General features: G+C 69.6%; 47 protein-coding genes and 1 pseudogene (2 of these 48 cut by a window edge). 27 read left to right on the top strand and 21 right to left on the bottom strand.

Annotated features, from left to right (window positions below; all coding sequences use genetic code 11):
* Positions 1-183, top strand: the final stretch of a protein-coding gene (locus ACWDAG_RS17520; RefSeq protein WP_450696463.1) for an aldehyde dehydrogenase family protein. Its footprint begins 1,278 nt before the window's first position; 183 of the gene's 1,461 nt are visible here — the last part of the coding sequence; its start codon lies beyond the left edge, outside the window; its stop codon occupies positions 181-183.
* Between the two features lie 112 nt (positions 184-295).
* Here the strand turns inward: ACWDAG_RS17520 and ACWDAG_RS17515 are convergent, their stop codons facing one another.
* A complete protein-coding gene (locus tag ACWDAG_RS17515) occupies positions 296-694 on the bottom strand; it encodes a nitroreductase/quinone reductase family protein (protein WP_450696462.1) in 399 nt (132 codons plus the stop codon).
* A gap of 418 nt (positions 695-1,112) precedes the next feature.
* Between ACWDAG_RS17515 and ACWDAG_RS17510 the strand changes: the two genes are divergently transcribed.
* Positions 1,113-1,397, top strand: a complete 285-nt coding sequence (locus tag ACWDAG_RS17510; protein ID WP_450696461.1) for a hypothetical protein — start codon at positions 1,113-1,115, stop codon at positions 1,395-1,397.
* Positions 1,398-1,413: 16 nt separating this feature from the next.
* Here the strand turns inward: ACWDAG_RS17510 and ACWDAG_RS17505 are convergent, their stop codons facing one another.
* Positions 1,414-2,919 (bottom strand): CehA/McbA family metallohydrolase, encoded by a 1,506-nt coding sequence (locus ACWDAG_RS17505; protein ID WP_450696460.1) that lies wholly within the window; start codon positions 2,917-2,919, stop codon positions 1,414-1,416.
* A gap of 151 nt (positions 2,920-3,070) precedes the next feature.
* Between ACWDAG_RS17505 and ACWDAG_RS17500 the strand changes: the two genes are divergently transcribed.
* The 4 genes from ACWDAG_RS17500 to ACWDAG_RS17485 all read left to right on the top strand — a co-directional run bounded on the left by ACWDAG_RS17500 (position 3,071) and on the right by ACWDAG_RS17485 (position 7,862).
* The gene (locus ACWDAG_RS17500) at positions 3,071-3,919 is read left to right on the top strand and encodes an LLM class F420-dependent oxidoreductase (RefSeq protein WP_450696459.1); all 849 of its coding nucleotides are present in this window, start codon (positions 3,071-3,073) and stop codon (positions 3,917-3,919) included.
* 38 nt (positions 3,920-3,957) lie between these two features.
* A complete protein-coding gene (locus ACWDAG_RS17495) occupies positions 3,958-6,540 on the top strand; it encodes a bifunctional FO biosynthesis protein CofGH (RefSeq protein WP_450696458.1) in 2,583 nt (860 codons plus the stop codon).
* A gap of 54 nt (positions 6,541-6,594) precedes the next feature.
* Positions 6,595-7,158: a hypothetical protein gene (locus ACWDAG_RS17490; protein ID WP_450696457.1), complete on the top strand. Its 564-nt coding sequence runs from the start codon at positions 6,595-6,597 to the stop codon at positions 7,156-7,158.
* 95 nt (positions 7,159-7,253) lie between these two features.
* Entirely contained in the window at positions 7,254-7,862 is a 609-nt protein-coding gene (locus ACWDAG_RS17485; protein WP_450696456.1) for a hypothetical protein, read from the top strand.
* A 39-nt stretch (positions 7,863-7,901) separates the two neighbouring features.
* On the opposite strand, the gene ACWDAG_RS17480 is transcribed toward ACWDAG_RS17485, so the two are convergent.
* On the bottom strand, positions 7,902-8,408 hold the full coding sequence (locus ACWDAG_RS17480; protein WP_450696455.1) for a DUF2165 domain-containing protein: 507 nt from the start codon (positions 8,406-8,408) through the stop codon (positions 7,902-7,904).
* 55 nt (positions 8,409-8,463) lie between these two features.
* The gene (locus ACWDAG_RS17475) at positions 8,464-8,871 is read right to left on the bottom strand and encodes a methyltransferase domain-containing protein (RefSeq protein ID WP_450696454.1); all 408 of its coding nucleotides are present in this window, start codon (positions 8,869-8,871) and stop codon (positions 8,464-8,466) included.
* A 109-nt stretch (positions 8,872-8,980) separates the two neighbouring features.
* Between ACWDAG_RS17475 and ACWDAG_RS17470 the strand changes: the two genes are divergently transcribed.
* Positions 8,981-10,096, top strand: coding sequence for an ADP-ribosylglycohydrolase family protein (locus tag ACWDAG_RS17470; protein ID WP_450696453.1), 1,116 nt, complete (start codon positions 8,981-8,983; stop codon positions 10,094-10,096).
* A gap of 36 nt (positions 10,097-10,132) precedes the next feature.
* Here ACWDAG_RS17470 and ACWDAG_RS17465 read toward each other — a convergent pair whose 3' ends face one another.
* Together ACWDAG_RS17465 and ACWDAG_RS17460 are read right to left on the bottom strand one after the other, a co-directional pair.
* Positions 10,133-11,707: a sodium:solute symporter family protein gene (locus ACWDAG_RS17465; RefSeq protein WP_450696452.1), complete on the bottom strand. Its 1,575-nt coding sequence runs from the start codon at positions 11,705-11,707 to the stop codon at positions 10,133-10,135.
* 149 nt (positions 11,708-11,856) lie between these two features.
* Complete coding sequence (locus ACWDAG_RS17460) at positions 11,857-12,642, bottom strand: SDR family oxidoreductase (protein WP_450696451.1); 786 nt, start codon at positions 12,640-12,642, stop codon at positions 11,857-11,859.
* Positions 12,643-12,721: 79 nt separating this feature from the next.
* On the opposite strand from ACWDAG_RS17460, the gene ACWDAG_RS17455 reads away from it, so the two are divergent.
* Positions 12,722-13,561 carry a hypothetical protein gene (locus tag ACWDAG_RS17455; RefSeq protein WP_450696450.1) on the top strand — a complete coding sequence of 280 codons (840 nt, stop codon included), beginning with the start codon at positions 12,722-12,724 and terminating at the stop codon, positions 13,559-13,561.
* Positions 13,562-13,704: 143 nt separating this feature from the next.
* Here the strand turns inward: ACWDAG_RS17455 and ACWDAG_RS17450 are convergent, their stop codons facing one another.
* The 3 genes from ACWDAG_RS17450 to ACWDAG_RS17440 form a co-directional block, all read right to left on the bottom strand.
* Positions 13,705-13,896 carry a DUF397 domain-containing protein gene (locus ACWDAG_RS17450; protein WP_450696449.1) on the bottom strand — a complete coding sequence of 64 codons (192 nt, stop codon included), beginning with the start codon at positions 13,894-13,896 and terminating at the stop codon, positions 13,705-13,707.
* Positions 13,897-14,110: 214 nt separating this feature from the next.
* On the bottom strand, positions 14,111-14,968 hold the full coding sequence (locus ACWDAG_RS17445) for a helix-turn-helix domain-containing protein (RefSeq protein ID WP_450696448.1): 858 nt from the start codon (positions 14,966-14,968) through the stop codon (positions 14,111-14,113).
* A 378-nt stretch (positions 14,969-15,346) separates the two neighbouring features.
* Positions 15,347-16,105, bottom strand: coding sequence for a GOLPH3/VPS74 family protein (locus ACWDAG_RS17440; RefSeq protein WP_450696447.1), 759 nt, complete (start codon positions 16,103-16,105; stop codon positions 15,347-15,349).
* Between the two features lie 695 nt (positions 16,106-16,800).
* On the opposite strand from ACWDAG_RS17440, the gene ACWDAG_RS17435 reads away from it, so the two are divergent.
* Entirely contained in the window at positions 16,801-19,251 is a 2,451-nt protein-coding gene (locus tag ACWDAG_RS17435) for a D-alanyl-D-alanine carboxypeptidase (protein WP_450696446.1), read from the top strand.
* A gap of 202 nt (positions 19,252-19,453) precedes the next feature.
* On the top strand, positions 19,454-21,349 hold the full coding sequence (locus tag ACWDAG_RS17430; RefSeq protein ID WP_450696445.1) for an MFS transporter: 1,896 nt from the start codon (positions 19,454-19,456) through the stop codon (positions 21,347-21,349).
* A gap of 146 nt (positions 21,350-21,495) precedes the next feature.
* On the opposite strand, the gene ACWDAG_RS17425 is transcribed toward ACWDAG_RS17430, so the two are convergent.
* The 3 genes from ACWDAG_RS17425 to ACWDAG_RS17415 form a co-directional block, all read right to left on the bottom strand.
* The gene (locus ACWDAG_RS17425; protein ID WP_450696444.1) at positions 21,496-22,362 is read right to left on the bottom strand and encodes a MerR family transcriptional regulator; all 867 of its coding nucleotides are present in this window, start codon (positions 22,360-22,362) and stop codon (positions 21,496-21,498) included.
* Between the two features lie 68 nt (positions 22,363-22,430).
* A complete protein-coding gene (locus ACWDAG_RS17420) occupies positions 22,431-22,940 on the bottom strand; it encodes a glutathione peroxidase (RefSeq protein WP_450696443.1) in 510 nt (169 codons plus the stop codon).
* Positions 22,941-22,949: 9 nt separating this feature from the next.
* A complete protein-coding gene (locus tag ACWDAG_RS17415; protein ID WP_450696442.1) occupies positions 22,950-23,945 on the bottom strand; it encodes an ArsR/SmtB family transcription factor in 996 nt (331 codons plus the stop codon).
* A 77-nt stretch (positions 23,946-24,022) separates the two neighbouring features.
* Between ACWDAG_RS17415 and ACWDAG_RS17410 the strand changes: the two genes are divergently transcribed.
* Positions 24,023-25,231, top strand: a complete 1,209-nt coding sequence (locus tag ACWDAG_RS17410) for an MFS transporter (RefSeq protein ID WP_450696441.1) — start codon at positions 24,023-24,025, stop codon at positions 25,229-25,231.
* A 60-nt stretch (positions 25,232-25,291) separates the two neighbouring features.
* Positions 25,292-25,999, top strand: a complete 708-nt coding sequence (locus ACWDAG_RS17405) for a Crp/Fnr family transcriptional regulator (RefSeq protein WP_450696440.1) — start codon at positions 25,292-25,294, stop codon at positions 25,997-25,999.
* 156 nt (positions 26,000-26,155) lie between these two features.
* Here the strand turns inward: ACWDAG_RS17405 and ACWDAG_RS17400 are convergent, their stop codons facing one another.
* Positions 26,156-26,680 carry a Pycsar system effector family protein gene (locus ACWDAG_RS17400; RefSeq protein WP_351477794.1) on the bottom strand — a complete coding sequence of 175 codons (525 nt, stop codon included), beginning with the start codon at positions 26,678-26,680 and terminating at the stop codon, positions 26,156-26,158.
* Between the two features lie 285 nt (positions 26,681-26,965).
* Between ACWDAG_RS17400 and ACWDAG_RS17395 the strand changes: the two genes are divergently transcribed.
* From ACWDAG_RS17395 to ACWDAG_RS17380, 4 genes are read left to right on the top strand one after another with little or no spacing between them, the layout of a single operon-like run.
* Positions 26,966-27,760 carry a hypothetical protein gene (locus tag ACWDAG_RS17395; protein WP_450696439.1) on the top strand — a complete coding sequence of 265 codons (795 nt, stop codon included), beginning with the start codon at positions 26,966-26,968 and terminating at the stop codon, positions 27,758-27,760.
* A 20-nt stretch (positions 27,761-27,780) separates the two neighbouring features.
* Positions 27,781-30,012 carry an nSTAND3 domain-containing NTPase gene (locus ACWDAG_RS17390; protein WP_450696438.1) on the top strand — a complete coding sequence of 744 codons (2,232 nt, stop codon included), beginning with the start codon at positions 27,781-27,783 and terminating at the stop codon, positions 30,010-30,012.
* 5 nt (positions 30,013-30,017) lie between these two features.
* The gene (locus tag ACWDAG_RS17385; protein WP_450696437.1) at positions 30,018-31,535 is read left to right on the top strand and encodes a hypothetical protein; all 1,518 of its coding nucleotides are present in this window, start codon (positions 30,018-30,020) and stop codon (positions 31,533-31,535) included.
* On the top strand, positions 31,525-32,871 hold the full coding sequence (locus ACWDAG_RS17380) for a DUF4407 domain-containing protein (RefSeq protein WP_450696436.1): 1,347 nt from the start codon (positions 31,525-31,527) through the stop codon (positions 32,869-32,871). Before ACWDAG_RS17385 ends, ACWDAG_RS17380 begins: the two co-directional genes overlap by 11 nt.
* Before the next feature lie 66 nt (positions 32,872-32,937).
* Here the strand turns inward: ACWDAG_RS17380 and ACWDAG_RS17375 are convergent, their stop codons facing one another.
* A complete protein-coding gene (locus tag ACWDAG_RS17375; protein ID WP_450696435.1) occupies positions 32,938-33,744 on the bottom strand; it encodes a slipin family protein in 807 nt (268 codons plus the stop codon).
* 145 nt (positions 33,745-33,889) lie between these two features.
* On the opposite strand from ACWDAG_RS17375, the gene ACWDAG_RS17370 reads away from it, so the two are divergent.
* A complete protein-coding gene (locus ACWDAG_RS17370; RefSeq protein WP_450696434.1) occupies positions 33,890-35,344 on the top strand; it encodes a flavin-containing monooxygenase in 1,455 nt (484 codons plus the stop codon).
* A gap of 99 nt (positions 35,345-35,443) precedes the next feature.
* Here the strand turns inward: ACWDAG_RS17370 and ACWDAG_RS17365 are convergent, their stop codons facing one another.
* From ACWDAG_RS17365 to ACWDAG_RS17355, 3 genes are all read right to left on the bottom strand, one after another.
* Positions 35,444-38,356 carry a M36 family metallopeptidase gene (locus ACWDAG_RS17365; RefSeq protein WP_450696433.1) on the bottom strand — a complete coding sequence of 971 codons (2,913 nt, stop codon included), beginning with the start codon at positions 38,354-38,356 and terminating at the stop codon, positions 35,444-35,446.
* Between the two features lie 156 nt (positions 38,357-38,512).
* Entirely contained in the window at positions 38,513-38,692 is a 180-nt protein-coding gene (locus ACWDAG_RS17360) for a DUF397 domain-containing protein (RefSeq protein WP_389088053.1), read from the bottom strand.
* A complete protein-coding gene (locus ACWDAG_RS17355) occupies positions 38,692-39,573 on the bottom strand; it encodes a helix-turn-helix domain-containing protein (RefSeq protein WP_450696432.1) in 882 nt (293 codons plus the stop codon). Before ACWDAG_RS17355 ends, ACWDAG_RS17360 begins: the two co-directional genes overlap by 1 nt.
* 153 nt (positions 39,574-39,726) lie before the next feature.
* Between ACWDAG_RS17355 and ACWDAG_RS17350 the strand changes: the two genes are divergently transcribed.
* Positions 39,727-40,188 carry an ATP-binding protein gene (locus ACWDAG_RS17350; protein WP_450696431.1) on the top strand — a complete coding sequence of 154 codons (462 nt, stop codon included), beginning with the start codon at positions 39,727-39,729 and terminating at the stop codon, positions 40,186-40,188.
* A gap of 229 nt (positions 40,189-40,417) precedes the next feature.
* The gene (locus ACWDAG_RS17345; RefSeq protein ID WP_450696430.1) at positions 40,418-40,771 is read left to right on the top strand and encodes a hypothetical protein; all 354 of its coding nucleotides are present in this window, start codon (positions 40,418-40,420) and stop codon (positions 40,769-40,771) included.
* 716 nt (positions 40,772-41,487) lie between these two features.
* Here ACWDAG_RS17345 and ACWDAG_RS17340 read toward each other — a convergent pair.
* Positions 41,488-43,065, bottom strand: a complete 1,578-nt coding sequence (locus ACWDAG_RS17340; RefSeq protein ID WP_450696429.1) for a GmrSD restriction endonuclease domain-containing protein — start codon at positions 43,063-43,065, stop codon at positions 41,488-41,490.
* A gap of 431 nt (positions 43,066-43,496) precedes the next feature.
* Positions 43,497-44,084 carry a hypothetical protein gene (locus tag ACWDAG_RS17335; protein ID WP_450696428.1) on the bottom strand — a complete coding sequence of 196 codons (588 nt, stop codon included), beginning with the start codon at positions 44,082-44,084 and terminating at the stop codon, positions 43,497-43,499.
* A gap of 135 nt (positions 44,085-44,219) precedes the next feature.
* On the opposite strand from ACWDAG_RS17335, the gene ACWDAG_RS17330 reads away from it, so the two are divergent.
* Both ACWDAG_RS17330 and ACWDAG_RS17325 read left to right on the top strand, forming a co-directional pair.
* On the top strand, positions 44,220-44,987 hold the full coding sequence (locus ACWDAG_RS17330) for a transposase (RefSeq protein WP_450696427.1): 768 nt from the start codon (positions 44,220-44,222) through the stop codon (positions 44,985-44,987).
* A 109-nt stretch (positions 44,988-45,096) separates the two neighbouring features.
* Positions 45,097-45,867: a transposase family protein gene (locus ACWDAG_RS17325; RefSeq protein WP_450696426.1), complete on the top strand. Its 771-nt coding sequence runs from the start codon at positions 45,097-45,099 to the stop codon at positions 45,865-45,867.
* Between the two features lie 158 nt (positions 45,868-46,025).
* Here the strand turns inward: ACWDAG_RS17325 and ACWDAG_RS17320 are convergent, their stop codons facing one another.
* Positions 46,026-47,156, bottom strand: a complete 1,131-nt coding sequence (locus ACWDAG_RS17320) for an FHA domain-containing protein (RefSeq protein WP_450696425.1) — start codon at positions 47,154-47,156, stop codon at positions 46,026-46,028.
* A 548-nt stretch (positions 47,157-47,704) separates the two neighbouring features.
* Here ACWDAG_RS17320 and ACWDAG_RS17315 point away from each other — a divergent pair.
* The 6 genes from ACWDAG_RS17315 to ACWDAG_RS17290 are packed head-to-tail and all read left to right on the top strand — an operon-like array spanning position 47,705 to position 57,040.
* Positions 47,705-48,286 carry a hypothetical protein gene (locus ACWDAG_RS17315; RefSeq protein WP_450696424.1) on the top strand — a complete coding sequence of 194 codons (582 nt, stop codon included), beginning with the start codon at positions 47,705-47,707 and terminating at the stop codon, positions 48,284-48,286.
* Between the two features lie 4 nt (positions 48,287-48,290).
* Positions 48,291-49,934 carry a hypothetical protein gene (locus tag ACWDAG_RS17310; protein WP_450696423.1) on the top strand — a complete coding sequence of 548 codons (1,644 nt, stop codon included), beginning with the start codon at positions 48,291-48,293 and terminating at the stop codon, positions 49,932-49,934.
* Complete coding sequence (locus tag ACWDAG_RS17305; protein ID WP_450696422.1) at positions 49,931-51,475, top strand: VWA domain-containing protein; 1,545 nt, start codon at positions 49,931-49,933, stop codon at positions 51,473-51,475. Before ACWDAG_RS17310 ends, ACWDAG_RS17305 begins: the two co-directional genes overlap by 4 nt.
* On the top strand, positions 51,472-52,494 hold the full coding sequence (locus ACWDAG_RS17300) for an NYN domain-containing protein (RefSeq protein ID WP_450696421.1): 1,023 nt from the start codon (positions 51,472-51,474) through the stop codon (positions 52,492-52,494). Before ACWDAG_RS17305 ends, ACWDAG_RS17300 begins: the two co-directional genes overlap by 4 nt.
* Entirely contained in the window at positions 52,491-53,561 is a 1,071-nt protein-coding gene (locus ACWDAG_RS17295) for a phosphotransferase (RefSeq protein WP_450696420.1), read from the top strand. Before ACWDAG_RS17300 ends, ACWDAG_RS17295 begins: the two co-directional genes overlap by 4 nt.
* Positions 53,558-57,040, top strand: a complete 3,483-nt coding sequence (locus ACWDAG_RS17290; RefSeq protein ID WP_450696419.1) for a hypothetical protein — start codon at positions 53,558-53,560, stop codon at positions 57,038-57,040. Before ACWDAG_RS17295 ends, ACWDAG_RS17290 begins: the two co-directional genes overlap by 4 nt.
* Before the next feature lie 515 nt (positions 57,041-57,555).
* Here ACWDAG_RS17290 and ACWDAG_RS17285 read toward each other — a convergent pair.
* A pseudogene (locus tag ACWDAG_RS17285) lies at positions 57,556-57,671 on the bottom strand (flavoprotein) (its annotated part continues 217 nt past the right edge of the window); the annotation flags it as partial.

Raw genomic sequence — 57,671 nt, 5'->3', positions numbered from 1 at the left:
GATGTGGCCCGAGCGTTCCGCGTGGCGCGGCGGCTGCGGGCCGGTGGGGTGGGGGTGAACACGGTCGGCCGCAATATGGAGGCCCCGTTCGGCGGCTTCAAGAAGAGCGGCCTCGGCCGGGACGTCGGCGTGTATGCCCTGCACGCGTACAGCGAGGTGCAGGCGATCGTGTGGCCGGGGTGACGCCCGGGGCTACAGGTCGAACACGGCTCGGAGCCCGATCTCGACGGCCTTGTCCCCGGCTGCCACCTCGTACGGCATCCGGACTGCGGGGGGTCGTCAGTTTGATGGAGCGTCAGTCCTCCAGATCGACCCGCACCGTCAGCAACCCCGCCCCGATCGCCCGCACCGCCACGCTGTTCAGCGAGCGCAGGGCGCGCAGGCGGGCGATCGGGTCGTCGTCCGGCAGGAGGTGGGCCGTGCCGGTGTGCCAGCGGCCCCGGATACGGACCCGCACCCGCGGGTCGGCCTTGATGTTGCGGACGTACTGGGACCGCTCCCCGAACTCGGAGACCAGCCAGAAGGAATCCCCGACCCGCCGGCCGCCGACCGGAGTCCGGCGGGGCAGGCCGGAGGTACGGCCCGTCGTCTCCAGGACGGTCTGGAGCGGAAGCCGGCGCAGGACGGGGTTGAAGCGGCGCTGGAACGCTGTGGCGACGCGGTACTTGGTCTCCGAGTGGTGGAGGCGGGCCATGGTGACGGAGTTCCTGTTCCTCGGCGTTGACGGTGTTCTTCACTGTCCCCCACCTTGCCCCGTGGAGTGGCAGCGGGTCCTCGCTTGAATCCGCACCCCGTCCACCGTCGTTCCCTCACCGAATCATTTGCCGCAACCGCGCGGAATCCCGACGATCGGACGACCGGACTGAGATGCTGATCTTTCACGCCAACCTATTGATCGTCTCTTGCGCCTCTCTTCCCGGCCTGTCTACGGTCGTCCCCCTCGCCCTCGAACGCGGGCACCACTGACGACGTGACGACAGAGGGGAAGAGCGCATGGGCCTGTCCTGCGTCTTCGGGAAGTACTACGCACCGATACGCGAACACGCCTGATGAAGGGCCTGCGGCCATCCTGGCCGGCGCTGCTGGTCAATCTTCTCGTCGGGATCCCGGCCATGGTTCCCCTGTACAGCCTGTGGTGGCTGTCCTCTCACCGATGGGGTGGATCTGTCATCGACCGCTCCAGCACGATCGTCGAAGTGTGCGGGGCCGACTGCGACGGGACCGGCGTGGCCACGTGGACCGCGACCGCATCAGGGCTGCTGGTGGTGCTGCTCCTGGTCGTGACGGACGTTCTCGTGCCGCTGCACCGTGACCGGCCTGTGGCGCCGTGGGTGAAGGCCATCCCGGTCGTCGTCGTCCCCTTCCTCGTCTTTCAGGCCGTCTCATCGGTCCTGTAGCCACATCTGGGCGCCGCTACCGCGCCCCAAGGAAGATCGGGTTGGTGAACGCCGCCATAACCCCCGGCACCGGCCCCACCGCCGTCTCGTGCCGCAACTCGGCGCGTACATAGGCCGCGTAGGCCGGCGTCGTAAGCCATTCCACCGTGCCGGAACCCGACACCGGCAGCGGGGCGCTCGTGAACAGCACCCCCTGGTCGGTGACGAACCGGACCGTGCAGCGCGGGGCGCCCGAGACCTCGGCGCGGACGGTGATGGGGGTGTCGGCGTTTGCTTCCAGTCGTTCGCCGATGCCGGCGTGCTGACCCTTGTCCCCGCTCACCGTGAAGGACACGGACACGTTCTTCGACTCGGCGATGTACGAGCGCCCCGCCCGGATCCCGTCCTGGATCGCCTCTCGCGTCAGGTCGTCGGCGAGGACGACGGTCTGGGGGGTGCCCACGGCGTCCGGGTCCCGGTGTGCGTCGCTGTTGCCCATGGCCGGGAGCCACTCGCGCCCCTCACGCACGGACGTGACCAGCTGGTTGTCCCACTCCGCGAGCGTCACCTCGTCGTCCGGTGTCCACGGTCCGTTCCACACCTCGACCGCGTCCGCCTCGCCGAAGCCGAACTTCCAGCCGCAGCCGACGCAGGTGGCGTGCGGATGGGCCGGGACCACCAGGCCGCCGGCCCGGTGGATCTGACGGGCGAACTTCCCGAAGCGGTTGTCTCGGGCCCGGTAGCGCCAGTCGACGAAGGTGCCGGGCTCGGCGCCGAGGGCGAGGACGTGACCGTTCCTCGTCGTCACCTCCTCGCCGAGCATGATCAGCAGGTCGTCGCCCGCCTCGGCGGCCCAATGGGGGTGTGCGGAGTGCGTGTTGTGGTCCGAGGAGTTGATGAAGTCCAGGCCGGCCGCGCGGGCGAGCGCCGAGATCTCGGCCGGGGTACGGCGGCCGTCGGAGTACCAGGAGTGGAGGTGGCAGTCGCCGCGGTACCAGGCCCGGCCCCGCCCCTTGGCACGGGAGGGCGGATACACGGGATGCGGCGTCTCGCCGGGTTCGCCGTAGGTGAGGGTGATCGTGAGCTCGTACGACAGTCCCTGCGGGGCCACCGTGTACGGGCCGAGCGCCACATGCCAGGTGCCGGGGCGCACCGGACCGGGGATGTAGCCCGGCGTCGCGTCGTCCGCGCGCACGAAGAACTCCGAGCGCGCCCCGCCCGACCAGCCCCGGAAGCCCCGGCCGCCCAGTTCGGTGCCCCGCTCGTCGAAGATGCCGATGTCGAGGGCGTTGCCCTGGGTGCCGGCCGGGACGGACGGCTTGTCGTAGGTGTAGGAGACCTTGATCTCCCGTACGCCTGAGGGGACTTCGACGGGTACGTACACGAAGTCCGGCGACCCCGGCGGCAGCGTGCCGCGCAGGGTTCTCGTCTCCTGGTCCTGGCCGTCCGCCGCTGCGAAGCTCATGCTTCCCAACGTAAGCGCGGCGGCCGCGCCCGTCACGAACAGAGCGCGTCGTCCGATGCCGTGGGCGTCCTCATGCATACGGTCACTGTCGGGGCCGGCCGTGAACCCCCGTGGAAGGGAAGGGGGTCGGCGCGCCGACATGTCATGTACACGAGATGGGCAGTCGGGTGGGGCGTGATGCCGACCGGTCGGTATGGACATGTGTGGTCGGGCCCGGTAGAGATGGGACATGCGTATCGCCGTAACGATCTTCCTCACCGACGAGACGATCGCCCCGACCCGGCTCGCCCGTGAGCTGGAGCAGCGCGGTTTCGCCGGCCTGTACCTGCCCGAGCACACCCACATCCCCGTGGAGCGGGCGACGCCGTACCCGGCGGGCGGTGAGCTGCCGCCCGAGTACGGCCGCACCCTCGACCCCTTCGTCGCGCTCGGCCAGGCAGCCGCGGTCACCCAGCGGCTGGGCCTCGGTACCGGCATCACGCTGGTGGCCCAGCACGACCCGATCGACCTCGCCAAGCAGATCGCGACCCTCGACCACCTCTCCGGTGGCCGCTTCACCCTCGGCCTCGGCTTCGGCTGGAACGTCGAGGAGGCCGCCGACCACGGGGTCGAGTGGCGTACGCGACGGGAGCTGGTCCGGGACCGGATGGCGCTGATGCGCGCGCTGTGGGGTGAGGAACCCGTCGCGTACGAGGGGGAGTTCGGGAGTGTGCGGGCCTCGCACGCCTACCCGAAGCCCGCCCAGAAGCCGCGCGGACCGGTCGTCGGCCCGCGCACCCTCGTCGGCGGGGCCGCCGGTCCCAAGCTCTTCTCCCACATCTGCGAGTACGCCGACGGCTGGCTGCCGATCGGCGGGCGCGGGCTGACGGAGTCGCTGCCGGTGCTGCGAGCCGCCTGGGCCGACGCGGGCCGCGACCCGGCGGCGCTGCAGGTCGTCCCGTACGCGGTCTTCCCCACACCGGGCAAGCTCGCGCACTACGCCGAACTGGGCATCGAGGAGGTCGTCGTACAGCTGCCGCCGGCGGGGGAGGCGGAGGTGCTGCGGGTGCTGGACGAGTACGGGCCCCTGCTGGGCTGACCCGTGGGTACTGATCAGCTCGACCGTATGCTCGAAGGATGACGACTTCCGCGACCGGAACCGGCCCCACCGACAACTCCATGCGTCGCGCCCTCAAACGCGCCCGTGACGGCGTCGCTCTGGACGTCACCGAAGCCGCCGTCCTCCTCCAGGCCCGTGGCGAGGCCCTCACCGACCTCGCCGCGTCCGCCGCCCGCGTCCGCGACGCGGGCCTTGAGGCGGCCGGCCGCCCCGGCGTCATCACGTACTCGAAGAGCGTCTTCATCCCCCTCACCCGGCTGTGCCGGGACAAATGCCACTACTGCACCTTCGTCACCGTCCCCGGCAAGCTCCGCCGTGCCGGTCACGGGATGTTCATGTCCCCGGACGAGGTCCTCGACATCGCCCGCAAGGGCGCGGCCCTCGGCTGCAAGGAAGCCCTGATCACCCTGGGCGACAAGCCCGAGGACCGCTGGCCCGAGGCGCGTGAGTGGCTCGACGCGCACGGCTACGACGACACCATCGCCTACGTCCGCGCCATCTCCATCCGCATCCTGGAGGAGACGGGCCTGCTGCCCCACCTCAACCCCGGCGTGATGTCCTGGACGGACTTCCAGCGGCTCAAGCCCGTCGCGCCCAGCATGGGCATGATGCTGGAGACCACGGCGACCCGGCTCTGGTCCGAACCGGGCGGCCCGCACTACGGCTCCCCGGACAAGGAACCCGCCGTACGGCTGCGGGTGCTTGAGGACGCGGGCCGCTCCTCGGTCCCCTTCACCTCCGGCCTTCTGATCGGCATCGGCGAGACGTACGAGGAGCGCGCCGAGTCCCTCTTCGCGCTCCGGAAGATCTCCCGCGCCTACCACGGCATCCAGGAACTGATCATCCAGAACTTCCGCGCCAAGCCGGACACCGCGATGCGCGGCATGCCGGACGCGGAGCTGGACGAACTGGTCGCCACGGTGGCCGTCGCCCGCCACATCATGGGCCCGTCCGCCAACCTCCAGGCCCCGCCCAACCTGGTCGACTCCGAGTACGAGCGGCTGATAGGCGCAGGCATCGACGACTGGGGCGGAGTGTCCCCCCTGACGATCGACCACGTGAACCCGGAACGCCCCTGGCCGCAGATCGAGGAACTCACCGAGCGCTCCCGCGCCGCCGGTTTCGAACTGCGTGAACGCCTCTGTGTCTACCCGGAGTTCGTCCAGCGCGGCGAGCCCTGGCTGGACCCGCGCCTGCGCCCGCACGTCCGCGCCCTGGCCGACCCGGAGACCGGCCTCGCGCGACCGGAGGCGACCGTCGAGGGCCACCCGTGGCAGGAACCGGAGGAGGCATTCGTCGCCTCCGGCCGCACCGACCTCCACTCCTCCATCGACACCGAGGGTCGTACGTCCGACCGCCGCGACGACTTCGACGAGGTGTACGGCGACTGGTCGGCCCTGCGCGAGGCGGCCGCCCCCGGCATGCTGCCGGAGCGCATCGACACGGACGTACGGGCGGCGCTGGCGACGGCGGCCGACGACCCGACGCGCCTCACGGACGCGGAGGCCCTCGCCCTGCTGCACGCCGACGGCCCCGCACTGGACGCCCTCACGCGCATCGCGGACGACGTACGGAGGTCGGCCGTCGGCGACGACGTGACCTACATCGTCACCCGCAACATCAACTTCACCAACGTCTGCTACACGGGCTGCCGCTTCTGCGCGTTCGCGCAGCGCAGGACGGACGCGGACGCCTACACGCTCTCCCTGGAGCAGGTCGCGGACCGCGCCCAGCAGGCCTGGGACGTGGGCGCGGTGGAGGTCTGCATGCAGGGCGGCATCCACCCCGACCTGCCGGGTACGGCGTACTTCGACATCGCGAAGGCGGTGAAGTCCCGCGTCCCCGGAATGCACGTCCACGCCTTCTCGCCCATGGAGGTCGTGAACGGCGCGACGCGGACGGGGATGTCCATCCGCGAGTGGCTCACGGCCGCCAAGGAAGCGGGTCTGGACACCATCCCCGGCACGGCGGCGGAGATCCTCGACGACGAGGTCCGCTGGGTCCTGACCAAGGGCAAGCTGCCCACGGCGACCTGGATCGAGGTCGTCACGACGGCGCACGAGCTGGGCATCCGGTCCTCGTCGACGATGATGTACGGGCATGTGGACCAGCCGCGGCACTGGCTCGGCCACCTGCGGACGCTGTCCCGCATCCAGCAGCAGACGGGCGGCTTCACGGAGTTCGTGACGCTCCCCTTCATCCACACCAACGCGCCCGTGTACCTGGCGGGCATCGCCCGCCCCGGCCCGACGACGAGGGACAACCGCGCGGTGACGGCGATGGCGAGGCTGCTGCTGCACCCCCACATCCCGAACATCCAGACCAGCTGGGTGAAGCTGGGCACGGAGGGCGCGGCCGAGATGCTCCGCTCCGGAGCCAACGACCTGGGCGGCACCCTCATGGAGGAGACGATCTCCCGCATGGCGGGCTCCTCCTACGGCTCGTACAAGTCGGTCAAGGACCTGATCGCGGTGGCGGACGCGGCCGGCCGCCCGGCGAAACCGCGGAACACGCTGTACGGGGAGGTGCCGGAGGAACGGCAGCGGGCGGCGGCGGTGTCCGACGGGCACTTGCCGGAACTTTTGCCGGTCCTGGACTGAGTACGATGATCCGACCCCTGTTCCATGAGGACATGGGGATGTGGAGCTGAGGAGATGCGTGCCGTGCCAGCCCCGAAGGTCTGGGTGACCGGTCTGACGGTGGGAGCGATCGCCGCTGTCGTCGTCCTGGCCGTACAGGCCGACAAGGGGCTGAAGCCCCATGTGGTCGCCACCCGGCCGAGCGCGTCGGCGTCGGCGGGCGCGCATCCCACGCCCACGAAGTCCACGGCACCGGCCAAGGTGCCGGACGGCTCCGGGACCGGGCGACGCGTCGTCTACTCCCTCGGGAAGAAGACGGTCTGGCTGGTCGACGCGAGCGACTCGGCCCGCCGTACGTTCGCGGTGTGGCCGGGGACGGTGAGCCCGGACCCGGGCCCGTACACGGTCGGCGTCCGCACCCGGGGCGCCATCACCGGCTCAGACGGCGTGAAGATCGAACACATCGTGTACTTCTCGGTCAAATCCGGCGTCAATATCGCCTTCTCCAACGCGGTGAACGGCGCTTCGCCACCGCCGGCATCTGGGGTACGGACAGGCGGTATCCGCATGCGCGTGGCGGACGGGGCGGCGCTGTGGTCGTTCGCTTCGGCGGGGACGAAAGTAACAGTGGTCAAGTAGCCGGTCCGGGTCCCTTGTGCAAACGGTTCAACGTTGTATAGAAATGTTGCGTACGCGACACCCGGGGAAACGTCTCGCAGGCATTGTGGTGACGTGTGCTCAGTTCCCGGGCCTTTGGGTCTTACGACCAGAACCGCCGAATCGGGGAAAATGAAGCGCGCCGTGACGATTGGGCGGCAGAATTCATGATGCCGAGCGGAGCGCGACGGAAAGCGGCGTTGCTGTGCCTTGTGGCCGTGGCGGCACTGGCCTCGGCCTGTGATTCCGGTGAGCCGGCCGATTCGTCCACGAGTAAGCCCCGTACGAGCCCGGCTTCCACCGCCCCTGCACCGGACGGCAAGGCCGCACAGGCGATTCTGGACCAGGCGTTCGTTGGCAGAGAGGCCCTCGGCAGCGGATATGGCCGCCTGCAGGCACAACTCGGAAACACCCTGCCCGCGATACCGCACAACGTGCGGAGCGTGACATTCGCCTTTATCTGTACGGGGAAGGGCAAGGTCGACGTCAAGTTCACCGTCAACGGTAGGTATGTTTCCTCGGCCACGCATACCAGCACATGTGACGGGTCGATCTTCCAACAGAGTGTGGAGGTGCCCGCTTCCGACTCCGGTCCCGGTCCCATCAGCTTCAACGCCGATGCGACCGGTCCGGACAACGGAAGTTTCGCCTACGCCTATTACGTGGAGAAAAGTCAACAGCTGTAGCTGTAGCTGTAGCTGCATTTCACGAGGAGGCGGTGGCCGTCAGGCAGTCGAGTCGGTCCGCCGGTCCGTCAGCTGTACGACGAGCAGCGCGACCCCGGTGAACACGATCACGCGGGTCGCCGCCTCCAGCCCGTTCCAGGTCTTCGACTGCCACATGGAGAACCACTCACCGCCGATCGCGATGAATCCGGCGCCGAAGAGCAGCAGGAGCATCAGCAGGCCGTAGGTGGAGATGCTGCGGGCGCGGGCGTAGTCGCGCCGGGTCCAGAGCCAGGTGCCGTATATGAGGACGAGGGCGGCGAGGGTCTCCCAGATGATGATCGCGACGTACGCCGTGTTCTGAAGTCCCTTGCTGGTGATGGCTCTCCACATCAGGTCGTCGTCCTTGAACGTCGTGTCCATGGCCAGCACATGCTGCACGAACGCCTGATTGGTACCGAAGTCGGTGATGTTGCCGAAGGCCACGAGGGCGATGTAGAGCGCGACACTCGCGGTGAGGAGGGTGGCTGTGAGGTGGAGTGCGCTGCGTGGGGGTGTCGATGCCATGACGGCCATCTTCCCTCACGGGGCGGCGTGAACGCTCAACTGCCCCGCGCAGCACTCAACTTCCCGCTGCGTACGCCACGAAGTCGACCCACGAAGCGTCCGCGAACGCGAGCCGCGCGCCGTCCCTGTTCTTGGAGTCGCGGACGTGGACGGTGGCGCTCGGACCCGCGGGGGCTATGGCGACCTCGACGCACCCAGGGCCCAGCACGGCGAAGGCCAGGTCGAACCGTGAGTCGCCCTCCGGGAGGATGAAGTCCTGCGCGGCCACCCGCTGGAACGTCAGACGGCCGGACGCGATTTCCGCCTCGGAACCTGCAACGGCCTGGGCGATCGCGCGTGGCGAGCGGTCGATGGCGTGGACGTGGCCCTCCCCGACCCTGCGGGCGACCTCCCGGGCTGCGGCACCGGGCCCGCAGCCGATCTCCAGGACCCGCCCCGCATCAGCCGATAACTGACCACTCACGACCAGCCTGTCATATCTCGCATACCACGCCGCCCTCTAAACCGACCGTTCCCGTTCGATTACAGTGCTGAACTGTCATGCGTCGGGCGGAGCCAGCGGGGAGGTCTTGGTGAATGCGCCAGCCGGGGCCATATGGGGCCGCGTCGAGCAGCAGGATTTTCGGAGCCGGGTGCGGGGGACGCTGCTCGGGGCCGCCGTGGGAGACGCGCTGGGGGCGCCCGTCGACGGGCTGGATCTCGACGGGATCCGGGAGGCGTACGGGGCCGAGGGCGTCGCGGACTTCGCCTTTGCGTACGGCAGACGCGGTGCCGTCACCCACATCACGCAGCTGACCTTGTTCACCGTCGACGGGCTGATCCGTGCGCAGGTGCGCCGCGACACCGGTGCCTGGCATCCGCCGACCGATCTGCACCGGGCGTATCTGCGATGGGCGGCCACCCAGCGCGACTGGGGGCCCGACGAGCGCCGTAAGGACGACGGCTGGCTGGCACGGGAGGAGTGGCTGTACGCCCGGCGGGACCCGGCGCGCTCGCTGCTGCTCGGGTTCGGGGACGAGCACATGGGGACCCTGGACGCGCCCAAGAGCCCCGGTGAGGTCGGGCCTGAGGCGACCGCGCGTTCCGCGCCCTTCGGGCTGCTGGTCGGCTGGGAACCGCAGCTGGTGGCCCAGCTGGCGGTGGAGTGCGCGGCGCAGACCCACGGGCATCCGGTGGCCTATCTGTCGGCGGGCGCGTACGCCGTGATCGTGCACGGTCTGGCCCGTGGCGAGACCCTCGACGGGGCCGTGCAGCGGGCGCTCGCACTGCTCGCCGCGCGGCCGGGACATGAGCCGGTGGCGGACGCGCTGCAACACGCGCTGGGCGCCGTACGGCAGGGCATGCCCACGCCCGCGCGGGTCGAGGAACTCGCCGGGGACGGGTCGGCCGAGGGCGTGCTCGCCGCCGCCGTGTACTGCGCACTGGTGGGGGAGGACTTCCGGCACGGGCTGTGCCTCGCCGTGAACCAGGACGGCCCCTCGGGCTCGACGGCCGCCCTCACCGGCGGCCTCCTCGGCGCCCTGCACGGCGAAACGGCCCTCCCGCCGGCCTGGCTGGCCGAACTGGAGGGCCGCCCGACGCTTCTGGAGCTGGCCGACGACTTCGCCATGGAGATGACCCAGGGGCCCGCGCTGCACGGCCCGGCCGGGTCGTCCCCCGGGTGGCTCGCCCGCTATCCGAGGGCCTAGGACAGGCCCGGGCCCCGGCTGCCCCAAGTGGTGGTGCTACTCCTTCACCGCGGTGCCCACGGCGTCCTCCGCCGGGCCCGCCGGAGTGGGGACCGCCGCCGCGGCCGCGCCGTCGTCGTCCGTGTTGATGCGTTCGATGACGGCGAGGCGCTCCGGGGTGTCCTCGGGCTTGAGGTAGCCGATGAGGATGTAGAGGACCAGGGAGACCGCCAGCGGGATCGAGACCTGGTACTGGAGCGGGACGCCGCCGTGGACGTTCCAGTTGATGGGGTAGTTGACCAGCCAGAAGGCGAGCAGGCCCATGGACCAGCTGGTCAGCGCGGCCGTGGGGCCGGAGCGGCGGAACGGGCGGAGCAGGCCCAGCATCATCGGGATGGCGATCGGGCCCATCAGTCCGGCGACCCACTTGATGACCACCGTGATGATGTCCTTGAAGGTCGGGGAGTTGACCTGCGTCGCCACCGCCATCGACAGCGCCAGGAAGACGACTGTGGTGACCCGCGCCGCGATCAGGCCGGAGCGCCGGCCCCACTCCCGGGCCCGCTTGGACAGCACCGGCGCCGCGTCCCGGGTGAAGACGGCAGCGATCGCGTTCGCGTCCGACGAGCACATGGCCATGGTGTGTGAGAAGAAACCGACGATGACCAGACCCAACAGGCCGTGCGGCAGCAGCTGTTCGGTCATCAGGCCGTAGGAGTCGGAGCCGTCCGGCTTCTGGGCGTGGACCAGGAGCGGCGACATCCACATGGGGAAGAAGAGCACGACCGGCCAGATCAGCCACAGGGCCGCCGACAGCCGCGCCGAGCGCTCCGCCGCCTGCGGGCTGGTCGTGGCCATGTAGCGCTGGGCCTGGTTGAGCATGCCGCCGTTGTACTCGAAGAGCTTGATGAAGAGGAAGGCGAGAAGGAAGACGGTTCCGTACGGGCCGACCAGTGGCTTTCCGTGGCCGTGCAGGGCCGGTTCGTCCCAGGCGCCGAAGAAGCCGATGCCCTTGTCGTTCAGTTTCAGTACGACGGCGACGAACATCGAGATGCCCGCCAGCAACTGGATGACGAACTGGCCGAGTTCGGTCAGCGCGTCCGCCCACAGGCCGCCGATGGTGCAGTAGACGGCGGTGATCGCACCGGTGATGAGGATGCCCTGGTTGAGCGTGATGCCGGTGAAGACGGACAGCAGCGTCGCGATCGCCGCCCACTTCGCGCCCACGTCCACGATCTTCAGCAGCATGCCCGACCAGGCCAGCGCCTGCTGGGTCTTCAGGTCGTAACGGTTCTTCAGGTACTCCAGCGGGGAGGCCACATGGAGCCGTGAGCGCAGCCGGTTGATGCGCGGCGCGAACAGTTTCGAGCCGACGGCGATGCCCAGCGCGATCGGGAAGGACCAGGTGACGAAGGAGGTCACGCCGTAGGTGTAGGCGATGCCCGCGTAGCCCGTGAACATCACCGCGCTGTAGCCCGACATGTGGTGCGAGATGCCGGACAGCCACCACGGCATCTTCCCGCCGGCCGTGAAGAAGTCGCTGACGTCGTCCACGCGCTTGTGCGACCAGACGCCGATCGCGACCATCACACCGAAGTAGCCGATGAGTACGGCCCAGTCGAGACTGTTCATGTGCGCCCTCCCAGGGTCCGCCATGTGAACGGCTCGCTCATCCTGGGCGCGCGTACATGGGCACGACAAGCAAGCGTCAGGTCAAAGGAAGGCAAAAATATTCCTTGTGTTGACCTGCGTTCATACACATGAACAAGCTTCTGGGGCGGTCAGCGCATCAGCTCCCCCGCGTTGACCAGCAGCGACTGCCCCGTGATGGCCCGTGCCCGGTCCGAGGCCAGGAACACCGCGGCGTCCGCCACGTCCCCGTCCGTCGCCAGGTCCGGCAGTGCCATCCGCCCGGTGAGCCGCTGCAGTACATCGGCCTCGGGCACGCCCTCCGTCTGCGCCGTGAACTGGACGTACGCCTGCACCGGTGGTCCCCACATCCAGCCCGGCAGCACGGTGTTGACCCGGATGCGATGCGGCCCGAACTCCCGGGCCAGGGAGTACATCGCGCTCGTCAGTGCCCCCTTCGAGGCCGCGTACGCCGCCTGCTTCACCTGCGTGGGGGCCGCCACCGCCGACTGTGTCCCGATGAAAACCACCGAGCCTCCGCACGCCTTCAGCGCTGGCAGGCAGGCCCGCGTCATCCGCAGCGAGCCCAGCAGATTCACGTCGATCACCTGCTGCCAGCTCACGAAGTCCGCGTCCGCGAGGCCGCCGAAGTAGTCGTCCATCGCGGCCACATGGACGACCGCGTCGATCCGCCCGAACCGCTCCCGCGCGAGCGCCGCCAGCGCCTCGCACTGCGCCTCGTCCCTGATGTCGGTCGCCAGGTACGCCGTGTGCGCCCCGTCCGGGTCGATCTCCGCGGCGCTCTTGGCGAGGTTGGCCTCGGTGCGCGCCCCGAGCACCGCGTTTCCCCCGTCGCGCACGACCGCCGCCGCGACCTGATGGCCGAGCCCGGCACCCACCCCCGACACGACGACGGTCTTGCCCGTGAGCAGTGACATCGGAGCCTCCCGGGTATGGCGGTTTATCTGACGGGGCGTCAGAGTATGGGCGACCGGCGCAGGACGGAAGGGGAGCGACATGAGCGAGGAAACCCGCAGCGAGGTGTACGCCGAGCTGGCCGCCGTGGGGCCGTACGGGGTCCGTCCCGGCCATGCGCTGATCACCATGGTCGAACCCCACCCGGGCCACGAGTACGCGTACAACCGCTGGTACGAGGACGACCACTACTACGCCGGCGCGATGGCCATGCCCTGGATGTACGCCGGGCGCCGCTGGGTGGCGACCCGCGACCTCCAACTCCTGCGCTACCCCGAGAAGTCGGCGATCGCCCAGCCGGTCACCGCCGGCTGCTACATCTCGACGTACTGGATCACGGACGGCCGCTACGACGACCACATGCGGTGGACCGTCGCGATCAACAAGCGCCTCAACCGCGATGCCCGGGTCTACCAGGACCGTACGCACGTCTTCACGGCGTTCCAGGACCACGAGGCGACCGTCTACCGGGACGGGGCCGCCGGGCCCCGCGACTTCCACGCCCTCGACCACCCGTACGCGGGTCTCGTCGTCGAGGTGATCGACTCCGAATCCGCCGAGCAGCGTACCGAGTTGCTGGAGTGGCTGCGCTCCCGCCACCTGTCCAAGCGGGTGGCGGGCTCACCGGCCGCGATGGTGACCGTCTTCCGCCCGACACCCCTGCCCGGCGACCGCATGACCTACGTCAAGCAGGTCGAGGGCGTGGAGACCAGGCTGACCCTGCTGTGGTTCCTGGAGGCGGATCCGCGGGACTGCTGGGAGGCGTACTTCGCGGACCTGGAGGCGCCGGTGCGGGAGGCGGGGCTGGGGAGGGTGGAGCTGGTGGCGCCGTTCGTCCCGACGGTGCCGGGGACGGACAAGTACGTCGACAGGCTCAGGTAGTCGAGTGGTTGAGGTAGTCGGACACAAGCCGAGCCCCCTCGGCAAGGACGGCGGGCTGGACGAGAGGGCTCTTCAAGTGATGCTTGTGCTGCTTGTGAAATTGTGGAAGGCGGGCGCGGTCGAGGATCAGCAGATCCTCCCCCCTACGCCTTGATCGAGCCGACGAAGGTGTTCCACGCCTCGGCGGGGAAGGCCAGTACGGGACCGTCGGTGACCTTGGAGTCCCGGACGGCCATCGCGGCGCGGACCGGTGACTTGATCTCGACGCATGCGCCGTTGCCCGTGGAGTACGAGGACTTGGTCCAGGTGTCCGTGGCGCCCTGACGAATTGCCATTTTTGCTCCGTATTGCCAGTTGGTGAGTTGCTGTCACCGCACAGTGGATCCGACTCCGAACCCACGGCGCGGTTTGCGCCAACCCTTGCTGTGTGGTGGCGTGATCGACGCTACTCGCCAACCTCGGCGTACGAAGTGACCATTCACTCGACCGGGTGGCATATTCCAGGTGAGTCTTCCAGTCAGGCCCTGGGAAGGTGTACCGTGCGGCGCTTCAGCGGGCGTAGTCCTTCGCGACGTCCGCGATGAACTGCCGTGACTGGTCCGGATTCAGGGCCTGCGCCCTCAGGTGCTCGTACATCACGCTGTACTTCTGCACGTCGTTTGGCTTCTCCAGATACAGGTCGCTGGTGACGCCCTCGATGTAGACCACGCTGGAGTCCGCCGCGTCGGGGAACTCTAGGATCGCGTACTGGCCGTTCAGGCCCGGATGGGCCCCCATGTCGAAGGGGATCACCTGCACGGTGACGTGCGGCAGTTGGGACTGCTCGACGAGGTACTCCAACTGGTCACGCATGAGGGAACGATTGCCCACGACCCGGCGCACCGCCGCCTCGTCCATCACCGTCCACAGCCGGAGCGGGTTCTCCGGGGCGGTGATTCGTTCCTGCCGACGCAGCCGCACCTGCACGCGTTTCTCGACGTCGGTGGCGGCCGTCTCCGGCAACGCACCCGCGATCAGCGCCTCCGCGTACTGCCGGGTCTGCAACAGCCCCGGAACGACCTGAGGGTCGTACACCCGCAGACTCGCCGCATCCGTCTCCAGCCCGATGTAGACGCTGTACGGAATGTCGCCGAAGGAGTGCCACCAGCCCTGCTGGCGGCTGTCCTTGGCCATCTGCATCAGCGAGTCGACGATCCGGTGGTCCTCCACCTCGTACACCCCGCACAGGTCGCGGACGTCGCGCTGGCTGATGCTGCGCCGGCCGTTCTCCAGTCGGCTGATCTTCGACTGCGAGACCAGCAGCCGCTCGGCGACTTCTTCGGCCGTCATGCCCTTGAGCTCGCGGAGCCGACGCAGCTCCTGGCCCAGCCGGCGTCGCCTGACGGTGGGATTGACATTGGACGCCACGAGACGTGCACCTCCGGCTGCGTGCCTGCGCTAGCTGTACTTTGCCACTTTGCGTATCTGCTGTTGAGCAGACTGCCACCAAGGGACTTGGTACCGCTGGGAAACGGCGTATATGCGCTGCATACACGCCAGTTCATTACGCCAGTTCATGAGGTCATGAAAAGCGGCCGCGCGGGGCAGCGGAACCGTTACGGCATCCGAAGGTCCGGATGGCGTACGGCTCCGCCGCCCCGCGCGGACCAGCGGCTCCCGTACCGGGTCTTGGGGACTGCCTCTGCAGGCTCGGTGCGGCGCTCGGCGGTGCGTGGTGCTGCGGTGCATTGCGGTGCAAGGTCGTGCTGGTGTCGCGGTTCGTGCGGCTCGTCGTGGAACTGCGGCTCAGTGGACCACGACGCGCGCCATGGAACCGCGGCGCGGCTGCATCGGAACGCCACGAGCGGGTTCCGGCGCGGACCTGGCCGGTCCGGCGGTGGCCTGGCGGCCGGCCGGGGCCGGGCTGCGGCGCGGCTGGGCCGCCACGCCGTTCTGGACGTCCATCACGGCGTGCGCGACGAGACCGCCCATGGGGTCGTGCCTGATCAGATCCCGCAACCGGGACCGAGAGGACCGCCCCTCGTTCCCCGGATACAGGTGCTTGCCGAGGCCGACCGCGTGTGCCAGGGCGGCGAGAGCGGCGGTCCGCGGGTCCGGCGGTACGCCGGTGCGGATCGCTGAGTCCAGCCGGGCCCTGATCTCCCGGCTGATCTCGGTGTCCGTCGCCTGGTAGCGGGTCGTCGGCAGCACTCCGCACATCTGGCCCGCGACGGCATGCACCATGCCGCATCGCTCCAGATGCGAGAGGTAGGTCTGGCGCAGCCCGAGACGCGGCCCGCCAATCCAGTTCACTGCGCGTACGGGAGCGCCACGCCTTCGCAGCAACTCCAACGCACAGTCCAAAGTTGGATCTCCAGTCGGCCGTGGGGCTACCACGGCGATACGATCCCCGTCTGGGGCTATCCGTCCGGCCAGCGCCAGCTCCACTAGCTGTGCTCCGGCCAGACCGAGGTCGAGCGACTGCGGCTGTGCAGTGGTACCCGTGGCCGGGTCCAACGCCAGCAGCAGAAGCTCCTCCGGAAGTGTTCTGCGGCTCCTGCCCATCCATGCCTCCCCGCGTGGATGAAAGACAGGGTGACCCCTCTCACATTGGTCTGTCGAGGGTGCGTGACCTGTTTGTGAGGGAACCGGTAGGTATGTCGTTCTCGTCTACCGCAGGGGTTAAGCCCACACACAGGACACTGGTACATGGTTCGGACAGCGCGGTCGAGCGGTGTTACGGGCGGCGGTTCACGGTTCGGTAGGTCGCACGGAGTGGGTGCGGCATGGAGGAGGCATCGGTGGCGGGCGAGTCCCCCGACAGGTCGAAGCAGCGCGAGTCGTCGGCAGAACCGACGTCGGGGAACACGGGCCCGGTTCCCGAATCCGGCCCTCAGGATCGCCCGGCACCCGATCCCCGTCTCTCGGTGGCCCGGGAGAGCGGTTCACCGTCCGGCTCCTCCGACACGTCCGAAGCACGCGGCGGCGTGGACACGGCGACCCGGGTGTTCTCGGTACGGGACCTGAAGACCGCGGTCGAGGAGGCCGCGGCTGAGCGTCCTGAGGCTGAGGAAGCCAGGACTGCGGCGGCGCGGGCCGGGAAGGCTGTGGCTGGGAGCCCAGTGGCCGATGTCGCGGCTGAGGGGTCTGAGGCAGAGGAGCCCGGAGCCGGGCAGTCTCAGGTCGAGGGGGCTGTGGACGCGGGGTCCGGGGCAGTGAAGGCAGGGGTTGTGGCTGGCGGGTCTGAGGCTGGGGAGCCTGTGGCTGAGAAGCCTGGGGCGGGGGGCACGGCTGAGGGATCTGAGGCTCAGAAGCCCGCGGTCGGGCAGTCTGAGGAGACCGGGGCCGAGAGGTCCGGGGCTGCGAAGGCGGAGGACTCCGACGTCGAGGACGCGGCGGCCGACCGCTCGGATTCGGCCGACGGCGCCGCTGCGACCAAGGGTGACGAGACCGGTGACGCCCGGCTTCGGGCTGCTGTGGCGGCGTGGGTCCGCTCCGGGGACTCCAAGGACCCCGAGGGGCCCGAGGACGCGGAGACGGCCGCTGAGGCCGACGAGGACGGTGTCGCGGAGGCGCAAGCGGAAGCAGGGCCCGACGCCGACAGCGATGTCGAGGACGGGGTTGCTGTCGACTCCGGAGAGGCGGAAGCGGAAGAGGGACCGCAGGACGCTGTCCCCGAGCCCGAGGCGGGCGCTGACTCCGTCGCGGACGCCGGCTCCGGAAAGGGCGCCGCCCCCGATGGGGACGCCGTCTCCGAAACGGGCGCCGAAGTCGAAACGGACGACGTTGATGCCCAAACGGCTGCTGGTGCTGAAACGGGCGACGGGCCCGAAAGTGGCGACGGGCCCGAAACGGTCAACGGGCCTGGCACTGGCGACAGGTCCCAAGCGGATGCCGAACCCGTAGCAGGCGGCGAACCCGGGACGGGCGGTGCATCCGAGACGGGCGCCGAACCCGAGACGGACGGTGCATCCGAAGCAGGCGGCGGACCCGAAGGGGGCGCCGAAGCTGAAACTGGCAGCGCATCCGAATCCGGCGCCGAGCCCGTCGCCGATGGTGGACCCGCAGTCGCCGACGGTGAGGAAGGCCCGAAGGGGCCACCCGCAGGTGACGATGAAAGTGGTACGGGTGGTGCGGGTGGGAGCACCAAGGCCGATGGCGAAGCCGAGGCCGGGGGCGGGCCCGTCGACCAGCCCACCGCCATCTTCAAGCGCCCCACCAAGCTCCAGCTCGACCAGCCCACCACCATGCTCAAGCTCGGCGGCGCTCTCAAGGACGCCAAGACCCCCGAGCCCTCCGAAGCCGAGCGCACCAGCAAGTTCGTAGCGCTGAAGCCCCTCGACGAACCGCGCACCCCGCGCAGGCCCGCAGACGCGACGGCGCCCGTCCCCCAGGTCGGCCCCGAACGCACAGCCCAGCAGCCGCTGCCCCCGAAGCCGCCGCTGGACCTGCTGGCCGAGCTGACCAACACCCCGCCACCGCCGCAGACCCCGGTCCGCACGGTCATCCGCAGGGTCAAGATCTGGACCCCGCTGGTCCTGCTCCTCGCGATCATCTTTGCGATCGTGCAGTCCGTGCGCCCGCTGCCCACCCCCGGCCTGGCGCTGACCGCCAAGGACAGCTACACCTTCGACGGCGGCCAGGTGAACCTGCCCTGGCCGAGCAAGGGTCAGGGCTGGATGGACGGCGACGGCATCGGCACGATGGGCAGCTTCGGCAAGCAGACGCCCGTCGCCATCGGCTCGGTCGCCAAGACCATGACCTCGTACATCATCCTGCGCGACCACCCGCTGAAGCCGGGCCAGGAAGGCCCGAAGATCAAGGTCGACTCGACGGCGGAGAAGGAGGGCGGTTACGACAAGAGCGGCGGCGAGTCCACCCTCAACACGGTCAAGGCCGGCGACTACCTCACCGAGAAGCAGGCCCTGTCGGCCGTCATGATCCCCTCCGCGAACAACATCGCCCGGCTGCTCGCGCGCTGGGACGCGGGCTCGGAGGCGGCGTTCGTGAAGAAGATGAACGCGGCCGCCAAGGGGCTGGGGATGACGAACACGACGTACACCGACCCCTCGGGGCTGACGCCGTCCACCGTCTCCACCGCCCAGGACCAGGTGAAGCTCGGCCGCGCGTTCGTCAAGGTGCCCGCCCTGGTCGCCATCACCAGCGCGGCCAGTTGGACGGACCCCTCCGGCACCAACTGGCCCAACTGGAACGCGCTGCCGTTCAAGATCGGCGCGATCGGCATCAAGACCGGCAGCACCACCACGGCCGGCGGCAACCTGCTGTTCGCCTCCCGCAAGACGGTCGGCGGGCAGACGGTGACGATCGTCGGCGCGATCCTCGGCCAGCACAAGGCGCCGATCATCGAAACCGTCAACGCGGTCAGCAAGACCGCGCTGCTCGCCGCCCAGAACGAGCTGACCTCGGCGAAGATCCTGAAGAAGGGTGACGTCGTGGGCTATGTGGACGACCAGCTCGGCGGCCAGACCCCGGTCGTGCTCACCCAGGACGTCACCGCGGTCGGCTGGGCGGGCCTGAAGGTGAAGCTGTCCTTCGACGCCGACGACGTACCGCACACCGCGAAGGCCGGCACCAAGGTGGGCACGCTCACCGTGGGTGACGGCACGAGCGGCGCGGTCAAGGTCCCGGTGGCGCTGCAGAAGGACCTCACGGAACCCGGCTTCACGGCCAAGCTCAAGCGCCTCGGCTGACAGCAGCCGCGGATGCCCTCGCACCCCGTCGGCGGGCCCACCAGGGGAGCCCTCCGGCGGGGTGCGTGCTAGCGTCACGAAACGGGGCAGGCCGCCGCTCACGGGACGCGACCGGGAAATCCCCGGGGACGCAGCCGCGAACCAGCGGACAACGGGACGCGTCCCGGAACAGAAGACGGGACACCACGGGGAGTGCCTTCAGGTGGCCACTGCGGAGCCGACACGCGCCGACGACGCCGATCCGGGCCCGGGAACCGGCCCGCGAATACGCGTGCCCGCACCCCGCGCGGACGGCATGCCCGGCATGCGCGGAAGTGACACCGACCGCGCGCAGCCGAGCGAGCGGGCGAAGAGCGACATCACCTCACGCGCGACGGCCGCCTTCCACGCCCTGCGCGAGCGGCTGCTGCGCCACCCGGTGCTCTCCCTCACCGCCCTGTCCGGCGTACTCCACATCGTGTGGTTCTTCACCTTCGCGAACAGTGGCGGCGATCTGGCGGCGCAGGACGCCTGGGCCGAGTTCGTCGGTCGGCACCCGGACTCGGCGTACAACCTCGCCTGGTACGGCGGGATGCACCCGGTGTCGTACAGCGTGGTGTCGCCGTATCTGATGTCGGTGCTCGGTGTCCGTACGACGATGATGATCGCGGGGACGGTCTCGGCCGGCCTGCTGACGATGATCCTCATCCGCAGCCGGAGTGTGAAGAACCCGCTGTGGGCGTCGCTGGCGGGACTTTTCGCGTTCCTGTGCAACGCGGTCTCGGGCCGGGTGACCTTCGGTCTGGGCACGATGTTCGCGCTGGGCGCGGTAGCCACCGTCTTCTGCTGGCCGTACAAGTGGCGCTACAAGCGGTGGGCGAAGGCCCTGTGCACGGCCCCGCTGGCCGCGCTGGCGACGATGTCGTCACCGGTCGCCGGACTGTTCGTGGGGCTGGTCGCCGTCGCCCTGTTCCTGCAGAAACGCCGTCCCGGCGCCTGGGCGCTGGGGCTCACCCCGGCCGCGGTGGTGGCCGTGTCGGCCTGGCTGTTCCCCTTCTCCGGCACCCAGCCGATGACGATCTGGTCGGTGATCCTGCCGTTCCTGTACGCGGTCCTCGCCTATGTGCTCGTCCCGAAGGAGTGGACGACGGTCCGGCTGACGTCCGCGGTGTACGGCCTCTCGGTCCTCGCGGTCTGGCTGGTCAGCTCGCAGATCGGCTCGAACATCACCCGGCTGGCGATGCTGTTCGCCGGCGTGACGCTCGTCGCGGCGCTCCCGTTCACGGTTCCGCGCTCGCGCAAGTGGTACGTCACCGTGCTCGCCTTCGCCGGCTTCGTCGTCTGGATCGGCTTCAAGTCGGTCGACGACATCATCCACACCTCGCCCGCCGCGTCCTGGGCGCGCGAGCTGGCCCCCCTGGTGAACGAACTCCAGGGCGTCGGCGCCGAGAAGGGGCGCGTCGAGGTCGTCCCCGCCCGCTCCCACCGCGAGGCCTCCGCCCTCGCCCCCTACGTCAACCTGGCCCGCGGCTGGAACCGTCAGGCCGACATGGAGCGCAACCCCCTCTTCTACGACGACACCCTCAACTCGGCGAACTACCACGAGTGGCTGCAGCGCTGGGCCGTCCACTTCGTCGTCCTGCCCAAGGGCGAGCTGGACGGCGACGGCGGCGAGCGCGAGCGGGAGCTCGTGCAGCGGGGCATGCCGTATCTGAAGCAGATCTGGGGTGACGCCACCTGGCAGCTGTTCCGCGTCACCGACCCCACGCCGCTCGCCGACCCGCCCGCCACCGTCGACCGTGCGGCCCAGGGCGAGCTGACCATCGAGGTCAAGAAGCCCGGCCGGGTCCTGATCCGCGTCCCGTACTCCCCGTGGCTCGGCCTGGTCGACACCAAGGGCAAGGGCGTCGAGCCCCCGCAGGAGACGTACGCCTCCAAACACCGTGCGGACGGCACACCCAAGTCGTTCGACAACGTCAACGGCTGTCTGATGCAGACGCCGGAGGACGACAAGGGTGACAAGTGGACGCTGCTGCTCGCACCGAAGGCAGGGACGTACCGGCTGGGGGCGCCGTACCAGCTACCGCGCGGCACCCCCTGTCCGGACGAGCTGAAATAGAGCCCGTCCGGCGGCTGAACCCAGCCCGTCCGGCGTTTGAGGACGAGGCCGTTCAGGCCGAAAGCGGGGGTCTGGGGGCGCAGCCCCCAGGGACGGGACGGGAAGGGGCGGCGGGGGCGAGCAAACCGACGCCGCCCCGAAGCCGCTCACTTCACCGGAAACGCCACGTCACACACCGCATCCTCCGGCCCCGCCGCCTCCCAGTCCGCGAAGTAGATCTCCCGGCACGGCCCCGCCTGCTGAAGCCCCTGCGTCGCCATCCACTGCTCCACCGCCTCGAAGGCGGCCCCGATCTGCGGCGCGGCCACCTGGGCCTTGGTGATCCGGGTGTACGCCAGCCGAGCCGCCGGCTCGACGCGCACCCGGGTCTCCCAGGCCCGCCCGTGCTGCTCGGCCCACACCCGGGCCGCCGCCTCGTCCGCGACCGGCACACAGGACTCCGCGGGCCCGTCGCTCTCCATGGAAACCTCGGAGTGGTAGACGACGAAGGGCGCCCCGGCGACACCTCCGCTGGCGCCCGCCGCCTCCTCGAGGCGATCCAGCGACGCCCCGATCCACGCGGGCAACTCGTCCTGCAGCGTGTGCCGGGACTGGGTGATCACCACCTGCTCGGGCACATCCACCGTCTCGACCACGAACTTCCCGTACATCTCGGAGCTCCTCCCCGACAGTCGTCCACGGAGGTACTCGGCGAGCGTCCGCTGCCCGGCGATGCGCGTCTCGACGTCCGCCCAGTAGGCGGCGAGCCGGTCGGCGGCCTCGGCGCCGTCCGCCTCCACCACCTCGGCGATCCGGGCGAGCGGCATGTCGAGCTGCCGCAGCAGGGCCACCAGCCGGGCCCGTTCCACCTGGTCGGCGCGGTAGTAGCGGTAGCCGCTGAGCTCGTCGACGTACGCGGGTGCGAGCAGGCCGAGGCGGTCGTAGAGCCGTAGTGCCTTGGCCGACAGGCGCGCCCGTGCCCCGAACGCACCGATGGTGAGCAGTTCGTCGTCCACCTGAGCATCCTCCGTCACCGGACGGGTTCTTTCCGCCCGGTGACGGGAACGCTCGCCCTTGCCCCAGGGGCAAGGTCAACAGCTGCCTACGCGAGGGCGCTCTCCACCGCCGCCACGACCTCAGCCGCCTCCGGCTCGGTCTGCGGGGAGAAGCGCGCGACGACCTTGCCGTCACGGCCGATCAGGAACTTCTCGAAGTTCCAGCGGATGTCACCGCTGTGGCCCTCGGCGTCGGAGAAGCCGGTCAGACGGTCGTAGAGGGGGTGCCGGTTCTCGCCGTTCACCTCGACCTTCTCGGTCAGCGGGAAGGTCACGCCGTACGTCGCCGAGCAGAACTCGGCGATCTCCTCGGCGCTGCCCGGCTCCTGCCCGAGGAACTGGTTGCAGGGCACGCCGAGGACGGTGAAGCCCTGCGCGGCGTAGCGCTCGTGGAGGCGCTCGAGCCCGGTGTACTGCGGGGTCAGCCCGCACTTGGAGGCCACGTTCACGATGAGGACGGCCTTGCCCGCGTACTGGGAGAGGTCGGCGGAGCCACCCTTGAGGGCGCCGATCTCCACGTCGAGGGGGGTCGCGCCGTTGCTGTCTGCAGTCGTCATAAGCGGATGCTAACTCCGGTACGTGTCGTCCCGGTTCTGGGCCTCCACCAGAACCTCACCGGCCGCCGTCCGTGAGTACAGCACCGAGCGGCCCGCGCGCCGCCGCTGCACCAGTCCGGCATCCAGCAGCACCTTCAGATGCCGGCCGACCGAGCCGAGGCCCTGGCCGGTCACCGCCGTGAGCTGGCTCGTGCTCATGGGCGAGGCGAGCAGGACGAGGACTTCGGCGCGGGCGGTGCCGAGGAGCGCGGCCAGGCTCGCTGGGACGGCGGACGGGCGGTCGCCGGCCAGGGCGCCGGTGCACGGATAGACGACGGCGTACCGCTGCCGGGTGTCCTCCCAGGACACCCAGCCGCCCTGCCGCTGCGGGGTCACCGGGACGAAGACGAGTTCGGCGCCGGAGATCTCACGCGGCGGGTACTCGTGCAGGTTCACCTGCAGCCGGTTCTCGCCGAGCCAGCGTGTCCGCCCGGGGCGCAGCGCGTCCAGCACGGTCGCCCAGCCGCCCTGGCTGACCTGCGCGGTACGGGCGACGACATCGGCCTCCAGGATGCGCCGGCGCCGGTCCCAGTCCGGGCGTACGGTCTCGGTCCAGACGTGGCAGAAGAGGTCGGCGGCACGCTCGGGCAGGTCGTCGCGGTCCAGAGCGGCGGGCAGCGGGCCGCCGGCCAGGGAGACGACGAGGTCGGCGCGGGCCCGTTCGGCGGCGGTGGCCCGCACCCGTGCGACCCCCTCCTCGAAGCTCTCCCCGTCGCCCGGGGTGGGGGCGAGGAAGTCGGCGGTCCACACCCGCCCGAGCCCGGCGCGCAGGAGCAGCGCGGTGACGGGATCGGCGGCCAGCCGCTCCCGGTAGCCGGGCAGATGCCGGTCCAGCCAGGCCCGCTCGCCCGGGTGCGCGGCCTCGCCCGCGTGCAGCAGCATCAGGGAGGCGAGGGTTTCGGCCATCGGCGACAGCACGAAGCGGCTGCCCGCGAGGGTGTCGGCGTTGATCTGCCACCAGCCCATGGAGCCTGCCTCCCACGACCTTTCGCATCAGCGCGAAACAATAACGCGCGCGGTCCGGCCGTCCCGAGACTCCGTGCATGCGCAGCTACCGAGACCTCTTCCGCACCCCGGAGTTCACCCCGTTCTTCCTCGCCTCCGCCGCCCACACCGCGGCCCAGACGATCGGCGCCCTGGCGCTCGGCACGCTGGTCTACCGGATGACCGACTCCCCGCTGCTGTCGGCGGTGAGCATGTTCGGACCGCAACTGGCGCAGGTGCTCGGCGCCACCTTCCTCCTTTCGGGCGCCGACCGGCTGCCGCCGAGGTCGACGCTGGCCGGCATCGGTCTCGCCTTCGCGGCCGGTACGGCCGTCCTCGCCCTGCCCGGGCTGCCGGTCGCGGCCGTCTTCGGTGTCGTCCTCGTCCAGGGCCTGATCGCCTCGCTGGGCGGGGGAGTGCGCTGGGGGCTGCTGAACGAGATCCTCTCCAAGGACGGCTATCTGCTGGGGCGTTCGGTGTTCAACATGCTCTCCGGGCTGATGCAGATCACCGGGTTCGCCACCGGCGGCGCCCTGCTGACCGTCCTGTCCCCGCACGCCTGCCTGCTCGTCTCGGCGGCGCTCTACGCCACCGCGACCCTCGGCACCCGGCTGGGCCTGACCGCCCGCCCGCCGCGCTCCTCCGGCCGGCCGTCCGCCGCGGCGACCTGGCGCACGAACGCCCTCCTGTGGTCCTCGCGCCCCCGCCGCCTCACCTACCTCGGCCTCTGGCTCCCCAACGGCCTGGCCGTCGGCTGCGAATCCCTCTACGTCTCCTACGATCCCCACGCGGCCGGCGCGCTGTTCGCCTGCGGGGCGCTGGGCATGTTCGTCGGGGACGTGACCGTCGGCCGCCTCGTACCGGCCGCGCTGCGTCCCCGGCTGGCCACCCCGCTGCTGCTCCTGCTGGCCATGCCGTACCTGCTCTTCGCCCTGCGCCCCGCGCTGCCGTGGTCGGCCGCCCTCGCCGTCATCGCCTCCGTCGGCTTCGGCGCCAGCCTCGTCCAGCAGGAACGCCTGATGGCCCTCACCCCGGACGAACTGAGCGGCCACGCCCTGGGGTTGCACTCGGCCGGAATGCTCACCATGCAGGGCGTGGCCGCGGCCCTGGCGGGTTCGGTGGCCCAGCTCACCTCGCCCGCCGCCGCGATGACGGCCATGGCGGCCGCGTCGGCCGTCGTGACGTCGACGCTGGCATGGGCGGGGCGCCGCACCGGGTCGCCGGCCGGTGCCCGGGCAGCACGGCGTACGGCCGTTTCCGGTCCCTGAGGCCTCGGCAACGGGCAGCATTCAGGGGTGCGTTCGTCGAGACGTCCGGGGAGAGCGCCCATGTCGTACGACTCCGTGAAGTGGCCCGCGCGCGGTCTGCTGGGGGCGGTGTCCCCGCAGGCCCGGCAGGAGTTGCTGGCGCTGGGGGTGGAGACCCGGTTCGAAGCGGGTGACGTGCTGTTGCGGGAGGGCGGGCCCGACCGGCATGTGCTGTTGCTGCTCTCCGGCTTCGCCAAGGTGACCGCCCGGGTGGAGAACGGTGAGGAGTCGCTGCTCGCGGTCCGCGTGGGCGGCGACACCGTCGGAGAGATGGCGGCGCTGGACGGGGCGCCGCGCTCCGCCACGGTGACGGCGTGCGGCCTGGTGACCGCACGGATATGGAAACCCGCCGAGGTGCACTCGCTGTTGGCGCGGCGACCGGACGTGCACCTGATCCTGACGGGGATCATCGCCCAGCGGCTGCGCTGGGCCAACCGCAGGCGACTGGACTTCCGCGGATATCCGGCCAAGGTGCGGCTCGCCCGGCTGCTGGTGGAGCTCGCCATGTCCTACGGCCACCCGGTCGAGGGGGGCGTCGTCCTCGGCTGCCGACTGACTCAGCCGGAGCTCGCCGCGCTCACCGGGGCCGCCGAGACGACGATCCACAAGGGCCTGCGCGAGTTGCGCCAGGAGAGCCTGCTGGAGACCGGATACGGCTCCACGGTGATCCGTGACCTGCCCCGTCTCCGACAACTGGCGGACCTGGCGCCCGAGGGCCCCGAGGCGTGAGTCCGTCAGCACAGGCCGCAGAACCACCAGCAGCTCGGCGCTGACGCCCATCACGGCTGTGCGCATCCTGGCGGTGGTCGGGCAGTGGGGTGTGCGGGTGTCGGTCCGGTGAGGGGTCGGACCGTGTGCGGCATCGGTGGGATGCGGCTGCCGGGCTCAGGTCAGCACCGGCCGCAGCACCACCAGCAGTCCTGCACTGACGCCCATCACTGCCGTGCACACCACGGCGGCGGTCAGGCAGCGGTACTTGCGGACGGCCACCTGGGCCAGGAACCGGACCGTCTGCGACAACTCGCGGCGTTCCAGGGCGACGTCGGCGGCATCCGGCTCCCCGGCGGCCGACAGGATGTCGGGGCCCGAGGCGAGGTGGACGAAGCTGTAGCGGTTGGTCCCATCCGGCCGCAGCACGCGGGGGCGCAGGGTGGCCGCCAGGAATCCCGCGCCACCGAACAGCCCGCACAGGAACAGGGCGAGCAGGGTGCCGGCGAGCACACCGGCCGCACCACCGCGGTCGGCGGCGTGCAGGGCCCGCCCGCTCCAGACGCCGGCCGTGCCGACCAGCGCGGCCTGCGCGGCGGCCAGGATCCCGGCCTTGGTGTCGGCGTGCTGGTGGGTGGTCTGCAGGGCGGTGAACATGTACTGCGCGGGACGGCTGTCCGGCTGGGCGGCGCTGGGCGGCATACGGCTCCTCCTGCGGTCGACGGGCGACGCGTCGCTTCCAGCACACACCCGTCCCGCCGACCCAATCCTGCATTTATCCGGGATCGGCCCAAGAACCCCATCCGCACCAATTCACCGAATACGCCTACGACTTGGACGGATCCCGGTATTTTCTTGCTCCTTTCCGCAACCCGTACTTCGACGGGGTTCACGGCGGCCCGGGCGTGTACCACTGGCCTACCGGCGTCCGCGTGATGGGGGGAGCGGACGCCGGTGTGTTCCATTCGGGAAGCGGGGAGTTCGACTATGGGAACGTTCGGTCGCAGACTGCTGCTGGCGGTCGATGCGAAGGGTTACGGCCGCGTCGACGTGCTGACGCAGCGCCAGTTGCAGGAGGCCATCCAGCTGCTCCTGGGCGAGTCGGCCGCCGCGGCCGGCCTGGCGCGGGAGCGGTGGGAGACACAGGTGGGCGGCGACTCGGTGTTCGCCGTGCTGCCCGAGGGCGCCTCCGAACCCGACCTCGTCGACACCTTCATGCGGCACCTGGACGCCGGCCTGCGCGCCTTCAACCACGGCCGGCTGCCCGAGGCCCGGCTGCGGCTGCGGGCGGCCGTGCACTTCGGCACGGCGTCCCCGGCCGCCAACGGCTTCGAGGGCCGCGCCCCGGTCGAGATCGGCCGCATGCTGGACAGCGCGGTCCTGAAGTCGGCCCTGGCGGCCGCCCCGGACGCCTGTCTGGCCCTCGCGGTCTCCTCGACGGTCTTCAACGACGTGATCCGCGAGGCGTACACGACGATCCGGGCGCAGGAGTTCCGCGAGGTGCGGATCGCGGAGAAGGAGTACGCGGGGCGGGCGTGGATCCGGGTGCCCGGGTACGACGTGCATGCGCTCGACCTGGGCGGGGCGGCCGAGGCGCCGTCCGACGGCGCGGCGGCCGGGAGCGGCGCCGATGGTGGTGGGGCGGATGACGGCGCGAGCGGGGGTGGTGAAGCGGCCGACGCGCGCCCCCCGAGTGCGCCAACTGCTCCTGGCGACACGGTAGTTCAGGTGTTCCGCGGAACCGTCCATGCCCCGGGCGCCGTCTTCGGCATCTCCAAGTGACCTCCGAGTGACGGCTGAGAATGGACGAGGAAGAGAGCACGAAGAGACCCCAGGGCACCCCGGAACCGCCGGACGCCGACAGCGGATCGGAAGCCCAGGACACACCCCAGGACCCACCCCGGGACCCGGGTGACTCACCCGAGGCGGCTCCCCCGCAGGAGCCCCCCGAGGACGACCCGAAGCCCCGCGGCGACCGGCCGGCCGACAACGCCGACACACCCCGGGCAACGGAACAGCCCGACGGAGCCGAACAACCCGCCAGGCCCGACCGGGCGAAACGGGCCGACGAGACGGCCCAGGCACAGAACAACGTCAACCAGTACTTCTACGGCGCCCTCGACGCCCCCGGCGCCATCTTCGGCATCGGCACCGCAGATTCCGCCAATGCCCGGCGCCGCGCCGTCGGCCGCCTGGACGCCGGTGAGGCCGACGCGATCCTGGCGCCGTACGTCGAACCCGACTGCTTCGAGGAAGCCGTACGCGCCCTCCAGCAGGACGGTGTGGTCGTGCTCGTCGGGCCGCCCGGCACGGGCAAACGGTCCGCGGCGGTGGCCCTCGTCGCCAAGGTCGCGGAGGGCACGGAGTACGTGGTGCTCTCGCCCGGCCGCAGCCTGGAGGACCTGGCGGGCGGGCGCCCGGTGTTCGAGAAGGGCGTCGGCTATGTGCTCATCGACCGTATGAACGAAGCCGCCGGCGGGACGGCGGACTTCGACTGGCGGCGGGTGCGCGACACCGTGCGCGAGCAGGGGGCGCACCTCGTGGTCACCACCGTGTACCAGGGCGAGGGCGACGCCCCCGGATCCGTACGCCATATGCCCTGGCAGCCCCCGGACCTCACGGCCGTCCTGCGGCTGCGGCTGGTGCGGGCGGGCTGCGGGCAGGACACCGTCGAGCAGGCCGCGTCCCTGATGCCCGCCGGATGCCGGATCGCGGAGGTGGCCGCGGCGGCCGCCAGGATCGCGGACGGTGCGGACCCCGCAGGGGTCTGGCAGGAGTACGGCGCCGCCGCGGCCCAGCCCGTGCGCGACTGGTTCGACGAGCCGCGCTCGCCGCGGGAGTGGACCGAGGTCACCGCACTGGCCTTCGTCACCGGCCTCGGCTACCGCGACTTCGAGACCTGCCAGGAGCGTCTGGAGGAGCATGTGGCGGCCACCTTCCCGGAGCTCGCCAACGACGAGGAGACGGCCGAGGCCACCCGGCGCGACGCCGACCGCCGGCTGTCGCTGTCCCGCAACAGCCTGGTCGCCGTCGAGGAGCGCAAGGACGGCGCGCTCACCCGGTCCGCCCTGGTCTTCCCGCACTCCCAGTACCGGCAGTGGGTGCTGGAGGAGCTGTGGAGCAAGCGCTCGACGGCGTACTGGGACGGCGTACGGGACTGGCTGACCGAACTCGTGGCCACCCAGCCCGGCCTGGGGCTCCAGCTGTCCGTCGCCTCCGGCCTCGCCCTGCTCACGCGGCCCGCCTTCGACGAGGTCGCGGAGAACTATCTGCACCCCTGGGCGGCCGGCGCGGCGGGCCCGGCCGGCCAGTCCACGGCCACCCTGGTGCTGCACTGCATGTGTCTGGACGAGGGCCTTGCCGCGACCGCGCTGTCCGTCGCCCGCGGCTGGGTCCGTTCGCCCGACCCGGAGCTCTCCTCGACGGCGACCGCGGCGTTCAGCGGGGCGCTCGGGGTGTGCTTCCCCACGGACGCGGTCAAGGCGCTGCTGCACCGCACCCTCGGCCGGTTCGACGATCAGGCATGGGAGGCGATGGTCGCCCTCGCGGGTCTCGTCGTCGTCCTCATGGAGTGCGACCAGGACGCGGGTGCCGTGCTGCGGCCGCTCGCCTACCGGCTGAAGGACGAGGGCGGAAAGCTCACCGCACATCAGAAGGACCGCACCCTCGACGCCGCACTGACCGTCGTGGCGCGGCACACGCGCACGGGCCGGATGGTCTGCGCCGTGCTGCCGGCCCGCGACCCCCGGCAGGCCGACCCGATCGGCGAGCTGTGGGCGGGGCTGCTGGCGAACCGGCCGTACCGGCGCCGTGTGCTGCTGTGCCTCCACCTCACCCTGCGCGACCTGTCCGCCGCGACGGACGAGCCGGAGCAGACGGCCGAGCGGCTGGGCCGCTCCCTGGGGGCGGTACTGCCGCCGGACGAACGCCCGCTGCTGGGGCCGTCCCTGCGGCAGGTCGTGGGGCGTTTCGACGAGGCTGCGGCCCCTCTGATCGACATCTTTCTCGACGCTGTACTGAGCACGGAGGACTGACAGGCATGAATGCCAATTACCCGCTCGTGGAGCAGCGGGAATACGGGCGGCCGGAGAAGCGCGGCGGCCTGATGAAGAAGCGGGTGATGCGGGACGAGGGCGAACTGCCCCGGCTCGCGCCGCACCACGTACGGGTCTTCCGGGTCGGCGCGGAGTACGTCGAGGACCACGGGCAGCTGCACGCCGAGGACCCGGTGGTGATCGGTGCCAGCTCCGTCACGGTCGTCGACCGCCGGATCGAGGTGCCGGTCGTCGTGGAGACGAGGATCCCCTCCGCCGAGGCGGGCGACTTCACCGTACGGGCGACGTTCTACTGCACCGTCACGGACGCGAAGGCTGTCGTGCGCGACGGCATCACGGACGTGGAGGCGCTGCTGCTGAGCCATCTGCGGGAGGTGCCGGGGCTCACCGAGGACGGCAGCGACCAGCCGATCATGAACTCCGCCGCCGTACGGGAACGCATCGACGCACGGCTGACCGCGTACCACGAGATGCGCCCGACGGTGCTGTCCGGCCTGCGCGCCCGGCACGGTCTGGTCGAGGTACTCACTCCTGCCGAACTCGCCGAGCACATCGCCAAGTCGGAGAAGGAGCGGTGGGAGCAGCAACAGCAGCAGCGGCGGGAGGAGCGGGAGCAGCAGCTGGCCCTGGACCGGGCCGAGCGGGAGGCCGAACTGGAGCTGAAGCGGGAGCAGATCCGCTTCGTGCGGGAGCAGCGCAGGGAGCGCAACCGGCAGCAGGAGGCCGTGGACAAGGAACTGGGCCGGCAGGACTTCGAGACCCTGCGCGGCGGGTTCGACCGCGAGGCGGGGGCCGAGCAGCAGAAGCACGACCTCACACAGCGGGCCGAGTTCAACCGTTTCGTCCGCGATCAGGTTCAGGAGGACATGAAGCTTCTCGCCAATCCGCTCGCCGCGGACCTCAGCGCCCGCCATCACGGCGACATCACCGCCGACGAGTACTCCAAGCGCGTACGGGGTTACGACGAGCTGCAGGCCGAACGAGCCCGGCTGGAGCGCGAGTTCCAGGAGAAGCGGGCCGAGCTGGACCGGCAGGAGGAGCGCTGGAAGGTCGAACAGGAGAACCAGCTGGAATCGGCCACCCGCGCGGACACCCTCCAACGCGAGGCTGCCAAGGCCAGGGAGGAGGCCCGTCGCTGGGACGTGGAGCACGCGGAGGAGGTGCGCCAACGCGACGAGGACCGGCAGGACAAGAAGCAGTTGCTGCAGGACCAGCACACCTGGGCCAGGCAGCAGCTGGGCGCCTGGACGGAGCTGACCAAGCAGGCCTTCGACCGCGGCCTGTTCGACGGGCAGCTGAGCGACCCGGGCGCGCAGATCAACCGGGTGGGCGACTTCTCCTTCGAGCGGGGCGCCGCGCTGGACGGCACCGCCCCGAACGCGGTGACGAACACCCCGCGCATGAGCATCGTCCAGAAGAGCCAGGACGGCGGCGACGCCCAAGAGGGCGACGCCGAACCCGACCTCGGCGGCACGGATTCGGAGGGCAGCCTTGGCCACTGACACACCGCTGCGCCACGCCGACAGCGCCTCCTTCGGCGACGACCCGGGCGCGGCCCGTCCGGTGCCGCGCGCAGGCGGCCCGGCGGTCCGGCTGCGTGGGCTGATCGGCATCGACGAGGGGCTGCTGGCCTGGGTGCCGGAGGAACGCACCCGCTACACCTGGTACGGCGCCCTGGTCGTCAACACGGCCCTGGTGGGCGCCCTCTCGATGACGTTGGCGCTGAGCAGCTTCCGCTCCGACCTGCCCCTCGCCGCCGTGATCGGGGTGGCCGCGGTCTGGTTCTGGGTGGTTCTCGCGATGGACAGCTGGCTGGTGTCCAGCACCCACGGCACGATGGTCAAGAAGTGGTCGCTTCTCCTCCGCTTCATTCTCTCCGTGCTCCTCGGCCTGTTCATCGCCGAGCCGATCCTCTTCCAGATCTTCGACAAGGAGATACGCCAGGAGATAGCCGTCGGCAACGAGCAGCAGACCGCCGACTACCGCGGCATGCTCGTCTCCTGCAACCCCACCGACGGCGCGACCACCGCGGACCGCCCCGAATGCCTGAGCTACCAGCTGAAGGTGGCGGGCTCCCCGGCCGAGCTGGCCGAGCAGATCAAGAGCAACAGCGCCCGCACCAAGACCCTGCAGACCCAGGTCGACGCGATCAACAAGACGCTCGACGACAAGATGTCCGCCGAGCAGCGCCTGTGCGGCAAGGCCAACTGGATCTGGCGGAACGGGGTGCGGGACGTCACCATCACCTGCGACAGGGCCCGGAAGGACTCCAGCGAGTACCGCAGGACCAGCAAGGTCGACACATACGAGAAGGAGCTCTCGGCGCTGGTCGCCAAGAGCCGCACCCTGGCCGCGAAGAAGGACACCGCCGCCGACGCCTACCAGCCGCTGCTGCAGCGGGCCATCGACGCCAAGACGCGGGCACGGGCCGCCGACCTGGACACCGACGGCATCCTCACCCGGGCCCACGGGCTCAGGAAGGTCGCGGAGTCCGACGGCTTCGCGCTCTTCATCACCCTCGTGCTGCATCTGCTGCTGATCTGCCTGGACGCCATGCCCGTGCTGGCCAAGCTGATGAGCGGCGCCACGATGTACGACCGCATGCTCGGCGCCCGCTTCACGGCGAGCAGCCGGACGTACACCGAGGAGCTCCAGGTGCAGCAGGAGTGCGCACGGATGGAGCACGAGGTGCAGCGCCACGGCGTGGCACAGGACACGGCCGACCGCATGCGGCGTGTGGAACACGACTTCCAGCGTGCCCAGGCGGAGCGGGCCGCGGAGGAACGGGCCGAGCTGGAGGAGCGGATGAGCCGGATCCTTCGGGCGAGGAAGGCCTGAGCGGAACGGCCGACGGACCGGCGACGGCCCCGCCCGGGGAGGGGCGGACCGCCGCCGGAGCCGAGGTCACGGCTGACGGGTCTCCGGTACGGGAGCGGGACTGGCGGTCGCCATGTTCTGCGCCGCCTTGTCGAAGTACCTGAGCAGCTCCACCGGGAACGGCATCACGAGCGTCGAGTTCTTCTCGGCGGCGACCTCCACGACCGTCTGGAGCAGGCGCAGCTGCATCGCCTCGGGGGTGTCGGACATGATGCGGGAGGCGTTGGCGAGCTGCTGGGCGGCCTGGAACTCGCCGTCCGCGGTGATGACCCGGGCCCGCCGCTCGCGCTCCGCCTCGGCCTGCCGGGACATGGACCGCTTGAGCGACTCCGGCAGCTGTACGTCCTTGATCTCCACGCGGTCGATGTGGACGCCCCAGCCCGCGGCCGGGCTGTCGATCATCAGGGCGAGCCCCTCGTGCAGCCGCTCACGGTCGGAGAGCAGGTCGTCCAGGTCGCTCTTGCCGATGATGGAACGCAAGCTGGACTGGGCGACCTGGCCGACGGCGAAGACGTAGTCCTGGACCTCGATGGCCGCCCGGAGCGGATCGGTCACCCGGAAGTAGACGACCGCGTCGACCTTCACCGAGACGTTGTCCTTGGTGATGCCCTCCTGGGTGGGCACCGGCATGGTGACCACCTGCGTGTTCACCTTCCGCATCCGGTCGACGAACGGGATCAGGAACGTCACGCCCGGCTGCCGGTACGTCGGCAGCGCCTTGCCCATCCGGAACACGACCCCGCGTTCGACCTGGTTGACGACCCGCATACCGCTGCGCAGCACGAGCAGGACCGCCAGAGCCACCAGCACGACCGCGAGCACAGTGCCTTCCATCGCACTCCATTCCTCGAAAGGATTCCCCGTAAGGATTGAGACAAGGAAGTAGACACCGGACGGAGTTGGCCGGATGCGCCCGCACGCGTCAGGAGATCGTCAAGAAAACGGCCCGGCACGCGACCCGGCACCGAGGGTCGTCGTCGTGGGCGCGGGCTTCGGCGGGATCGCCGTCGCCGCCGAACTCCTGCGGCACGGCCTCGACGACGTGACCCTGCTGGAGGCGGCACCGCAGCTGGGCGGCACCTGGCACCACAACCGCTACCCGGGCGCCGCCTGCGACGTGCCGAGCCACCTGTACTCGTACTCGTTCGCCCAACGCGCGTCCTGGGCCCATGTGTTCTCCCACCAGGACGAGATCCTGCGGTACGCGCAGGAGACCGCGGACGCGCTCGGGATCACCCCGCGGATCGTCACGGACACGACGGTCACCTCGTGCACCTGGGACGACGGCACGCGTACCTGGACGGTGCGCAGCCGTCGTACGGGATCCGACGGGCCGGACGAGGAGAGGGTCGCCGATGCCGTCGTGCTCGCCACCGGGCAGCTCGACAAACCCGCCTTCCCGGCCGTGGAGGGGCTGTCCGAGTTCGCCGGGCACAGCTTTCACTCCGCCCGCTGGGACCACGACTACGACCTGCGGGGCAAGCGGGTGGCGGTCATCGGAACCGGGGCGAGCGCGGCCCAGCTGGTTCCCGAAGTCGCGCCTCTGGCCGCTTACTTGACGGTGTTCCAGCGAACGGGGAACTGGTTCCTGCCACGCCGGGACCGGCCCATGCCGGCGGCCCTGAACCGTGCGATGCGATGGCCCTGGGCGCGCCGCGCCTGGCGTCGGCTCCTCCATCACGGCATCGAGCTGCTCACCCTCTGCATCCGCCACCCCGGAACCGTCGGCCGCGTCGGCGCGCTGCTCTCCGCCGCCCATATGCGCCGCCAGCTGCCCGACCCCGAACTGCGCCGCAGCGCCTGGCCCGACTACCCCTTCGGCTGCAAGCGGGTCCTGCTCAGCTCCGACTTCCTGCCCGCGCTGCGCCGCCCGAACGTGGAGCTGGTGACCGACCGGATCGCCCGTATGACCCCCGAGGGCCCGGTGACGGAGGACGGCCGGCTCCACGAGGTCGACTGCGTGATCCACGCGACCGGCTTCCGTACGAACACCTTCATGCTGCCGATGGAGATGCGGGGCGCGGGCGGACGCTCGATCAGGAAGGCGTGGGCCGAGGGGGCCCGCGCGCACCTCGGCATCATGGTCCCTGGCTTCCCCTCCCTGTTCCTCATGTACGGCCCGAACACCAACACCTCCGGTGGCTCCATCCTGTTCTTCCTGGAGGCTCAGGCCGCCTATGTCCGCCGGGCGCTGGAGCTGGTCCGCCGCACCGGAGCGGCGGCGCTGGACGTGCGGCCCGAGGTCGAGGAGGCCGGGCTACGGGCCCTGCGGGCACGTTTCGGGGGCACGGCCTGGCAGTCCTGCTCGTCGTGGTACCGCACGCCAGATGGCCGCAACGTCGCCAACTGGCCGGGCTACATGGGGGAGTACGCGGCACAGACGCGCCGGATGACGCCCGCGGACTTCCGTTTCCTTCCGTCCCGGGGGCGATGAACCCACTGGAGCGCGGCCCGCTTGCGTACCGGCGTCGAAACGCCCGAGGGCGGCGTCCCGTCGTCGGTACGCCGCCCTCGGATGTCGGTGCCGATCCGGTCAGCTCCGGTGCGCGGAGCCGTGGACCAGGAGCTCGGTCACGTCCATGTAGCTGCAGCCCGAGGGGCTCGGGTCCGTCGCGCACTTGGCGCCGTTGTCGGCGGCCTGGTTGCCGAGCATGGTCAGGCGGACGTAGCGGACGTTCTTCCCGGTGCCGGCCTTGAGGGCCACGGCGTTCTCGCGGCCGGTGTCGGCGGGCTTGAAGTGGCCCTCGGCGGCGGTGACCCAGGTGGTGCCGTCCGTCGAGGTCTCGATCCGGTAGTCGCCGAGGGACGCCGTCTTGTCGTCCCCGCAGCCCGCCGTCGGGTCGATGCGCAGCTCGGCGACATCGACGGCCGAGGGCAGCTTGACCGTGTTGTGCACCGGGTCGACCCCGGTGCCGTTGCTGCCGCCCTTGGCGTCCGAGCCCCAGACGGTGCCCGACATGTCGATCAGGCCGTTCGGTCCGCAGCCGAAGTCGGTGTTGTCGGGCCCGGTGAACTCCGTGACCGTGGCGCCGCCGGAGGCGGCGGCCCAGTCGCGGCGCAGTGCCCAGTCGGCGCTGCTCCCGGAGCCGACGGAGACCGTGCGGATCTGCGGCTCGTAGCCGTTGCCGCTCGCGTACACCTTCCGGTACGTGCCCTTGGGGACGTTGTGGATCGTGTACGTGCCGTCCGCCCTGGTCACGGCGGAGAAGTCGGCACCGGGGAAGCCGGAGGCATGGCCGCTGATGCTGACGCCGACCCCGCCGACGGGGGCGCCGGACGCGTCGTCGGTGACCTTGCCGGTGAGAGTGGTCACCGGGGTGTGCGGGCCGGGCGGCAGCGAGAAGTCCTCGTCGGGCTTGGTGTCGTCGGCGCTCAGCGCGGCGGCGAAGTAGCCCATGCCGCGGTGCGCGAACACCTTCCAGATGCGGTCGTGGGCCCGGCCGCGGTTGACCACGGTGTCGGCCTGCAGGATGGCGTTGCGCTGGTCGAGGAAGGTGGGGTTCGCGGGCGACAGCTCCATGGCGCGGGTCAGCAGCGACTCGGTGAGCCTGCTGCCGAGCCGGTTGCGCAGGTCCCAGAGCGTCTCGCTCCAGATCTCGCCGTCGGCGTGCACCTCGGCGCCGCGGCGCGAGATCTTGCCGTAGTCGCCGTAGGTGTACCCGCCCTTGCCCGCCGCCGAGGTGCCGGGGCACTTCGCGGAGGTGGAGCCGACCGGGCAGTCCAACGGCTGCGAGCGGGACGGCAGTTCATCGGTCCAGTGCGGCGGGTCGAGGGCCACCTCGCCGTCCGTGCGCCGGCTGTCCTTGAGCAGCCCCTGGTCGTTGAGGAAGTCCAGCGCGTACCAGTCGCTCCACGCCTCGCCCATCGCCCCGCCCTGCTGGCCGGTGAGGGCCGAGACCCCGGCGGCGTCGACGACGAGCCGGTTGGACAGACCGTGCGTGTACTCGTGGTAGACGGTGGCGGCGTCGTCGCCCCAGTTGCCCTGCAGTACCGTGCCGGTCCCGGTCAGGTACATCTGCATCGTGGGCGCCTGCCCGTCCGGCGGCGTCCCCATGTTGGCGTTGTTCAGGTGGTTCTCGTCGGGCAGCCCGTGGTCGACCGCGGCGCCGTCGTCGGTCTGCGCGTCCACGGCGTCGCCGTCCCGGCCGTCGAAGTTGCCCGCGGCCCGGGTGAAGCCGATCGGGCCGGCCTCCAGGTGGTCGTGGTAGGTGCCCAGGTAGTAGTAGACCTGCGCGGCGTTCTGCTCGCGGTTGGTCTTCCAGGAGTACGGCGTCTTCTGGTCCCAGGAGCAGGGCAGCGGGACGTCGCAGCCGGGACCGGTGAAGTGCTTGAACGGGAAGGAGAACGTCCCGTCGGCCGCCGGGGTGATCTCCTCGCCCGCGTCCACCTTGTTGTTGTCGTCGACGTCGCTGAAGACGTGCGCGATACGGCCGTCGAGGGTCTTGGCGCCGACGGGCAGCCAGCCGTGCGCGGTGAGGTGGCGGGTGTGCTGCTTGCCGCCCTTGGGGGCGCCGGGGTAGCGGTCCCAGACGAGGACCTTGCCGGTGCGCAGGGGCGTGGCCGCGGAGGAGGACAGAGGCTGACCGGAGGAAGGCGCCACCCCGGTCGCCGCCGACAGGTCGTCGGAGAGGTTCTGCCGGTACAGAACCCGGCCGGTCGCCGCGTCGACGACGTGTAGCCACATGCCGTGGCCGTCGGACACGGTGACCGTCTGCCAGGCGCGCCGGGCGGTGCCTCCCGGCGTCGTGTAGACGACCTGCTCGGCGGTGTCCTGCTTACCGACGCCGCCGGCCTCGGCACCGGCGATGTCACGCACCGCGGTGTGCTTGGCCTGCGTCGAGGTGACACGGCCGGGGGCCAGCTGCGAGGGCAGCTTCGGCACCGGGGAGCCGAGCACACTGATCAGCCGCCCGTCCCGGGAGACGTTCGCCTTGACGCCGTTGCCGAACACCGGGACGCCGTCGACCGACTGGACGAACGACAGATGACGGACCCCGGCGACGTCGGTGTACTCCTTGCGCAGGGTCAGATCGCGGACCTGACCGGCGGAGAGACCGAAGACATCGGGATTGTCCCGCAGATACTGCCGGACGATGTCCTCCGGGCCCTTGTCGCTGCGGGGTGTCAGATACCCGTCGAGCTTGGCCACCTGTCGCGCCGTGCCGGTGGCCGGGTCCAGTTCGAGTACGCCCTGAGCCCCGAGCTGTTCGCGCAACTGCTGTACGCCCGCCCGCTGTTCGGCCTTCACGAGCCGGGCGTCGCGGCGCACCAGCGTCTGCTGCGACGGTACGGGCGGCGTGGCGGACGGTGTGGGCGACGGACCGTCGGCCGCCGGGCTGCCCGGGACCGCGCTCGCGGCGCCGGGCACAAAAGCGACGGCCAGCGTGAGGCCGGCCGCCGCGGTGAGTATGGTCGCGCGTCTGCCGCGCGAGGAGGCTCTCGTCATGTTCAACGCCTCGTGGGGGGTGAGGGGTCCAACGGCCGTGGTCGGCGGCCGAGTTGTACGCCTCGTACCCTTTCAAGGCGACCTGCACGACAGAAGACCTCAAAGATCAGGTGTCACAGAAGTCACACAGGCGTCACGCAGCGAAGGCTGTCCGGATCAGTGGGCGGCCAACGACGCTGTGAAGTCCGTCCATGCCTTGGGGGGCAGGCGGAGTATCGGGCCGTCGGGGTCCTTGGAGTCGCGTATGGCCACGACGGCGGGGATGTTGCGGGCGACTTCGACGCATTCGCCGCTGCCGCTGCTGTAGCTGGACTTGAGGAAGTCGAAACCAGTGATCAATTCATGTCCTCGCTGATGCTCTCGATCAGGCTGAGCGAGTCCCTGGGGGCAAGGCTCAGCCTCGCGGTGCGGTCGAAGAAGGAGCCGTACATGGTGCTTTCGGACTCGCTTTCGATCCACACCGTAGCCGCGATGCTGTCGACGTGGACCACGTCCACGGCTTGGGCCTCGGCGAAGGAGATGATGTTGAAGGCTCCTGCCATGCAGGCGTGGCCGCCCGCACGAAAGGGCAGTACCTGGATCCGCACGTTGGGGAGCTGGGCCACGTCGAGCAGATGCTGCAACTGCGCGCGCATGACCTCGGGACCGCCGATCTGTTGCCGGAGTGCGGCCTCCCAGACCACCGCGTACAACTGAAGCGGCGCGGGTCCCGACAGCCGGGCCTGACGCTTCATCCGTACGTCTACAACCCCTTCGATCTCGTCCGGGTCCTTCCACAGCCCTTCGCTGACTACAACGGCCCTGGTGTATTCGGGAGTCTGCAACAGGCCGGGGATGAACGCCTGCTGCCATGTGCGTACCTGACTGGCGACGTCCTCCATGGCGATGTACTCGGAGATGGCCTCGGCCTGCGGAGTGTGCTGCCACCAGCCCTTCGCCTTACGGCGCTCCCGGTCAAGCCGGGCCAGGTTCAGTAGACGTGCCACGGCTTTGGAATCGTCCAAGCCGTACAGCTCGCACAGTGCGCGAATGTCGATGTCCCGCATCGGCACCCAGCCCCGCTCCATCTTCACGATCTTCGAGTTTGTCGCGTTGAGGATGTCAGCGGCCTGCTGCTGGGTTTTTCCAGCCGCATCGCGGAGGCGCAGCAGTTCCCCACCGAGTCGGCGTCCCAAGACAGTTGACGCCCGGTTACCAGTTGGCGCGGATCGGTTCACGCGATCAGTCTCGCGCCTCCGGCACCCTTTCGACAAATCTGGAGACAATTGTCTCCAAGCTTGTTGCGCTTGGGTCATCCGTCTCGCTACGGTCAGTACTCAACCGCTCACTCGGCGGTGACTCCCCACCCCCCCACAAGGAGGCGCACCTCCATGCCCCACACCAACCCCACCCCCGAACCCCTCCGCCACGAAGACCAGCTGGACTACACCCCCGTCCCCCGCAGCGTCGCCCTCGCCCGCCACCGCGCCGCACGCCTCGTCACCGAGTGGGGGTATCCGCACCTCGCCGGAGACGTCGCCCTCGTCGCCAGCGAGCTGATGACCAACGCCCTCCTGCACGGCAGCCTGCGTGACCGGCTCATCCGGCTGAGGATCATCGCCACGGCCGCCACGCTCCGAGTCGAGGTCAGTGATCCCCGCGGGGAGCGGCTGCCGTGCCCGCGGGACGCAACCGGCGAGGAGCAGTTCGGACGCGGGTTGGCGCTGGTCGGAGCGCTGGCGGACGGCTGGGGGGTCGCACCACGGGTGGGTGTGGGCAAGACGGTCTGGGCGGAATGGGGCCTCGGCCTCACCCTCTACGGCGGCGATCCGCTCGCGCGCACGCGGGAGTGAGCGGGAACGGTGCTAGCGTCGGCCCATGCCGGGTCTGCGAAGTTGAGCGGTGCGTCGACCCCAATGCCGCCACCCGCCCGGGGGAAGCCATCTGGCTGCGAGTGCGACACTTCGCGGAAATGTGTCGCACTTTCCACGACCCGTCGGGCGGTCCCGTGGCAGCGACGCACCGCTCAACCTCGAAGACCCCCATGCCGGAAGGTCGCTCGATGAGCGGAAGGGGGCGTTCATGACCGCGCCGTACGCGGACGGAAACGGCCCGCTCATTCCCAGGCCCGAGCTGACACTGCCGGCTCTGCGACAGGCCGTGGCGACGGTGGCCCCCTCCCGCCTGCCCGAGTTCTTCGAGGACCTGCAGAAGGCGTTCGTCCGCGCCGGGGACGAGGACAGCGTCGTACCGATCCGCATGTTCTACCGGCAGTGGGGCGTCGTGGTGGAGATCGAGCGGCACCCGGAGACGGCCCGTCGCCTGCACGCCGCCGAGCAGGCCATCAACAGCTCGGACCCGGACGTACGCGAACGTGCCATCCGCGAGGCCGGAGAGACCGTACGAGCCGCACACCGCGAGGTCGCCGGGGGCTGACTGGCGCTGGGAGCTGTTCCAGGACGACCTGCTGGACGGGCTCCCGGATGCGGTATGTGCCGAGACCGAACGTCTGGCCAACGAGACGCCGTACGTGAGTCGATGGTCTTCCTGGAGGGAGCCGCCTACACCGGACAGGGGTCTGACGTGCGGACTGAGAGCCGTGGCCTCCTCATGCTCACCTACCTGACCGATGTCCGTGGTGAGCGGATCGTGGTCGTGCAGGTGAGCTGGTTCGGCTGAGGCGCGGCCGGATCCAGGCCGTATCGATCGGGTCCCCTACCTGCGGTATTTCCGTGAACAAGGCTTTGTTGCTGCCTTGGGGCCGTCGGAGGCCATTCATGACGTGCAGGGAAGGCCCGGCTTGGTCGCTGAACTGAGGTCCGAGGGTGGGGCCGATCATGGCCACTGCCAACCATCAGCTGGAACCGAACTGTCAAGCATCAAGTGACGTCAACACGTCAAGCATCAAACGAAGTTGCACACCCCCAGCCGACCGACTGAGTTACAACTTTCTCTACAGGTTCAAGGCGGCTCGCTCCGCTCCCCGCGCGCGGCTCGGCCCCCGGCCGGGCCTGCGCTCCTGACTCCGCCCCGCTCCAGCCCGGCCGACGCCCGGGCCGCACATACGAGCTGTCTGGCACCAGAGAATGCGGTCTCATATCGTGCCTTGCCTCGCAGAACAATGAGGAGCGCGGCGCGACGCCACAGACGTTCTATTGGTCCGCGATCAGTTCCTTGGCTGTGCTGACGAGTCGTGCAGCGCGCTCATTTGAAAACTTCTCGAAGTCGTCCTCAAACAAGCTCGCTGGGCAGAGGGATTTCTCGAGAATCTTCGGGGTGGCGTTCACGTCCATAGTTTGCCGATAGATGCTTGGCGCGACTCCGCCCAGCGTCTTGTTGTCCTGAGATGACATAAACGCGAAGTTCACGAGCGCATTAATATTTTCGGCCTTCACCCCTCGTTGTTTCAGATAGGATCTCGGGTAGAGGTGGTGGAACTCATTTCGATTATAGTTCTGCAGTACGTTCGCCAGCGTGATGGGGGAACCTGAGACAAAGGACAGAGGGTTTTGTTGCGCAAGCAAGAGCACGAACGTCCGGGTGCTAACGGTTCCCACCGAGAAGCTTTGGTTAAGGAAGTATTCGGCGTCTACCGACGCCGAAATTTGGTCGATACTAGAGCTTCCCTCCGTCCGCAACGCTACCGCCTCGGCGATGTCGCGGTTCATGTTGCGCAGAACACCAGCAGAGTAGCGCCGCGAAAAGCAAGACCGCCAGAACCATCTGAGAAGTTGCTTGCGCTGCGCCTCCGTGTACTTAACAGCCGTGGTCCCGGGAGTTGCAAAGAATGCACTCAAGGCAACAATAAGCGTTGCGTAAGGCAGGTTATTCAGAGACTCAACGTTGAGGTTCTTACGAAGGAAGTCAACAGCCCCCTTGATTCCGTTTTCGATCTCTTGGAAGCGAGTGCGTACCTCCGACCCATTCAGACCGATTAGGGCGGACGGAGATGCATCGTGCGCAATGATGGCGGCACAACAGCGCAGTAGAAGGTTGGTGTCCTCCCCTACATCTTCGAAACCAAAGGGGCGAAGGTCTTCTGCTAGGTCATTGAAGCGTTCTTGCAGGTCAAACTCTTCGCTCCATGTCCATGCGGAAAGCAACTGGAGAGTATCAAGTTCCACACCCATTCGGTTGACTCGTTCGAAAACAATAGCAACCTTTGCCCGATTGTCAGTCTCGATGGACTGGACTGGAATCGTGGCTTCCTTAAATTCCGCCTGAACCTTGTCGATTAGTTCAAGCTTTTCAGCGTCGAGATGCTCGGTTGCCTTCCTGTATGCGGTGACATTAAAGAATGTCCCAATAGGGAAATGTTTTTCGGGGTCTACCCTCCCGTCTGACAGGGCAAGGAATTGACTCTCCTGGAGGTCGGGCGAGGCCTCGAAGTCGAAATAGATCTTATTCCACTCGACGGCTTCTTGCGGCGTGATGTCTGATTGAAAAACACCGAAAATCGAAGTCAGTCGCTGCTGTCCGTCCAGAACGTAGTCAATTGGATAGTCAGGGTCATTTTGAGGCAAGATGAAAGGTCCGAGTTGGCGTTCCGATTGCAATTGTTCCTTAGTTCGCCACAAGATCAATGCGCCGAACGGGTATCCTTTGTAAATCGAATCCATCAAGTACGCGACACGCTCGGCATCCCACACGAATCCGCGCTGAAAAGCGGGAATCCGAATGGATCCTGAGGTGGCCTGGTCGATAACCTTGCGAATTGACAGTCCGTCCAAGGTTTTGCCCCCAAAAATAAGCAAGCGGAGGCCCCGCTCGCGTTCAGCCGCCCTAGAGACCTCGAAGTCACACCAAGGTCGTAACGACGCTAGACGGCACAGGGGAGCACAGCAAGCAGAACACCAGAACTACGCGGCTACTCTCAGCGGTCGGCCGTCGCGGCTTGCTCTGGTCGATGATGTAGCAGCGTGGCTAAAGGCCGGTCGGGGTGCAGCGAGGCATACGCGCGCGTGGTTCGGTCGGCGCACCCGCCGTCGTGGCTGACTGTCGTCGGCTGGGGTTCAGACGGGTCACTCCGAGGGTGCCGGCGGACCGTCAGGTGCGGCAGGGCTGGGCCGTCTGAGGCGGCTCGGCGGTGGCCGAGGACGACCAAAGACGATCACCAGGCGTACGAGCCCACCGCCACTGACCTGAAAAAAACCCAGCTCACCTAAAGCTTGTCCCGCATCTGACCGGTTGGGGGCGCGGCGGCCAGACGCAGACGTTGGACACCGCCTCGCGTCAGCAGCATCCCGCTGCTGGTCACGAGGTCATGGGCGGCAAGGCCGATCCTCATGCCGGAGATTCGTCGGCCCTGCGTGCTCTCGACGATGGCCGGCCTGGTCGCCGCTCGCAGGACCTTCCAGATAAGGCGCGTCTCCTCGGTCAGGAGCTGATGTCTCTCCGGCCCGACCTCCTGCTCGAACCAGCGCACCGCGAGACGGCCGGCCTCGAAGACTTCGCCCTCGCCGTCCTGAAGGCGGCGTGAGCAAAGGAACTGCACGACGGCCGAGTGTCCGAGGTCGGATCTGGGGGCGACGGCGTCGTCCACCAGGACGTCCTCAGGTGCCCGGGCCTCGGTCGGCAGAAGCAGAAACGCTTGCCGACCGCCGCAGCTCAGGGCCTCACCGAGTGAGCGATGCAGATGCACCTGGTGAAGGCCCTTCGGGCCGGGGTGACTGCACAGCCAGCCGGAGCGCGGCAGGGCTTCGCTGATGCGCTGCCCAATGAGTTGCTCGTCTTGGGGCAGCGACCACACATCGGTCGTCTTCGTTCGGGAGCCAGGAGAAGCCACGCGCGATAAGCATGGCAGAGAACGAGAACATTCCCGCGGGAGCGTCCGGGACCCCGCTGCCTGCCTCCGGACTCTGCTGGCCGATGCGAAGATCACGGGATGCCTCGTGTGATCACCGCATCGGAAGCCTCGTGGATACTCCCGTTCACGGGGCTAACTCCGCGGGAATTCCGCACGTTGATCGTGACGCTGCGACGCGAGGGCGCCGACGGAGTACGTCCGGGACGCCCCTGGGGACTGTCGCTTGAGGACCGGGTTCTACTGGTGGCTGCCTACTGGCGGACGAACCTGACGCTGCGACAGCTTGCGCCGCTCTTCGGTGTGTCCAAGTCGGCAGCTGACCGCATGCTGCAGCACATTGGCCCGCTGCTCGCGCTCAAGTCCCGCAGCCGGTTCCGCCGGGGCACCGTGCTGATCGTGGACGGCACGCTGGTGCCCACCCGGGACCGCTCCATCGCCGCACAGTCGAAGAACTATAGCTACTCGACCAACCACCAGGTCGTCGTCGACGCTGACACCCGCCTGGTCGTCGCCGTAGGCCGCCCGCTGCCGGGCAACCGCAATGACTGCAAGGCCTGGACCGAGTCGGGTGCCGCTGCCGCGGTGGGCAAGACGACGACCATCACCGACGGCGGCTATCGGGGCACCGGACTTGTCACCCCGCACCGGCGCCCGGCCGGCGGCGAGCTGTGCGGCTGGAAGAAGGAGCACAACCACTCGCACAGGCAGGTCCGCGCCCGCGTCGAGCACGTCTTCGCGCGGATGAAGACCTGGAAGATCCTCCGCGACTGCCGCCTCAAGGGCGACGGCGTCCATACCGCCATGCTCGGCATCGCCCGTCTCCACAACCTGCTCCAGGCCGCGTAAACCCGACCTAATCAGCCCGGCGCCCCGCCGTTCGCCGGGCAACAAGATCAGTTACGGGACAGCCTTTAAAGCGTGTTGCAGAAGGCCGTGAACAGGGCATCTCCGTTGTATGGCTGGGGTGTTGAGGGCCAAGCGGGTGTGGGTGGAAGCGTTCACGGGGCTGCGGATCGATCAGTTCGGGCGGCTGCTGAGGGCGGTGCGTGCGCGTGGTGGTGACGGCTGTGGATGGGGGCGGCCGTGGCGGCTGCCGCTGGCCGAGCGGGTGCTGCTGGTGGCGGTCTACTACCGCACGAACCTGACCATGCGGCAGCTCGCCCCGCTGTTCGGCGTCTCGCCGGCCACCGTCTGCCGGGTCATCCAGCGCCTTGGCCCACTGCTCGCGCTCGAGCCCGTGCGCGCGCCGCGGGATGCCGTCGAGCGGTTATGGATCGTGGACGGCACCCTCATTCCGGTCCGCGACCGCACGGTGGGCACGTCCTCACGCAACTACCGGTTCTCGGCGAACGTGCAGGTCATCGTGGACGCGGACACGCGCCTGGTGGTGGCCGCCGCCCGCCCGGTGCCGGGCACGACCGCGGATGCGAAAGCCTGGCGGGAGTCGGGCCTGGCCGAGCAGTGCCAGGGCGTCACCGTGCTCGGCGACGGCGCCTACATCAACACCGGCCTGATCGTCCCGCACCGCAAACGGCCCGGACGCCCGCTACTGAAGGGCGAGGAGGAGGACAACGCCGCGCACCGCAAGGTCCGCGCCCGCGTCGAGCACGTGATCGGCCGGATGAAGAACTACAAGATCCTTCGTGACTGCCGGCAACACGGCGACGGCCTCCATCACGCCGTCCAGGCCGTCGCCCGCATGCACAATCTCGCCCTCGCCGCATGACCGGATGCGTCAACAGCCCAGCTCAGGCTGCCTGTTCACGGCCTTCTGCAACACGCTTTAGGGGGCACAGCCGGCGCCGTGCAGGAGCCCCCGTCGCCTACTGCCCAGGCCGACGACGACGCTCGGCTGCCGGCCCGGGCCCACAATGCCTCTCCAACTCAGTACATTCGTGTCTCCGCTACCGACGCCTTCCCCACTGGTGGCTTACGCCGCTGCCACTCCCGCGCCAGTTCCGTGGGGAAGCGCCGACCGCTGCGGGCCAGAACGACGCCCTCGGTCAGTTCCAGCTGGTCACCGCCACGAAACTCCCTTGGCACGCCTGTCGCCAGATCGTGCCACGGAGTAGAACCCGACCTGCCCGCGGTGGACTGCCAACGGGTGCCGAAGGTGCTCAGATCCGTTACGTGTATGACACCTCCGACAATCCGGAGCTCCACGTGGGTGCGACTAATGCGGGCGGCCCGCTCCGCGGGCACCAGATCGTGTAGAGAGATGCCACCGAGCCCCGGTGCGCGGCCGATGGGTACGGTCGCCCCATCCTCCAGTGTGAACCGCGCCGCGCACGAGCCTTCCAGGATCAGCTTCACTTGTGCGGTGGCCGTGCGTGGTCCGTCGTCGATGAGTGGAAGGCCGTGCACGTCACACGTGGGAAGGCCACGGCGCATCCGGGGTAGTGCGACGTAGGCGCCGCTGTGTGTGTCGTACAGGGTGCAACGCTTCTCAGAGCAGCGCCAGTTACGCCTGACCACCTCCGAGCGTGGAGCACGCGAAGGCCCGAGGAGGCCCTGCTTTTTCAGCGCTGTCTCCTCCGCCTTCCGTGAGATGTGCACCGCGCTGGCCACCCCCATGTCAAGGGGGACCAGTACGACCGTGTCGGCAGGGCCGGCGACAGGCTCCAGGAAGTCGTCGACATTGCCCTGGAGGAAGGTGAATTCGTCCCGTTGATCCCGGTAGTAGTCGCCGGTGATGACAGGGATTCCGGTCATCTCGCACAGTTCCAGGACACGCTCATCGGCATCGTCGAGCTCTTCGACGAGCCCCTGTCGCACCCATTTCGCCAGAAGGCGCACATCCGCGGGGTCGTTGAACTCGCCCCTGCCGCCGTGCCGCAAACTGCGGTCCGCCACCAGATAGAGCTTGACGTCGGGGTCGCGAGCGAGCCTTGCCGCAGCGTCGGCGACGAGGGCGAGGCGCCGCAGAGAGCGCAGTCCTGGCTCCCCGATGTCCCGTCGGCGCACCACGTTCGACAGGTCGACGATGAAGCACGCCTCCTCGAAGTCGGCTGTCAAATGTTTCTCCACAGACTCCTCCGATTTTCACGAATCCCTCACGAACCGCGCTGATGTGATGTTAATTACCTTATGGGCGCCTCGCGTTGGGAGGTGTCCTGTTGCACGGATCGCGACGGAGATATCCAGGCACGGCCAGGCGCGATCACGGTGGGCATGGATGGCAAACGGGGGGCGTTGTGTCCGAATGGGGTTCGTTCATCAATGACGCTCCGCCGGGGGAAGAGGAGCCAGGCCCTGTCGCCGGCGGACCTCGGCAACCAGTCCCGGACTCCGACGACGCAGACGACTTCTGGCGCACCGACTTCGTCGAGGAAGCACGGTCTTCGGGCGGTGACACGCCCCCGTCTCCGCGTACGACCGGCGCTCCGGTTCCGTCGTCCGAGGCGGTCGCCTCACTGCTAACGGCGGGCGAGACCCTCTGGGCCGAAGTCGACGGTTCTGTAGCCGTACTGGGTTCCGGCTGCGTCGTAACCGCTGTCTACGACGACGAGCCCGACGGCTTCAGCGGCTGGCGTCCGGTCACGGTGGTGGATCCGGCCCGACTGATGGTGCGCCCCGCGCCGCTGTCGCTGGCCGAACCGCCGGTCGGTGTCGCGACGTCCGTGGCCGAGCTCTACTCGGACACGGAATCGTTGCCTGAGGACGAGCCGCTCCGGGTCCGGCGTTTTCCGGTAGGTCGGGGGCCCGACCTGGACGCCATGCTGCGCCGGGCGGAAACGGACGAACGGGAGCGGGTGCGGGCCGAGGCTGAGGTGCAGGCGCGCCGGGCCGACGAAGAACTGGCCGTGATCAAGCGGGAGCTGGCGGAAAGAGCCGAGCTTGCCGAGCGGCACGCCCGACAGCGCGAGGAACGAGCGCATGAGGCCGTACTACGGATCCGAAGCGAAGCGGACCAGCGGATCTCCGCGGCCGGTACGGAAGCCCGGCGGGAGGTGGCGGCGGCCCGCGAAGAAGCAGCACAGGCGGTACGGCAGTGGCAATTCCGGGCCGAACAGGCGGAGCAGAAGCGCTCCAGGCTGGCCGAGCAATTGGAACAGGCGCATCGCGCGAGTGTGCAGCGCCTCGCGCTCGTCGCGGTGCTGGCTGTGATCGCCGTCGTCCTGGCCGTCGTACTGAAGGGGGCATGAGCGCATGGAGTCGCCGGAGAGCGCAGCGGCAGAGACCACCGCAGCGGGGCTGGAATTACAGGAGCAGACAGCGGTGTCCGCGCCGGAGGAGGAGCCGAACGGGACCGCCAAGGAGCCGACGGCGCGGGAACCGAGTGAAGGAGGGCTGGCGCCGACGAAGGAGGACCGGACGCAGAACGAGACGCCCGAAGCCCCGAAGGGGACGAAGGACGCGCCACATGAGGTGTCCCTTGTCGCGGAGGAACCGCCGGAGGGACCAACCGACGGCCCGCCGCGAAGCCCGGCAGCGGTCCCGGCGGAGGGATCCGCGCGCGCTGCGGAACCGGACACGTCCCCCGAGACCCAGGCGGTCGCCGTACCCGAGATCACCGTCCGGTGGGACCAGCCACTGGCCCCGACTCTGCGCGAGGGCATGCGCCACGAGGCCGGCCTGGATCCGGCCGAGCTGCTCGCAGCCCTGCCAGGACTCTGGGAGACGGTGGACATGGCACTGAGGCGCGTCGGACCGGGATGCCTGGCAACCGAGTCCGTACGTTACGACTCCTACGGCTGGCAGGTGGCTGCTCTGCCGCGCTACGACCTCGACGGCGGCATCGAGCCCCGTAACTCCCTGCGGGACGTAGCCCCGCAGGCACGTGACCGGCGTGCCCTCGTCCAGGCCCTGGTGGACTCGGTCGCCGACCGGCCCTGCCTGGACCTCGGCGACGCGCTGAAACTGTCGGAGACGTTCGCCGGCGTCTTTCCGCCAGGTCTGGACGCGGTGTGCCGCCGACTGCTCGGGCACGGGCTGCGACAAGGCCTGGCCGTGGGGATGGCTCCGTTGCACGAGGCACTGGAGCGTGGCTCCGACAGCCGCGTTTCCGTCGCCTGCTACCAGGAGAGTGCGGTTGGGTCGCACAAGGCCAAAGGCGATCCGGACTGGGACAACGAGGACGCGGCAGGCGCCCGACGCGGCAAGGACGGGATCCTGCGCTGCGCCGTCTTCGACGGAGTGACGGGCGACCACGACGGTTCCGGCGCCGACGCCTCCCGTGCGGCGCTGGCCATGGCCAGACAGCAGTGGACGACGGAAGAGGACCTGGAGCCGCAGGCGCTCATCGCGGAGCTCGACGACGCAGTCCTGCGTGCGGGTGGCAGCGCGGCCGCCGTCCACGCCACCGTGCGCCCGGACGGCAGCGCGTCCCTGGTGTCCCTCGGCGACGCGGAGGTCTGGCTGGTACGGCCTCTGCGCGACCCGGCAGGCGGATCCGCCCGCCCGCCAGCCCACGAACCCCGCTACGTGACCTGGAAGCTGACGCCGTCCCACACCGGTTACGCCGAGCGTCTGCGGGTCAGTTCTGAGGCGGAGGGGCAGCAGTCCACGCTGGTCCGCTATCTGGGCCCCGGCGGCTCGCGTCGTGGGAGCCACCGCACCATCGGGCTCGCACCGGGAGACCTGCTGCTGCTCGCCTCGGACGGAGCGACGCGGCCGGAACGGGACCGCTGGTTCGGGGCGGTACTGGCCGAAATGGCCACGCAGTTGGAGGGATCGGGGCGCCGTGTGGCACCCGCGTTGGCCGCGGCCCTGGTGCAGCGGGCTGAGGCGCTGGGCGGCTGGGACAACGCCACGGCCCTGGTGTGCGCGATCGGAGAGGCGGGGGACGTATGAGTGAGGACATCGACGTCGCGGCGGACCGGCACGAGGTCGACACCGGCGACGAGTTCCATGTGTCCGTGGCCGTTCGTGTGCTGGGCCGGTCCGATCGCGTGGCCGGAGGCATCTCGTACGTCCTGGCGGTCGACGACAGCCTGTCGATGGGCATCAGGGCCGACGCCGCCGACGATGCGCGGGCCGATCCCGACGATCCCGACGACCTCAGCCGCAAAGACCTCGCCGAGGACGGCGTTCGCCGGCTGGCCGCCGCACTGCCCGAGGATGCCCGGGTCGACCTGCTCACCTTCGCGCGGGAGGCCGGTCTGAGGTTCTCCGGCACGGCGGGGGAGCTGCGGGGCCTGGACGGATGGGGCGGAAACAGCAGGGAAGAACAGGGCTCGACGGACATCGAGGACGCTCTCCGGCAGGCATACGCCCGGCTCGAACAGCGACAGGCGCGATCCCGACGGGTGGTACTGCTCAGCGACGGCTGGCCCAACGCCGGTGAGACGGATCCCGGGCGGTTGGCCGCGATCGCCCGTGAGGCGGCTGACCGGGAACTGCACACCGACGCCATCGGGATCGGCGCGGGAGCCGACTACGCGCTGCTGAGGGGCCTTGCGCCCACCGGCATCACCTGGCACGTAAGTGCGCGCGCCACCGCTCCCGAGGTGATGAAAGAGGTCTCGGCGCGTTTCGCGGCGTACGGCAGGGACGTGGTGGTGGGCAGCGGAGAGTTGACCGTGGAGGTCAACCCGCACTGCCAGGTGCTCGCCGTCTATCAGCTTGATCCGGTCCGCCATCGGCTTGACGGAGTGGTGTCCGACGGCGCCGGCATCCGTCCCAGCGAGGTGCACCTCGAACTCGGCGCCGTCGCCGAGGGAGTCGAGGGCCAGGTGCGCTATGTCCTCAGGCTCCGCGCCCCCCGCCGGGTCAGCGCGGGGCCCATACCCATGGTCAGGGTGACCGGGCTCCTCGGATCCGGCTCCGGGGCGCGGCAGCTGAAACCAAGGAGTCTGGAGCTGCCCACCGTGCACAACCCGATGGCCCAGAACATCCGGCCGCAGTACGGCTGGGAGGTCGCCGCCGTGGAACTCGAACAGGAGATCAACGACCGTGCGGCTGCGGCGGGTTCACGCTCGGAGGAGGAGCGGATCTACGAGGAGGGCGTGCGACGCGCTCGCGGCATCCCCGACCCGCGCCTCGCGGAGGCCTTCCTGCAGGCGGTCGGCGGATTGCGCGACGGTATGCAACGCAAGGACGTGCAGAACGAGTCCCGTGCCACCTCCAGCAGCAGCTCGACCAGGAACAAACCCACCTGGTTCCAGGAGATCCCCGAGCAGTCTCCGCAGGAGATCCAGGAGAAGCGCAGGCAGCGGAGCCTGTACGACGACGACGAGGACCTGTCCGGGTACGGAGCGCAGGCCAGCGGGTCGTACGGGTACGGAAGCGGGTCGTACGGCTACGCGAACGGCGAAGCGGACCGCTCTTACGGCGCTGGTCAGGGCGCGGACGATCCCACCCTCCCGCCGCCCCAGGGGCGGAGGACGCAGTGACTGTTCCCGGTGTGATCATCGACGCGTCCAATGTCGCCGCGACCAGGACGCGGCGCTGGCCGTTCTCCCGGGTCGTCGAGGTGCGCGACGCATGGTTGCGGGACCACCCGGGCGCGGGCGCGATCGCAGTCCTCGACGCGAGTGTGCGGCGGTTCCTCGACGACCAACACCTCTTGCAGCAGGCTGAGCGCGCCCAGTGGCTGGAGGTGCGCCGGGGCGACGCGGACGACAGGATTCTCGCGCTCGCGGTCAAGTTCAACGCGGGCATCGTCTCCGGCGACAAGTTCCGCTACGCCCGCCGCGAGCATCCCTGGCTGCAGGGCAACGACTCCCGTGTGTGGGGCGTGAGCTGGGTGGGCGGGCGGGTCGTCTTCGTTCCGCGGCGGCTCGGAGTGGCCACGGACGAGGAGATCGAGCGGGACCGGGAGAAGAAACGCAGCAAGGCGGGCCTGCTGCCCGAGGACGCTGAGGTGCGCTTCCGCTGCACTTCGTCCCCGGACGCCTGTCTGCGCGGTGGTGAAGTGCTGCTGCCACGGCATGTCAACAAGGACCGCGACCGCTGGTACTGCCGCTCCTGCAGTTGCGAGGCGGTCGAGATCCTGGTCGAGCCGCCCCTGCCGGACGACCTCGGCACAGGTCCTGTCCAGGTGACCGTGCGACACGGGTTCACTGTCCGGCGCATACTCACCGTGCCGGCCGAAGGGCTTGCGCTGGGACGGGCCTCACGTCGTCACCCCGAGGTCACCGACGTCACCGACGGACTCACCCGCGACGACGCCGACACGATCTCACGGCTCCACGTGCGGATCTACCTGGACGACGACGGAAATCCCCTGGTCGAACATGTCCCGGAGAAGCACCGGAACGTCACCTTCCTCAATCCGGAGCTGGACTTCGACGGCCGGCCCAGGTCGGGCAGGCTCGCCACGGGCCCCGCGTACGGGCTGGAAGAGGGCGACGAACTGTTTCTCGGCCCCGGGCTGGTCCGGCTGCGGATCGGTTTCGGACGTGACACATGAGCGAGTTCGTCGCACGCTGGGAACACGCCGACCACCCCGACGAGTTCGGCCTGCCGCGCCGGGCCTGGATCCCGGCCGAATATGGAACGGCCGGCCGGTTCGTCACCCGCAAGCTGCTCGCCAGAGCGGGCCAGGGTTATGCCGTACTCGCCGAGGACCGCTGGTCCGGCGGCGATGTCGTGGTCAAGGGCATGTGGTGGCCGGAGACGGCCCTCGACGATCCGCGGCAGGTGCACAGTGTGCTCTCCGCCCAGGAGAGCCGGCGCAGGCAGGGACTGCACGCTGTTCACCGGGCAGGCCAGCTCACTCAGCAGTGCCCGGTCGTCATCAGCGAGGAGTCGCAGCCCTCGCCGTCGCTGATCGCGGCAGGCAGGCATCCCGACCCGCCCGACGAGAGTTTCCTGGTCCAGCAGTTCATCGGCCGGCGCGGCGACGCCTCGCGCACCCTGCAGCAGGACATCGAGGAGCGGGCGCAGCGCAGGCACTCCTACACAGAGGCCGAACTCCTGGATCTCGCCGAACAGCTGTGCAACACACTTGCCGCCCTGCACGCCGAGCGGCACACCGGCGAGAACTCTGCCAAGGGCTGGATCCACGCCGACGTCAAGCCGGAGAACATCCTCGTACTGGGCCCTCCGGCTCGCTACGTGCTGATCGACTACGACGCCGCAGTACAGATCGGCGACCGGATCGCCACCACCACCCGTGCCTACGCTCCGCCTACCCCGGAGGGCTCCGACGAGCCCGGCGAGACGACGGAGGGAAACGTGCGGTTCGACATCTACATGCTCGGAGCCACGCTCGCGCACGCCGCCGGACTGCAGCGCCTCACCGACGAGCAGTACCGGCAGTTGTACGCGGAGGACTTCGAGACGATCGACCCCGCCCGCAGTTATCTGAACGGCCTTGGCTACGGGCCGGCGCTCACCAACGCTCTCGCCACCTGTCTCTCGGCCCGCAAGTTCCGACTCGCCACCGTGGACCGGGTGCGCATCGACCTGGCCCGCGCGCGCAGCGCCACCGTCCTGCTGTCCGCGCTCCGCACTCCGGGAGGCTCCGCACCGTGATCACGAACGCCGGGTCGGGCCGGTTTCCCGACCTTGTCCGGGGCCGCTCGGAACGCTTGTGGGAGCCGCACACTCTTCAGCTGCGCCAGGGCCATCTGCGGTCGGCGGGCGCGGCCGAGATCCGGGCCACCCGGTTGGTGAAGGACAGGGCAGCCGATGTGTACGGCGCTCTGCGCCTGTTCGCCAACAGGAAGCAACGCGGACTGGCCTCCGCCCTGCTCGCCGCGGGCAACCCCGTCACACCCCCGCTGCTCGATGTCGTGGACCAGCCGGGCCTGCCGCCCGGGCTGATCACGGCGTGGGCGCCGGGCGACCCTTTCGTGCCCGCGCGGCGACTACAGGAGTGTGACGACCTGGACGCGCTGCTGGCCAAGGGCAGCCGCTGGACCCCCGCCGGAGCTCTGCGCACTCTGGTACCGCTCGGCCGGGCACTCGACGACATGGCGGACCAGGGATTCGTGCCGATCGAGCTGTCTCCCGACCACCTCGTGGTGAACTCCGACTCGGTCGTGCTGGTCGGAATCGGCCGCCACGGCTACATCCCCGAGGCGGGTCTCCTGCCGGGCGCCCAGGGGATGTCGCTGCCCAGTGCCCTGCTACTGGGCAGCGACGTGCCGTCAGCCGCCACCGGGCAGGACGCCGAGGTGCGGTGGCGGGAGATCCAGGTCCGTGCTCTGACACGCCTGGCAGGCTGGATGTCCTGCGGGCTGCCGCCCGGAGCCTGGGGAGCGGTGGCCGGACCGTCCGACCTGCGTGCCTACCTGAAGGCGGCAGGATTCCTGCATGTTCCGGAACTGCGCCCAGGCCAACTGGCCGACACCCTCGCGCGAGCGGCCGACAACGAGGAACGGGCCCGCGCGCACGCCGACATCGCCGACACGCAGGTACTCCTGGTCTACAACCACGCGGCCCAGTACCGCGGCGGCTCCCGGCTCGAGATCAATCCCGAGGCCCTGCGTCTGGGCCTGTTGCACGATCACGGCCCCAGGGTGCTGGCCCTGGCCGCCTTCGAGAGCCGTCGGCAGGTCGCACGCGTCGCGACGCTTCTGTCGGGCGCGGGATGGGTACTGGTGCGGCCGGGCGAGCTCGTGGACCGGGTTCGCAGCGCACTGTCGATGGCCCCCCAGGCACGAGTCGTGATCGTCGGCCGCATGAGTGCCGCTGACCTGCGCCGCATCGAACAGTCGCGGGATGGGGGCGTCGAACGAGTCGATCCCGAGGACCTGTCCCTGACCGTCCCGAGAATCGCCGAGAGGCCGGCCGATCAACTGCCGTATCTGATGGACCCCGCACTGGTGCAGTACTCGGCGGACCTCCTGGAGGACCGCAACGTACCGGCGGCACGTCGGCGCCCTACCGGACAGGCGATCCGCCGCCGGACGTTCGCCGGCGGCTGGACGCTCAAGCTCGGCGACCTCGAGCGGATGAGCACGCGGGAGCGTGGCCATCTCCTGGACCGGATGGCCGACTGCTTCGGCACCAACACCGAGTTGCTGGTGGCGGTGCGGGCCCGGCAGAACAAACCAGGCATGCGCAGACAGAACCAGCTGCTCGACGAGCCGGGTATGCGGCAATTGGTGACCGCTCTGTCCGGAGTGCCCCGCTCGGCGTTCCGGTCCTGCCTGATGTCGGCGCTCCTCGGCCCCGCCGCCGACGATCTCTACGAGGAGGCAGCCCAACGACTGCTGCCCGTGGCGGTCCGGCTGACCGAAGTCTTCGACCCACGCCGCGAGGTCGGCGCGGACGGCCTGTCCATGGACGAAGCCCTGCACGAACTGGCCGGGATCCGGCGCGTAGGTCTCTACGGACGGTTGTGCACGGCCGTTCCCACCATTCACCCCGCCCGGCTCGCGGCCGCGATCGTCGGCATGGACGACAACCTGGTCTCCCTGCTCTCCCGGATTCCCGCTCCCAGCCTCCAGTTCCTCACCGGACGGATGGAGGACCCCGGGCTGCTCGACCTGTTGCGGCCTCATCTCCAGGGCGACGACCTGGACCTGCTGGCCCGCTACACGCCCCAGATGTGGCGGCTCCTGCTGGACGGGCTGCGCCAGCCCGAGCACCTGGGTGTACTCGGCCTCGGCTGGGCACAGGTGGTGGCACAGGACCGTACCCGGGCGGTGGACGCCCGGGTGCTGCTGCAGATCGCCGCGACCGCGGGCAGTACCGGACCCGCGGTGGTCCGCGCTCTCCTGGGCACGGCGCCCGGGGACTGGCCACTGGTCTGTGCCCATCCGGCCCTCGCCGCCTCCTGGCTGGCGGAGCAGGGAGACCTGGAGATCGCCGGGGTCGTCACCGGCTTCCCCGACACCGAGACGGCGCTCGCACGGTACGGCACCGACGGACTGCGTAGCGCCCTCGAACTCGGCCTGAACCAGCGGGCCATGAGCCTGATCAAGGACTACGCGGACAACGTCGGCCACACCACGCAGGCGGTACTGGCCGCGTTCCAGGAACGCGACTACGAGCGCGCCGAGGACACCGAGCCGCTGGGTACCGAGGCCGCGGTCGCCTGGTCGCGCTGGCAGCTCGCTCGTGGCAACGAACTCGACTGGGTTCTGGGCAACGTCATTTCACGCCCCGGCAGAATCCGCGAGTGGGCTGTGGAAGGGCCGCACTTGGAGGAACGCGTGGTCACCGCGGTCCTCGGACCCAGAGCCGCCCCGGGCAGGGCAGCGGCTCTCGCTGCCGACCCGAACCTACTGCCCCTGCTGGCCGGCCTGAGCAGCGCGGAACAGCGGACAGCCGTGCTGAAACTCTACGAAACGGACCCGGAGGCCGTCCTGGATCCCCGCGCGCGTCGCGAGCTACCGCTCATCCTTGCTTCCGCCGATTCCTCGTACGCGCTGCGCACCCTGCTGTCCGAAGGGTTGGGTGTGGCGGCGCAGCAGTTCGCGGAACAATACCGGCTCAGCCCCGAGAGGCGCCGCTTGCTCGCTGAGCTGGCCCCTCTGACGGAGAGGCTGGCAGCCAGTTCCCTCCAGTCCCTGCTCGACGTCGGCGGGCGATTCGGGCCGAGGGCCGCGGTCACCGCGGCGGTGGTCGAGCAGCACCTGCCGGGGGCCGCCGCGGTGATCGCCGTCTGGGGGCCACGCTGGCTGCCCGTGCTCGCAGGCGGTTCCGGAGAGCGGGTGCTGCGACTGCTGGTGGAGCACCGGGAGAAGCACGGCGCCCGTGCGGGTCGCCTCACTCCATGGCTGCTGGCAGCGGGCGACGACGGACTCGCGCTGGTCGGGCGCTTCGGCTCCGCAGCGCTGGACCTCGTACTCGCCACCGACGCCGCGCCGACGGAGGCCCGGATGCTGGGTGAAATGCTGGTGCTGCCTTGCCCGGCACAAGCGATGTACCGGCTTGTCACCGACTGGGGGCTGCCCGCAGCCGTCTGGCTTGAGGCAGCTCGGCTGCTCGCCATGGGAGAACAGGAGGAACGTGTGCTTCTCACATTGTGGAGCAGCGGTCCGACGGCTGGAACAAACTGAGCAGGTGCCCACCGACACCAGCGGTTGTCGCGCTCCTCCCAGTACTCCTGATCCGCGGCGTGGACGAGCCACATCCGGGGGTGCCGGCTTGTCCCGTGCGGTCGGTGCGGTGGTGTCCAGCATCGTGAAGTCATCGCCCTGCGCGGCCAAGCCGTCGCGCCGCCGAGGAGCCGCCGTGGCGTTTCCGATGGCGAGCCGGGTCCGACCAGCTCCGTCTTCAGGGGCGCCGACCCTTCGACCGCTCCGTGGGACTCACCGCGTCTCCGAGTCGGCGTCGTGCCCATAGCGTGCCCTTAGGGCCGATCAACCACGGTCAACAGGGGTGCGATCCTGCCTCGTCGGGTGCCGTGACGGAGCACATACGCCCAGTTCAGAAGCCACGCCGCTCCCCAAGCGCCGTCGCTTCCCGAGCTGAGGGCACGGATTCGATTCTCGTCGCCCGCTCCAGAGAGAAACCCCAGGTCAGTGGCCTGGGGTTTGTTCGTTATTTCAGGTCGCTTTCAGCACTCGCTACATCACGGCGCGAGCTCCCGTCCAGCCCGTTCCAGCAGCTCCAGCGCATCCTCCCACCGGAAACGATCAGCACCCCCACCTGCCTTGGGGCGGTGCGGCTCGTACGAACCGACCAGGA

The sequence above is a fragment of the Streptomyces sp. NPDC001157 genome, assembly GCF_053598255.1.
Note: the sequence above shows the minus strand (reverse complement) of the source record. Positions and strands in the feature narration are given on the sequence as shown.

Bases quoted from the DNA above. Each gene is read 5' to 3' on its own strand.
- ACWDAG_RS17460 (WP_450696451.1), bottom strand. From the start codon at position 12,642: ATGTCACTGCTCACGGGCAAGACCGTCGTCGTGTCGGGGGTGGGTGCC.
- ACWDAG_RS17310 (WP_450696423.1), top strand. From the start codon at position 48,291: ATGGAGTCGCCGGAGAGCGCAGCGGCAGAGACCACCGCAGCGGGGCTG.
- ACWDAG_RS17385 (WP_450696437.1), top strand. From the start codon at position 30,018: ATGAATGCCAATTACCCGCTCGTGGAGCAGCGGGAATACGGGCGGCCG.
- ACWDAG_RS17455 (WP_450696450.1), top strand. From the start codon at position 12,722: ATGAGCGAGGAAACCCGCAGCGAGGTGTACGCCGAGCTGGCCGCCGTG.
- ACWDAG_RS17510 (WP_450696461.1), top strand. From the start codon at position 1,113: ATGGTTCCCCTGTACAGCCTGTGGTGGCTGTCCTCTCACCGATGGGGT.
- ACWDAG_RS17305 (WP_450696422.1), top strand. From the start codon at position 49,931: ATGAGTGAGGACATCGACGTCGCGGCGGACCGGCACGAGGTCGACACC.
- ACWDAG_RS17345 (WP_450696430.1), top strand. From the start codon at position 40,418: ATGACCGCGCCGTACGCGGACGGAAACGGCCCGCTCATTCCCAGGCCC.
- ACWDAG_RS17500 (WP_450696459.1), top strand. From the start codon at position 3,071: ATGCGTATCGCCGTAACGATCTTCCTCACCGACGAGACGATCGCCCCG.
- ACWDAG_RS17515 (WP_450696462.1), bottom strand. From the start codon at position 694: ATGGCCCGCCTCCACCACTCGGAGACCAAGTACCGCGTCGCCACAGCG.
- ACWDAG_RS17395 (WP_450696439.1), top strand. From the start codon at position 26,966: ATGGGAACGTTCGGTCGCAGACTGCTGCTGGCGGTCGATGCGAAGGGT.
- ACWDAG_RS17350 (WP_450696431.1), top strand. From the start codon at position 39,727: ATGCCCCACACCAACCCCACCCCCGAACCCCTCCGCCACGAAGACCAG.
- ACWDAG_RS17420 (WP_450696443.1), bottom strand. From the start codon at position 22,940: ATGACGACTGCAGACAGCAACGGCGCGACCCCCCTCGACGTGGAGATC.
- ACWDAG_RS17400 (WP_351477794.1), bottom strand. From the start codon at position 26,680: ATGCCGCCCAGCGCCGCCCAGCCGGACAGCCGTCCCGCGCAGTACATG.
- ACWDAG_RS17415 (WP_450696442.1), bottom strand. From the start codon at position 23,945: ATGGGCTGGTGGCAGATCAACGCCGACACCCTCGCGGGCAGCCGCTTC.
- ACWDAG_RS17365 (WP_450696433.1), bottom strand. From the start codon at position 38,356: ATGACGAGAGCCTCCTCGCGCGGCAGACGCGCGACCATACTCACCGCG.
- ACWDAG_RS17505 (WP_450696460.1), bottom strand. From the start codon at position 2,919: ATGCATGAGGACGCCCACGGCATCGGACGACGCGCTCTGTTCGTGACG.
- ACWDAG_RS17315 (WP_450696424.1), top strand. From the start codon at position 47,705: ATGGTGCGCCCCGCGCCGCTGTCGCTGGCCGAACCGCCGGTCGGTGTC.
- ACWDAG_RS17450 (WP_450696449.1), bottom strand. From the start codon at position 13,896: ATGGCAATTCGTCAGGGCGCCACGGACACCTGGACCAAGTCCTCGTAC.
- ACWDAG_RS17390 (WP_450696438.1), top strand. From the start codon at position 27,781: ATGGACGAGGAAGAGAGCACGAAGAGACCCCAGGGCACCCCGGAACCG.
- ACWDAG_RS17465 (WP_450696452.1), bottom strand. From the start codon at position 11,707: ATGAACAGTCTCGACTGGGCCGTACTCATCGGCTACTTCGGTGTGATG.
- ACWDAG_RS17325 (WP_450696426.1), top strand. From the start codon at position 45,097: ATGGCTGGGGTGTTGAGGGCCAAGCGGGTGTGGGTGGAAGCGTTCACG.
- ACWDAG_RS17410 (WP_450696441.1), top strand. From the start codon at position 24,023: ATGCGCAGCTACCGAGACCTCTTCCGCACCCCGGAGTTCACCCCGTTC.
- ACWDAG_RS17490 (WP_450696457.1), top strand. From the start codon at position 6,595: ATGCGTGCCGTGCCAGCCCCGAAGGTCTGGGTGACCGGTCTGACGGTG.
- ACWDAG_RS17440 (WP_450696447.1), bottom strand. From the start codon at position 16,105: ATGGGCAGGAGCCGCAGAACACTTCCGGAGGAGCTTCTGCTGCTGGCG.
- ACWDAG_RS17330 (WP_450696427.1), top strand. From the start codon at position 44,220: ATGCCTCGTGTGATCACCGCATCGGAAGCCTCGTGGATACTCCCGTTC.
- ACWDAG_RS17480 (WP_450696455.1), bottom strand. From the start codon at position 8,408: ATGGCATCGACACCCCCACGCAGCGCACTCCACCTCACAGCCACCCTC.
- ACWDAG_RS17375 (WP_450696435.1), bottom strand. From the start codon at position 33,744: ATGGAAGGCACTGTGCTCGCGGTCGTGCTGGTGGCTCTGGCGGTCCTG.
- ACWDAG_RS17405 (WP_450696440.1), top strand. From the start codon at position 25,292: ATGTCGTACGACTCCGTGAAGTGGCCCGCGCGCGGTCTGCTGGGGGCG.
- ACWDAG_RS17295 (WP_450696420.1), top strand. From the start codon at position 52,491: ATGAGCGAGTTCGTCGCACGCTGGGAACACGCCGACCACCCCGACGAG.
- ACWDAG_RS17495 (WP_450696458.1), top strand. From the start codon at position 3,958: ATGACGACTTCCGCGACCGGAACCGGCCCCACCGACAACTCCATGCGT.